The organism is Flavobacterium defluvii (genome assembly GCF_900129555.1).
Classification (GTDB): domain Bacteria; phylum Bacteroidota; class Bacteroidia; order Flavobacteriales; family Flavobacteriaceae; genus Flavobacterium; species Flavobacterium defluvii.
In genome coordinates this window covers 57,672-115,342 of the sequence record NZ_FQWC01000012.1, presented here as the reverse complement: position 1 = coordinate 115,342, position 57,671 = coordinate 57,672, and the positions used below count along the sequence as shown (strand labels likewise).

Sequence of the window (57,671 nt, the reverse complement as noted above, 5' to 3'; positions counted from 1 at the left end):
GATGATTGAAATAAAAGAATGAAGCTGAATAAAAATAGTTTTATTCTGAAATGTGGTATTCTCATTTTTAGGTTAAAATTAAAAGTTCTAAGATACGTATACTTTAAAATAAATTGATAAATATTGAACTTAATAATTGAACACCGATGAAACGGACTCATTTCCTAAAATCAGCGTCTAATTTTATGACATCAAAAATTTAAAAAGCATGATATTTCAATACATTAAAAAATATTAACGAAATATAATAATTCAATTTAAGTCCAAATACCGAAAAATCCTTCAAGAATCAAGACTTAATAAACAGGCATGCAGATTGCATTTAAAAATATAATCTAAAAATTCCTGTTATGTATCTTTCAAATACCAAAACGATAGTGTTTATTTCGGGAGCTTTTGTGAGCCATTTTTATTGGGGGGAATGGCTCACGTTTTTTGAAAATAAAGGATATAAAGTTGTGGCTCCACCGTGGCTGCATAAAAATGATTCGGTTGAGAATTTAAGAAAACACAATGCATGTCTAAAAATCGGCACAATATCTTTGTTTGATCTTTTGTGTTATTATACCGAAATCATTGAAAAACTTCCAGAAAAACCTATTTTAGTTGGACATTCATACGGTGGGCTTTTAGTACAATTACTGGTTCAGAAGGATTTAGCCGAGGCTGCAATATGCATTAATTCTTTTCCTCCAAAGGGTTTCACGAATATAAAATTTTCTTTTTATGCTTTTATTATACGTTTTTCATCCGGTATTTTTTCTTCAGGAAAAACTTTCTTTTTATCATTCGAAAACTGGAAAAATACATTTTTCAATTTTTTGTCTATAGAAGAACAAAAAAACGAGTATGAGAAATTTACAATTCCTGAATCTAAAAAAGCATTGCGAAATCTCTTTTCAAAAAATGCTAAAATTAATTTTAGAAAAAAACATGTTCCGTTATTTTTTATTTCTGGTTCAGAAGACCAAATTATTTCGCCAAAACTGGTTAAATGGAACTACCGAAAACATAGAAATATACATTCTATAACCTGTTATAAAGAATTTAAAAACAAAAATCATTTTGTCATTCTCAATCCAGAATGGAAGGAAGTTGCTGAGTGTGCGGCAAAATGGATTGAGAAAGTTACCTAACTTATTTCTCTCTTAATTTCCAGCTTTTTAATTTTTGAATTTAAAGTCGAGGGATGAATATCCAGAATTTCTGCAGCGCCGCCTGCGCCTGAAATTTTTCCGTTACATTTTTTGAGTATATACAAAATGTAATCGCGTTCATTTTCCATAATTGTTTTTATCGAAAATGAATCGGTATTTTGCTGTGTATGTATTTTTGACGAAGGTGAAAATTCAATAGATTTAATTGTACTGCCTTCTGTAAGAAGTAGTGTACGCTGTATAAGATGCTCAAGTTCTCTAATATTTCCCGGCCAGTCGTAATTTGTTATTTGCTGTAAAGCGTTATCCGAAAGTGTCGGAGCTTTTCTGTTTGTTCTTTCGCTATATATTTTTATAAAATGATCGGCCAGTTCCGGAATATCTTCTTTTCTCTTTTTTAATGACGGAACCATGATTGGGAAAACATGAAGTCGGTAATACAAATCCATTCTAAAACGTCCAGCTGCAACTTCTTCTTCGAGATTTTTATTTGTAGCTGCAATAATGCGAACATCGATTTTTATAGGCATTAATCCGCCCACTCTTTCTATTTCACGCTCTTGTAAAACGCGTAATAATTTTACCTGAAGTTCCATCGGCATCTCTCCTATTTCATCCAAAAAAATTGTTCCGCCGTTTGCCAGTTCAAATTTTCCAATTCGTTTATCTGTCGCTCCGGTAAAAGCACCTTTTTCATGTCCGAAAAGTAATGATTCTGCAAGATTTTCAGGAATGGCGCCACAATTTATAATAATGAGCGGTTTATCTTTACGAGGCGATAAATCGTGAATACTTTTAGCAATTTTTTCTTTTCCTGTTCCACTCTCGCCTAAAATTAAAACCGAAGTATCTGATGGCGCTACTTTTTTGATATAATTAAAAACGGTTACCATTTGCGAACTGTTTCCAATTATCCCTTCAAAACCTGATTTTATGTTTTCTGTTTTTTCTTTTTTCTGCGGAATTTCTTTTGTTTCAACAACTATTTTTTCGGCAGAATAAAAACGAGAAATAAATTGTGAAAATGTATTTTCGAGATTGGACAATAATTTCAGGTTTTCATTTGAATAAACGTTAAAATTACGACTGTAAAAAGTAAAACAAAAATGCTGTAAAGCAGCGATTGAAAGTGGAAAAACGAGATAAGATTTGATTCCGAAATTATGCGAAATAATTCCTTTTATCGGCGCGGCCTGAAAATTATTTATCAACGATTCTTCGCTGTAAATAACCGGTTTTATATCTATCTGCGATTTTATATAGGTTTCGTTTAATTCTTCAATTGATATATCAGCAATCTGAGAAAGCTTTTCTACATTAATAATCTGATATTGATCAATATTTTTTCGGATGATTCCTAGATTTGCATATTGTTCTGCATTTACAAATCCAACTTCGAGATAATCAAAACAAATAAAAGTTTGAATTGTTTTGGCAAAAGACAATAAAGCATCTTCGAGTTTAAGGTTTGAATGTATTAATTCTGAAATCTTATTTTTGAGTTCCAACTGCTGCATTAGCTGCGATTCGAGACTGTATTTTTGTCTGTAAAAAGCGATTTCAAGTGTAGTTAAAATATCCTGTTCTCGAAATGGTTTTACAATAAATCCATATGGCTGCGTGGTTTTTGCCTGATCTAAAATCCGTTTGCTCGAATTCGCAGAAATAAAAATAAAACCAATATTTTTTTCTTTTAAAATATGTGCCAGATCGATTCCGTTTTTATCTCCTTTGAGCATAATATCCAAAAATACCAAATCTGGTTTTTGGGTCTGAATTACATCCAAAGCCTGATCTACAGATCGCACAATTCCTATAACTTTATAATTTGCTTTTTCGAGAATTAATTGCAAATCATGTGCTTCAATAAATTGATCTTCAACAATTAAAATTTGTTTTTGAAAGTCATTTTCGTCAGATTTAGGGTTTTTATCAGACAAGGTTCCCATAAATGTAGTATTTTTTATATTATAATCTCGTAATTTACTGTCATAAAATTAGTTAAATCTCTCCAGTAATTTCAGCGTTTTGAAAAAATTAAATCAAAAAAAACATATTTAATGTGAATTTTCTTGATTTTTTTCAAAAAAAGCAGACTTCTTTATCTCTATATTTGTTTATTAAAACCAATCCAAAAAACTAATTTTTAACCCATTATGAAACGAATTGTTTTCTTTTTAATATTTCTAATCCATTATAGTGTCATTGCACAGCTATCACCTTCAGTTGCTAAATATGATCTTCCCAAAAAAAGATTATTAATACAAGCCTGTTCGATGTATTTATTTAATGCTAATCAGGGAGCAATAGATGTAGACAGTTCTGTGGTTTTGGCCTGCAAAGCATATAAACTTCCTGTTTCTATGGCTTATGACGAAGGCTTTAACAATGGTGCGTATGTAATTGGAAAAGATTTAATAGAAAAAGGAGATATAAATTCGGTAAAAAAACTGCTGCCAAAAACAAAAGGAGAAGATAAAGTCAAATTATTACTTCAATTAGGAAATTTTTATCTTTTTAAACCAGGAACAAAACCTCAGGATCTTCAAAATGCTAAAACTTATATTGATGAAGCTGTTATTGTGAGTAAGCAGCTAAAAATAAAAAAATGGCAGCAGCAGAGTTTATTGCTTTTAGGTAAATATTATTTTCAGGCAAATAATCAGCCGGAAGGCAAAAAAATATTTTTACAGGTTATAGCCGACTGCCGAAAACAAAATGATAAAAAAGCTCTTGCAGAAGCTCTTGACGCTTACGGAACTCTTTTATTTAATCTCGATCCCGAAAAAGAAAAAATACTGCAAAAGGTTGTTTCAATTTATGATTCTCTAAAACTTGAGGAGAAAAGAATTGAAAATTACATGAAAATTACAACCATTTATTTTTGGGGAGGAAAAGTAAACGAGGCCAAAAGAAGACTATATCAAAACCTGATCGATTTACGAAAAATTGGTTTTAGCCACCAGCAATTTGCAGAAACAACACTTGTTTATATTGAACTTGCACAAAGCAACATTCCAACAGCTTTATACTATGCCCTGAAAAGTGTCAAGAGAATGGAAGCTGAAAAGGATTATACATTTGGCGATATATTTTATATGCGCTTAGGAGACGTTTATAACAACTATGGCCATCATGAAGAAGCGCTGGAGCTCTACAAAAAAAGCATTGAAATTGGACAGCATACATTTGATACTGGCACTTGGTATAAAAGTTTTTTTAGTGCAGTTGCCGCTATATCATTAAAAGGTAAAACAAAAGAAGCACTTGAATATATTGATTTAATGACCTCAAAATATCCTCCAAAAAGTATTTTTGATAAAATGTCTTTGGCTTTTGTTAAAGCCAATTGTTATGATGAATTGAAAAATTTTGCACAGGCCGAAAAATATTTTAAAGAGTCGGCATATTATTCTAAGATGATTGATTCCCCTGAAACTTTTAGAGAAATTACCCATCAATATACCGTAATTGCACTTTTTTATATTAGAACTAAAAAACCTAAAGAAGCAAAATTTTATGCCGATAAAGTTTTTTCACTTTTAGAATCTAATAAAGGACGATACAATTCTCCGGCACTTTTGCTTTTGTATTATAAAACAGATTCGATTAATGGTAATTATAAAGCTTCATTAGAACATTATAAAAATTACAAAAAACTAACCGATTCTATTCATGGAGTTGATAAAAACAAACAAATTGAAGAACTAAAAATCAATTATGAAACGGCCAATAAAGAACAAAAAATTAAGCTTTTAAACGATCAGTCTGAACTGCAGGAAAGCGAATTACAAAAATCAAAACTTCTAAATAGTGTATCTATTTGGAGTTTGATTTTATTGCTCGTTATTATCGCGTTATTGTACAATCGATATCGTTTAAAACAGCGAAATCACGCTAAACTCGAAATTAAAGAAAAAGAAATCAACCAGAAAAATATCAATCTCAAACATCTTTTGGATGAAAAAGAATGGCTTTTGAAAGAAATTCATCATCGTGTAAAAAATAATCTTCAAACGGTAATTAGTCTTTTGAATTCGCAATCGGCTTATTTAGAAAACGATATGGCACTATCGGCAATTAAAAACAGTCAGCATAGAATTCATTCAATGTCTCTTATTCATCAAAAATTATACAACTCTGAAAATATCTCGACGATTAATATGCCTAATTATATTAAAGAATTGGTCGAATATTTAAGAGAATCTTTTTCGCTTGGACAAAGAATTCGTTTTGAAGTTAAAATTGATCCGCTGGAATTAGACGTTGCACATGCCGTTCCGTTGGGATTGATTCTGAATGAAGCTATTACTAATTCGATCAAATATGCTTTTCCTGAAGACAAAACAGGAATGATTTACGTGACGCTTGAAACAAAAGGTGAAAACCAATATTTGTTGACAATTGCTGATAACGGAATTGGATTTGATGCAAATCTTAGTGATAAGAAAGCAAACTCTTTTGGAATGAGTTTAATAAAAGGTTTAACCGATGATCTTGAAGGAAAATTAACGATGGAAAATAATAACGGAACTATTTTGAAAATAGAATTTTCTCAAGAATTTCCTCTGAATCAAAAAAGGAAAGTGATTTAAAACCTAAATTTGTACATCAAAATATCAATTCGGTTTTAGCTTATCTGCAAAATGACACACAAAATTTTAATTATAGACGACGAAGAAAAACTAAGAAGTCTGCTGGCAAGAATTATAAAATCGGAAGGATTTGAAGTTTTTGAAGCCAAAGATCTAAAATCAGGTTTTAAGAAACTGGAACAAACCGAAATTGATGTCGTTTTGTGCGATGTAAAACTTCCTGACGGAAACGGTGTTGATTTTCTTCAAAACATAAAAAATAGTTTCCCTCTAACAGAAGTAATTCTGCTGACGGCTTTTGGGAATATTCCAGATGGTGTTCAGGCGATGAAAAATGGCGCATTCGACTATATTGTAAAAGGCGACGATAACGATAAAATTATTCCGCTTCTTTATAAAGCTGTCGAAAAAGTGCATTTGCAGAAAAAAGTCCAGCAGCTTGAAAAACGAATCAACGACAAATATTCTTTCAATACTATTATAGGAAAATCAAAAGGGATTGAACAAGTTATTGATTTAGCACAAAAAGTAGCCAAAACCGATTCGACTGTTTTACTGACTGGAGAAACCGGAACGGGAAAAGAAGTTTTTGCGCAGGCGATTCACGAAAATAGCAACCGTGCAGGAAAATCTTTTGTGGCGTTGAACTGCAGTACTTTCACTAAAGAAATTTTAGAAAGCGAGCTTTTCGGTCATAAACAAGGTGCTTTTACTGGAGCTGTAAAAGACAAAAAAGGTTTTATTGAAGAAGCAAACGGCGGAACTTTGTTTCTGGATGAAATTGGTGAAATGCCAATTGATCTTCAGGCAAAATTACTTCGTGTTTTAGAAACCAGCGAATATATTCCTGTTGGAGATACAACTCCGAAAAAATCAAATTTCAGATTAATTGCGGCTACAAACCGAGATTTAAAAACAGAAAGTGATGAACATCGTTTTCGCTCTGATTTGTATTTCCGTTTAAATATTTTTGAAATTAAACTGCCTTCTCTGCGAGAAAGAATTAAAGATATTCCCCTATTAGCGAATTATTACGTAAAGCAATTTTCAGAAAAAACGAATAAAAAAGCTTTACAGATTGCAGATGATTTTCTACAAAAATTAGAAAATTATTCCTGGCCGGGAAATATTCGTGAGCTTAAAAATGTCATCGAAAGATCGGTTATTTTGAGCAGTGGCGATATTTTGACTTCCGATGTCTTGCCTTATGAAATGCAGCATCAGGCTGAAAATACTTCGAAACCAATGTCGGCATTTTCGATGCAGAGTATTGAGAAATTACATATTCAAAAGGTTTTAAATTATACAAAAGGAAATAAGGCTGAAACTGCCAGATTACTGGAGATTGGGATTGCAACTTTGTATAGAAAGATTGAAGAATATGGGATTCAATAGAATAAATTCGAATAACTATGGTAATTTTTAATTCTCAATTTTTAATTTTTAATTAATTATCACCTTATCATTTCAATAAAAGCTTATCATTTTGATAGGCTTTTTTTTATGCCTGATTTTTGGCACAAAACTACATTTCTTTTATTTACAACACTTTAGACATAACTTGACTTTTTCGGAACATCTTTTGGCATAAAGAGGAAGAACATTAAAAATTCATTCCAAATGAAAAATCAAGTTACCTCAATCTACAAACAAGCAGAACGATTTGCTGACATTACTAAAAAAAATATTATCTGCGGTAATATCGTTCGGGCTAAAAAATGTTTAGCCCTTGCCGAACGGCTATTTATAAACGGAAGCATCGAAACTAAAAATGCAATTTCCAACGTATACGTTTTTTCGGTTTCGTCTTTTATGGAAATGCGTCATTGCAATATCTCACATCTTTTTCCACAGACACTTAAAGCAGAATATATCAAACAAGTTAATGCTTCGGGAGTTTAAAAAGTTTAATCGGTTAACTGTTTAATTGTTTAATCGCCCTACTAATCTAAAATCTACAATCTAAAAATCTAAAATAATATTATGATCACTTTTCTTTTACTCGGACTGGCCGTTGTGCTGTTTGGAATTTGTTATTTATCTGTTGAATTCTTTGAAAAAATCTAAATCATGACAGCACTCTTTATTGTTTCAATCGCCGTTTTCGTGTATTTGATTTATGTATTAATCAAACCCGAAAAATTTTAAAAAATATTTTTTTTAGAATTTAAGATTATCTCTGAGAAATCTAAAATCTAAAATCAACAATCTAAAATTAAATATATGAACACAGAATTAATAGGTGTCATAGGTATTTTTATCCTTACCATTATTTTAGCTATTCCGGTAGGGAAATATATTGCTAAAGTCTTCTTGGGAAACAAAACACTTCTTGACCCAATTTTCAATCCAATTGAAAAACTTATTTTTAAAATCAGCGGAATCAATCCAGCTGAAGAAATGAACTGGAAACAGCACTTAAAAGCACTCTTGAGTATCAATATGGTTTGGTTCTTTCTCTGCTTTTTTGTTCTGCTTTTTCAGGGTTCTTTACCTTTGAACCCAGATAATAATCCGTCAATGACACCCGATTTGGCTTTTAATACTGCCATTTCATTTTTAGTTAATTGCGATTTACAGCATTATTCGGGCGAAAGCGGTGTTTCTTACCTATCGCAGCTAGTTTTAATGTTTTTACAATTTGTTTCGGCTGGTGTAGGAATCGCTGCTGCAGTAATGGTTTTTACTGCCATGAAAGAAAGAACCACAGATAAACTGGGAAATTTCTACAACTATTTTGTTAAAAGCTGTACTCGTATTTTATTACCGCTTTCAGCAATCGTAGCAATCGCTTTAGTTTTCAGCGGAACTCCAATGACTTTTGAAGGAAAAGATGCCATAACCACTTTGCAAGGCGATCACGTTGAAGTATCACGAGGACCAGCCGCAGCTTTTATTGCTATTAAACATATCGGTACAAACGGTGGTGGATTCTTCGGAGCTAACTCTGCTCATCCTTTAGAAAATCCAACTTATTTCACGAATGCTGTAGAACTTTGGGCGCAAATGATTGTTCCGTTTGCGATGATTTTTGCACTTGGATTTTTCCTAAATAAACGAAAATTTGCTTACATCATTTTTGGTGTCATGACCATCGGTTTTTTACTTCTTGTAATTCCGACAATCTCGAGCGAAATAAATGGAAATCCTGCTATTGCAAAAATGGGAATTGCGCAGACAACCGGAGCGATGGAAGGAAAAGAAGTTCGGTTCGGGCCAGCCATTTCAGGTTTCTGGAGCATTGCAACAACCGTAATTTCTACAGGATCTGTAAACAGTATGCACGATAGCGCAATGCCTGTTTCTGGCACTATGCAGTTATTGGCTATGATGGTCAATGCCTTTTACGGCGGATGTGGTGTTGGTTACCTCAACTTTTATATTTTCATTATTCTGGCTGTATTTATTTCTGGTTTAATGGTTGGCCGAACTCCTGAATTTTTAGGGAAGAAAATCGAAGCTCGGGAAGTAAAAATTGCTGCTTTTATTGCAATTCTTCATCCGTTATTGATTTTAGCCGGAACTGCTTTAGCTTCTTATTTTGCCGCGCATGATACCGCAATGGGATATTGGTTCAGCGGAAATGCCACAGGATGGTTAAACAATCCTGGAAATCACGGATTCTCTGAAATGTTATACGAATACACTTCGAGCGCTGCCAATAATGGTTCTGGTTTTGAAGGATTGGGAGATAATAATCCGTTTTGGAATATCACTACAGGAATTGTTTTATTGTTAAGTCGTTTCATTCCAATTATTGGGCCATTGGCAATTGCAGGTTTATTAGCCAATAAAAAATACATTCCGGAAAGTGCCGGAACCTTAAAAACCGATACTTCAATTTTTGGAATAATGATTTTCGCTGTAATCGCAATTATCGCTGCATTATCATTCTTTCCTGCTTTGGCTCTTGGGCCTTTGGCAGAATTCTTTACACTAAAATAAAATGTTTTTAAACACATAGAAACATAGAATTTAAATCTATAAAAAAGAATAAAAAGAAAACTCGTTTTCACACATAGCTATGTGAATGCATGCAAGTGAAACGCCTTTATCTCAAAGTAAAATCTATGCTTCTATGTGTTTAGAAAAAAGTCAACCAAATAATATAAAAAAATGACAACTAATAAATCTACATCATTGTTTGAAAGCAAACAGGTAAAAGAAGCCTTAGCGCAGTCTTTTGTGAAGCTGAATCCAAAAATGATGGTTAAAAATCCGGTAATGTTTACCGTAGAAATCGGAACTGCCATTATGTTTGCCGTTTGCATTTCGATCTTAATGGGTGCAAACGATCAGGGAAGTTTTGTTTACAATTTCATTGTTTTTCTAATTTTACTTGCAACGCTTTTGTTTGCCAATTTCGCTGAAGCGATTGCCGAAGCCCGAGGAAAAGCACAAGCTGACAGTTTACGAAAAACAAGAGAAGAAACTCCTGCAAGACAAATTCTGCCAAATGGAGAAATTAAAAATGTAAGTTCTTCAGCATTAAAAAAAGACGATATTTTCATTTGTGAAGCGGGCGATTTAATTGCTGCCGATGGAGAAATTATCGAAGGTTTGGCAACAATAGACGAAAGTGCGATTACGGGAGAAAGTGCTCCTGTAATTCGTGAAGCAGGCGGAGACAAATCTTCTGTAACAGGAGGAACAAAAGTGTTGTCTGATAAAATCAAAGTAAAAGTAACTTCTGAACCTGGCGAAAGCTTTTTAGATAAGATGATTGCTTTGGTTGAAGGTGCAAGCCGTCAGAAAACACCAAATGAAATTGCTTTGACAATTTTATTAGCGGCTTTTACATTAATCTTCGTAATTGTCTGCGTTACCTTAAAACCATTTGCCGATTATGCCAACGCTCCTATTACAATCGCTGCTTTTATTGCATTATTCGTTTGTTTGATTCCAACGACAATTGGAGGATTGCTTTCTGCGATTGGTATTGCCGGAATGGACAGAGCTTTACGTGCCAACGTCATTACAAAATCTGGTAAAGCGGTTGAAACTGCTGGAGATATTGATGTTTTGCTTTTGGATAAAACCGGAACAATCACAATTGGAAACAGAAAAGCAACCAATTTTTATCCAACAAAAGGAATTTCATTTGATGACTTTGTGAAATCAGCTGTTTTGAGTTCGCTTGCAGATGATACGCCAGAAGGGAAAAGTATTCTCGAGTTAAGTGAAATGATTGATGTGAAAAGTGAAACGAAAGCCAGCTTTTTACAAACTACTTCGGACATTGCGCACACTATCAAGTTTACTGCCGAAACCAGAACTTCTGGAGTAGTATTAAAAGACGGAACTAATATTAGAAAAGGTGCACAAGATGCTGCAAGGAATATTGCTCAACAAGCTGGAAATTCTTTTCCAGAAGATACAGCACAACAAGTAATTTCAATTTCGTCTAATGGAGGAACTCCTTTAGTAGTAATCAAAAACAACGAAATTCAAGGTGTAATCGAACTTCAGGATATTATCAAAACCGGAATGAAAGAACGTTTTGAACGCTTACGCCGAATGGGAATCAAAACGGTTATGGTTACGGGTGATAATCCGCTTACAGCTAAGTTTATTGCTGAAAAGGCTGGTGTTGATGATTTTATCGCTGAAGCAAAACCTGAGGATAAAATGAACTATATCCGAAAAGAACAAGCTGAAGGAAGATTGGTTGCGATGATGGGAGACGGAACAAACGACGCTCCTGCCCTTGCGCAAGCGAATGTTGGAGTTGCCATGAACAGCGGAACTCAAGCTGCAAAAGAAGCTGGAAACATGGTCGATCTTGACAATGACCCAACCAAGTTAATTGAGATTGTTGAAATTGGAAAACAACTTTTAATGACTAGAGGAACTTTGACTACTTTCTCAATAGCCAATGACGTTGCAAAATATTTTGCCATTGTTCCTGCGCTGTTTATTACTGCGATTCCTGCGCTTCAAGGTTTAAATATTATGCATCTCCACAGTCCAGAAAGTGCCATTTTATCGGCTGTGATTTTCAATGCGATTATCATTCCGATTTTGATTCCACTTGCATTGAAAGGTGTTGAATACCGTCCGATTGGGGCAAGTGCCATTCTAAAACGAAATCTTTTGATTTATGGTTTAGGCGGATTGATTGTTCCGTTTATCGGTATAAAAATAATTGATTTAGTTGTTGCACTCTTTATGTAAAAAAAGTTACTAAGGTTCTGAGATGCTAAGGCGCTAAGTTTTTTTTCTTAGTCCCTTAGAACCTTAGCTCCTTAGAACCTCTAAAAATAAAAAAATGAAAAATCTATTTTCTATACTAAAACTTACTGCGGTTACTTTAATCTTATTTGCAGTTATTTATCCTCTTGCGATCTACGGAATCGCACAAATTGCTCCAAATCAAGGAAAGGGAGAAACTATTTCGGTTAAAGGAAAAGTAGTTGGTTATCAAAAAATCGGACAAAAGTTCGACAAATCGAATTATTTCTGGGGAAGACCATCAGCTGTTGATTACAATGCAGCTGGAAGTGCCGGAAGCAACAAAGGGCCAAGCAATGCCGAGTATTTGGCTTTGGTTCAAAAAAGAATTGATACAGTTTTATTGGTTCATCCGTATTTGAAAAAATCTGATATTCCAGCTGATATGGTTACGGCATCTGGAAGTGGTTTAGATCCGAATATTTCTCCGCAAGGCGCTTTGATTCAAGTGAAGCGTATTGCTAAAGAAAGAAAACTAGATGAAACTAAAGTAAAAGCTTTAGTAAAATCTAAAATTAATTCGGCTGTTGTTGGACCTGAAACGGTGAATGTTTTGGAATTGAATGTGGCTCTTGATGCGCTTCGCTAAAGCTCTAAGGTTCTAAGATACTGAGATTCTAAGGTTTTTCTCCTAACAGGTTTCCAAAACCTGTTAGGTATGAATTTACATTAAACTAGGGAGAAAATTGAAATCGAAAAAACTAAACTACAATAATACCTAACAGGTTTTGGAAACCTGTTAGGATATGAAAATATTATAATACAAAACGCCTTTTTACCCAAATGCCATAGCCCCGATAGTAGTGGAAATCCTTTTGTGTCTCGTTAAAGAAACGAGACACAAAAGATTGAAACGGATAGCGGGATTAGCTCCTAAAAAATCTACTAATAATTTAAATTAAGAGGACGAGATCGCTTCGTTCCTCGCAATGACATATGAAAAAAATAATACTTACTGCTTTAATCGCTTTTGGTTTTAGCAATTTACATGCACAAGAAGAATCTAAAAGTCCGTTTACGTTTTCTGGATATGTAGACGTTTATTATAGTTATGATTTTGGGAAACCGGAGAATCATACTCGACCAAATTTCTTTTACAGTTATAATAAAAGCAACGAGGTAAACCTGAACTTAGGTTTGGCAAAAGTGAATTATTCGAAAGGAAATGTCCGAGCAAATTTGGCGCTGATGGCGGGAACTTATACCCAATATAATATGTCGGCTGAACAGGATTTACTACAAAATGTTTATGAAGCGAATGTTGGTGTGAAGATTTCGCAAAAACATGATTTATGGATTGATGCCGGAATTATGCCTTCGCATATTGGTTTTGAAAGTGCCATTGGAAAAGATTGTCAAACTTTAACGAGAAGTATTCTTGCGGAAAACTCACCATATTATGAAACAGGAGTTAAAATTGGTTATACTACTGAATCTGGAAAATGGTACTTGGCAGCCATGTATTTGAACGGCTGGCAGCGAATTCAGAAAATTGAAGGAAACCAAACGCCTGCTTTTGGAACGCAGGTTACATACAAACCTTCGGACAGAGTAGTTTTGAATTGGAGTACATATATTGGAAACGAACAGCCAGATGCTGATAAAAAATGGCGCTACTTCAATAACTTTTATGGACAATTTAAAGTAGCTGAAAAAGTGAATTTGACAACTGGTTTTGATATTGGTTCTCAGCAATCGGCTAAAGGAAGCGATAAATACGATGTTTGGTTCTCTCCTGTTTTGATTCTGCAATATAAACCGACAGATAAAATTCAGCTGGCAGCACGTGGAGAATATTACAGCGACGAGAAAGGTGTAATTATCGCAACTGAAACTCCAAACGGATTTAAAACTTACGGATTTTCAGCTAACTTTGATTACTTAGTAACTGATAATATTATGTTTAGAGTTGAAGCCAGAAATCTGTCAAGCAAAGATGAAATTTTCACCAAAAATAATCTGCCAATAGATACAAATACCTTTGTGACAACTTCTTTGGCAATTAGTTTCTAGGAAAATATTCTTGCTACAGATTACGCAGATTAAAAGGATTTTTCTTTGTGTTAATTTATTCGCCACGAATTCACGAATTAATTCAAATAAAAATTCGTGAATTCGTGGCTAAAAAAAAATAAAAACTTTGTGACTTAGCGCCTTCGTGGCAAAAAAACATGAAAGAAGAAAACGAAAACAACGCACAGCATTTTCTGGACTTGATTCAGAAATCCCGAAAGGGAAAGTTTAAAATCTACATTGGGATGAGCGCCGGTGTGGGCAAAACTTTTCGTATGCTTCAGGAAGCGCATTCGTTATTGAAAAACGGAATCGATGTTAAAATTGGCTACATCGAAACGCATATGCGGAAGGAAACACATGAGTTATTGGCGGGTTTACCAATTATCCCGAGGCGGACTATTTTTTATAAAGGAAAAGAACTCGAAGAACTCGACGTTCAGGCCATCATCAACCTTAGACCAGAAGTGGTTATTGTTGATGAATTGGCGCATACCAATGTTGAAGGAAGCAAAAATGAAAAACGCTGGCAGGATGTTCTAGAGATTTTAGACGCTGGAATTAATGTAATTTCAGCCGTGAATATTCAACATATTGAGAGTTTAAACGAAGATGTAAAACGGATTACGAATATTGATGTTCAGGAACGAATTCCTGATAATGTTTTAAGATTGGCGGATGAGGTTGTAAATATCGATTTGACTTCAGAGGATTTAATTGCGCGTTTAAAAGAAGGAAAAATTTATACGTCAGATAAAATTCCGACTGCTTTGGCTAATTTTTTTAAATCGGAACAGATTCTGCAATTGCGTGAATTGGCTTTGAAAGAAGTCGCAAGTCAGGTTGTGCGAAAAGTAGAAAGCGAAGTCCCAAATTTACATGCTTTACGACATGAAAAACTGTTGGCCTGCATTAGCAGTAATGAAAAAACTGCGAAAATAATTATTAGAAAAGCGGCTCGGTTGGCAAGTTATTACAACGGCTCATGGTATGTTTTGTATGTAGAAACTCCTAAAGAAAGCAGTACAAGAATCGCACTTGACAAACAAAGACATTTAATTAATAACTTTAAACTCGCTGTACAATTAGGCGCAGAGGTTATTAAATTGGAAAACTCAAATATTACAAATGCTATTTTGACAACGGTAGAAGAAAAACAAATTACAACTGTGTGCATTGGAAAACCGCATTTTAATTTGTTTAAAGTAATTTTGTCTACAACAATTTTCAGACGTCTGCTAAACAAATTGTCTTTATCAAATGTAGATCTTGTTATTCTGTCGTGAAAAATTTTTAAACCATATAAGTTATATAAGTTTATTTAAACGAGGCTGCTTAATTTAACCGCAAAGAGCGCAAAGGTTCGCAAAGTTCGCTAGAGTTTTTGCTCGCAAAGTCGCAAGGTCGCAAAGTTTTTACCCAATCTTTGCGTGCTTTGCGAACCTTAGCGCTCTTTGCGGTTAAAAAAACTAACATTTTCTTATATAACTTATATGATTCAAAAAAAAATTAATTTTTTTATAAAATGAGAATTAAAACCAAATTGAATCTGGGTGTTGGATTGTTATTTTTAATGATCATCATTCTCTCGTTAGTGAGTGCTTATTCTGTTTTTCTGATTAAGCAGGACACTGAAAATATTTTGAAATCCAATTACAATACGCTGGAATATTCCAGAAATATGATTTTGGCTTTAGACGAAATGAAATCGGGTTCAAAAGAAACGATTCAGGATTTTGAGGAAAATCTCGAAAAGCAAAACCGAAATATTACAGAACCAGGCGAAAAACAAGCTACCGAAAAACTAAAAACGAGTTTTGCTCTTTTAGCTAAAAACAATGCCGATGAAAAAGTAAAATCGCAAATCCGTCAGGATATTTTTGCAATTATGAAACTGAATCTAGATGCCATAAAACAGAAAAGCGACATTGCCAAAAAATCGGCTGAAACGGCTAATTTATCGATTGCCATTGTAGGAAGCTTATGTTTTCTGATTGCTTTTAATTTATTGGTTAATCTTCCAAATAATATTGCCAACCCAATTAAGGAATTAACGCTGAGCATTAAGCAAATTGCCAATAAAAATTATTCCGAACGCGTTCATTTTACCAGCCACAGCGAATTTGGAGATCTTGCAAAATCGTTCAATACTATGGCGCAAAAGCTCGAAGAATATCATGACAGCAATGTTTATAAACTTCTTTTTGAAAAGAAACGACTGGAAACCTTGATTAATAACATGAATGATCCAATTATTGGTTTGGACAACGAAGGGATTGTTTTGTTTGTGAATGATGAAGCACTGAAAATTATCGGTCTAAAATCGGAAGATATTATTGGAAAACCAGCATCTGAATTGGCAATTTCTAATGATTTAATTCGTTCTTTGATTCTGAAAGAAAGTGAAACTCCAAAAAAACAGCCTCTCAAAATTTTTGCGCACGGAAAAGAAAGTTATTTTGAAAAAGAAATTCATAGCATAACTATAACGCCAACGGGCGAAGAAAAGGAAATCAATATTGGTGATGTCATTATTCTGCGAAATATTACGCTTTTTAAAGAATTGGATTTTGCCAAAACCAATTTCATTGCTACCGTTTCGCACGAATTAAAAACGCCGATTGCTTCTATAAAACTAAGTCTTCAATTGCTTGAAAATGGAAAAACGGGCGATATGAACGACGATCAGAAACAATTGGTTGAAAGCATAAAAGAAGATAGCCAGCGATTGTTGAAAATTACAGGCGAATTGCTCAATTTATCGCAATTGGAAACTGGAAATATTCAACTGAATATTGGCAAAAGCAATCCGCACGAAATTGTAAAATATGCTGTAGAAGCTGTAAAAGTTCAGGCAGATCAAAAACAGATTCAGTTAGTTGTTGATGCCGATGAAAATCTCAAAAATGTAAAAGCCGATGCTGAAAAAACGGGCTGGGTTTTGATTAATTATTTATCAAATGCCATTAGATATTCATCTGAAAAAAGTACGATTCTTATTAAACTAAAAGAAGAAAATAGTCAAATGGTTTTTCAGGTTATAGATACTGGAAAAGGAATTGATGCACGTTATAAAGACAAAGTTTTTGATAAATATTTTCAGATTCCGGGAAGTCAGAAATCTGGAACTGGATTGGGGTTAGCGATTAGCAAAGAGTTTATTGAAGCTCAAAACGGAAGCGTTGGTGTAGAAAGCAATTTAGGATTGGGAAGTACGTTTTGGTTTACATTAAAAATTTAAAAAAATAAAATAATTCTTATAAAATTTAAAAAAATATAATATATTTATAATTGAATTTTGTCTTTAATTAATATTCACTTAAGGTTCAATTAAGTACAAAATATCTGTTTTAAACATTCGTTACTATTGCAAAATATAACTACAAAAACAATGTTCCACAAAACGATTTTCCTTGTATTTTTATTCGGATTCTTTTCTGCAAACGCGCAGCAAAATGATTCTATTGCAAAAATTGACAGCACGTCAAATAATTTGAAATTCAATTACAAACAGCTAATTATTCCGTCGGTTTTGATTGGGTACGGCGTAATTGGAATTGGAAATGATCAACTTTTAAGCTTCAATCGCCAGATAAGAGCAGAAGTTAAAGAAGACATTGACGAAAAAATCACAATTGATGACTTCTCTCAATACGCACCTGCAGCATCTGTTTATGCTTTGAATGCTTTTGGCGTAGAAGGGAAAAATAATATGCGTGATCGTTCGGTCATATTTGCAACTTCGTATATTATTATGGCAACGACTGTTTTGAGCTTAAAATCTATTGTACATGAAGAAAGGCCTGATGGAAGTTCAAACAACTCCTTCCCTTCTGGACATACTGCAACTGCTTTTGCTGGAGCCGAATTTTTATATCAAGAATATAAAGACAAATCGATTTGGTACGGAATTGCGGGTTATGCCGTTGCAACAGGAACCGGACTTTTCAGAATTTACAATAATCGTCACTGGCTGACAGATGTTGCGGCTGGAGCGGGAATCGGAATTTTAAGTACAAAAATTGCCTATTGGATCAATCCATACATCACTAAAAAGTTATTCAAGTCAGATTCTGAAAATAAATCAACTTCTATGATAATGCCTTTTTATAATGGAAAGCAATACGGATTAGGATTTGCTAAGGTATTTTAGTTTTTTAAGCCACAGATTCCCTGATTAAAAAGATTTTGGAATGGCTTTGTATAAATTTATTAGCCACGAATTCACGAATTTTTATTTGAAATAATTCGTGAATTCGCGGTGGAAAAAAAATTATGTATTCGAAGTATTATTTTTAATCTCTCGAACTTCTCTTTTCAATTCTAAAAGCAAATCTTTCATTGCACCCGTTTCGGTCGTTTCCTGTTTTTTATCCGAACGGCCAATGTTACATTCGTATTCCCAAATCTCTAAAATATCAGATGCTTTCACTTCATAATTCGGATAAAAACTATTATCTGATTCTAAAATCAAAGCATTCTTTTTATTTTTATTAAGACGTTTATAAACCATTCCTTCATTTTTAGTAATCAGAATATAGGTTTTCCCATCCATTACCTGCCCTAAACTTTCTACATAACGCCCAATAATAATACAACCATCTTCATGTGGCGGCATCGAATCGCCTTCAACTGGAAATCCGCGGTGTTTTCCCGGTCCTAAAAACGGAAGCGAAACTTTTTGCAGGTTTTCAATATATTCGGGATCGGCATAACCGTTTAAATATCCGGCTTTTGCTTTTTGAGAAACAATTTCGATATAGTTTTCACCAAAATTATCAACCTGAATAGGAAGTATAAGTCGATTTCCTTCGAGTTTTATCAAATTTTCGATGTTTATTTTTCGAATATCAACCGATAATAACAAATCGATACTCGTGTGAAAAAACAAGGCAATTTTCTTTAAAATATCATACGGTGCTTCTGAAGTTCCATCTTCGTATTTTACGTATCTTCCTCGGGTAATCATCAGGTTTTCAGCTAATTTCTCCTGTGATATTTTATGCTTAACCCTTAATGCTCTGATGTTGTCTGAAAATAAGGACATAATAAATTTGTTATAATTTGGAACAGCAAATATAATAAAAATGTTATTATCTGTACTAATTTTGTAATACACAAAAAGACATTTTTTTTGAAGTGATTATGAAATTGAACAATATAAATACCACAAAATCAATAGAACTCTACATTCCAAATTTAAATTCGGAAGTTAGACTACCTTTTTTTGATGTTGGTATAAGTGCAGGTTTTCCTTCACCGGCTGATGATTTTATCGAACTATCGATTGATCTCAACAAAGAATTAATTAAACATCAATACACCACCTATTTTGCGAGAGTAAAAGGACATTCTATGAAAAATGTCGGTATTAATGATGGTGATTTATTGATTATAGATAAAAGTCTTGAACCTCAAAATAATAAAATTGCCGTTTGCCAGATTGATGGTGAATTTACCGTAAAACGCATCAAAATTGAAAAAGACATTATTTGGCTTATTGCCGAAAATGAAGATTATCAGCCTATAAAAGTAACCCCTGAAAATAATTTTGTGATTTGGGGAATTGTGATTCATTGTATTAAAACTTTTTAAAATAACTTATTAGTGATATAATTCGTGAAAATTGATTTAACACATAGAAACATAAATTTTAAATGTGTAAAAAGAATACTAAAAGAAACTAGTTTCTATGTGTTTAAAAATGATTCCCAAAAAGATTTAAAATAGAAATAAAAAACACATTTAAAAATGTTTGCTTTAGTTGATTGTAATAATTTTTATGCTTCTTGTCAAAGAGTATTTGAACCGCATTTAAGAGGAAAACCTGTTGTTATCCTTTCTAATAATGACGGCTGTGTTATTTCGCGCTCTGATGAAGCTAAAGCTCTGGGAATACCAATGGCTATTCCCGCGTTTAAGTATGAATCTATTTTTAAGGAAAAGAACATTTTTGTGTATTCTTCAAATTATCCGCTTTATGGTGACATGAGTAATCGGGTAATGAATCTGCTTAGAACTTATACTTCAGAAATTGAAATTTACAGTATTGATGAAGCTTTCCTAAAATTTTCAGGTTACGATTTATTTAATATGAATGAGTTTGGCTTAAAAATGCGAAAAGAAGTGACACAAGGAACCGGGATTCCTGTAAGCATAGGTTTTGCACCCACGAAAGCTTTGGCTAAAATGGCAAATAAAATTGCTCGAAAATTTGCAGATAGAACGCAAGGCGTTTATTGTATAGACTCTGAAGAAAAAAGAATTAAAGCTCTAAAATGGTCAAAAATTGAAGACGTTTGGGGAATTGGGAGAAAACATGCCAAACGACTCAAAGCAAAAAAAATCAACACAGCTTATCAATTTACCGAGCTTCCGGATGCCTGGGTAAGAAAAGAAATGTCTGTAGTCGGGCTACGGCTAAAACATGAATTAGAAGGAAAACCAACTTTAGAGTTAGAAGAAGCTGTAGAGCGAAAAATGATTGCTACAACAAGATCTTTTGAAAAAAGATATACAACTTATGAAGAAATCTCAGAACGTATCAGCACTTTTACAGCTTCTTGTGCCGAAAAATTAAGGCGTCAGAATTGTCATTGCAATATGGTAACTGTTTTTATACAAACTAGTTTTTTAAAAAATGAAGAGTCACATTATTCCCGAAGTATTACCGTTACTACTGATTTTCCAACCAATTCGACAATAGAGCTTAATGAAGCCGCACAAAAAGGATTTAAAGCTATTTTTAAAAAAGGGTATCGTTATAAAAAAGCCGGTGTAATTGTAATGGGCTTAACGCCAAATAGTGAAACTCAGCTTAATTTATTCCAAACTTCAAATCCAAAACATCAGCCTTTAATGAAGGTAATTGATGAAATGAACAAAAGTTATGGCAATAATAAAATTAAATTCGGCGTACAGTCTTTAGGACGACAATGGAAAATGAGACAGAATAGATTATCACCTAAGTTTTCTACTTCACTCAAGGATGTTATTACGGTTAAAGTTTAATTTTAATATAAACAACAGAAAATCAAACATTTTTACGTTATATACAAATGAGAAATACGGAATATGCCATAGTCGATATTGAAACCACAGGAGGAAATGCCAGTGGCAGCCGCATTACAGAAATTGCAATCATTATTCATGATGGCAAAAATGTGCTGGATCGTTATGAAACACTTGTAAATCCAGAACAGGATATTCCTCCTTCTATTTTTGGTTTAACGGGAATTAATAACGAAATGGTGGCCAATGCACCCATTTTCGACGATATTTCTGAGAAGGTATTAGAGATGCTTACTGATCGTATTTTTGTCGCTCATAATGTAAACTTCGATTATTCATTTGTTCATCATCAACTGGAGCAGGCGGGCTTTAAATGGTCTGCAAAAAAACTTTGTACAGTTCGCGCGGCCAGAAAAATCAAACCGGGTTTAGGCTCCTATAGTTTAGGCAATCTTTGCAATTCTTTAAACATATCCTTAGAAAACAGGCACCGTGCAGGCGGAGATGCAGATGCGACTGCTTTATTATTTTCACTTTTACTCGAATGGGACGATGCAGGAGAAATAGATAAAATGATCAAAAAAACGGCACAGGATCAACGTCTGCCTCCAAATTTACCGCCAGAGGATTTTAATAATTTGCCCGATAAGCCCGGTGTATATTATTTCTATAATCAGGCAAAAAAAGTAATTTACGTGGGGAAAGCCATTAACCTTAAAAAACGTGTGGCTTCTCATTTTAGCGGAAATAATATCAATCCGCAAAGACAGCATTTTTTAAGGGATATTTACGGAATTTCGTTTGAAGTCTGCGCTACCGAATTAATGGCGCTTCTTTTGGAATGTACTGAGATCAAAAAACTCTGGCCGACTTACAACAGGGCTTTAAAACGCTTTGAAGCCAAATTTGGTATTTATCAATACGAAGCCCGAAACGGTTATAAATATCTGGCAATCGGTAAAGTAAGCAAGTTTCAGGTTTGCATACATGAATTTAACAACCAATACGATGGAATTAATTTATTAAGAAGTCTGGCTGAACAGTTTGAAATCGATCATCGATTCTGCAAATATACAAGACCCGATGAAGGTGAACTTTTTTATAATAATGAAATAAAAAGCCTGCCGGATATTTTGATTCATAACAAACAGGTCGATAATGCTATTGATTTTCTTTTAAATAACAGACCAACTTTTGCTATTATAGACAAAGGAAGATCAAAAGATGAACGCAGCTGTATTTGGATCGAAAATGGTCATTTTTACGGAATGGGATATATTCCTTCTGATATTTCGATTCATGATCCATCAGAAGTAAAAAACTATACAGAGCCTTACAAGAGCAATCAATATATTGAGCATTTGATTTTTACGTATGCCGAAAAACATCCGGGTAAAGTATTCTTTAACAAGCAGTTTCTAAAACAAGCATAGAAATTTTGTAAATATATCTTTTGAAAAAGCTGTAAATTTAATGATACACTAATTAAATCTACTATGAAAATAGCTACTTATAACGTAAATGGAGTCAACGGAAGATTGAATGTACTGCTTCGCTGGCTTGAAGAAGCAGCTCCGGATATAGTTTGTCTTCAGGAGTTAAAAGCGCCGCAGGATAATTTTCCGATCAAAGCCATTAACGATGCCGGCTACAATGCCATTTGGCATGGACAAAAACAATGGAACGGTGTTGCGATTCTTGCACGAAATATGGAAATTGAAGAAGTAACCCGCGCTCTCCCCGGAGATCCTGAAGATGTTCAGAGTCGCTACATCGAAGCTTTAATTAACGGAATTGTCATTTCCTGTCTTTATCTGCCAAATGGAAATCCTGCGCCCGGGCCAAAGTTTGACTATAAACTGAAATGGTTTGATCGTCTTGCTAAACGCACAAAAACTTTGTTAGAGCTAAAAATTCCTGTAATCGTTATTGGTGATTTTAATGTTATGCCAACAGAATTAGATGTTTATAAACCTGAAAAATGGGTTAATGATGCGCTTTTCAGACCCGAAGTACGCGAAGCTTTTGCGGCTATTGTTTCACAGGGATGGACAGATGCCATTCGGAAATTATACCCTGATGAGAAAATTTACACTTTTTGGGATTATTTTAGAAATGCTTATGAGAGAAATGCAGGACTTAGAATTGATCATTTTTTACTGAGTCCTCAAATATCAGAAATATTGCGATCCGGCGGAGTTGATCGTCATATACGCGGGTGGGAAAAAACAAGCGATCATGCTCCTGTCTGGATCGAAATTGACAAAAAATAAATGGAATAATGACACTATTTAACGACACCGAATTATTTACCACAGGTTTGGAAGGAAAAAAAGTATTTGACATTCCTGACTCTGAATTGATTTTGATTGACAATTTTTTTACAAAAGAAGAATCTGATCGTTTTTATGAAAGACTGCTTCGTAAAACGAAATGGAGAGAATATGAAATGGAAATTTATGATAAAATCTATACGGTTCCCAGAATGATTTCCTGGTATGAAGATAAAGATAATCCCGGAGCTGATCCAAAAGGCCCTGACTGGAATTATGAATTGTTAACTATTAGAGGTCGTGTCGAAAAAGAAACAAAAATGGATTTTAATACCGTCCTGCTTAATTTATACAGAGACGGAAACGACGGTGTAGGATGGCACAGCGACAAAGAGCATAATACGGGGCCAAACCCGGTTATTGCTTCGGTAACATTTGGAGAAACCAGAATATTCAGGCTTCGTCATAAATATAACAAAGAAATTCCACAGGTCGAAATTCCGCTGCATCATGGCTCATTTTTATTAATGGCAGGAACAACCAACAGTTTTTGGCAGCATCAGGTGCCTAAAACCGCCCGCAAAGTTTTGCCCAGAATAAATTTAACTTTTAGACAGACACATCGAAATGTGTAATTAATTAATAACTAAAAACAAGCAGATTCTTTAGCTCTGCAACGATGAGGAAAATTCTGTCGAAAAAAGTTAAAATACTGATTGTATGAACGTTTTATTAGGCAGAGCTTTTACTTTTTACTATTTTTGCAACCTTTTTTATAAAATAATACCGTAATGGCTTATTCAAACAATGATTTATCGCGCTTCTTAGATGCGCAAAATAAACTTTATCTTACTGCTCTTTCTGAAATAGGAAAAGGGAAAAAAGAAACACACTGGATGTGGTTTATTTTTCCGCAAATAAAAGGATTGGGTACAAGTGATACTGCAAATCTTTATGCCATTAATAATTTAAAAGAAGCTTCTGATTATTTAGAACATCCTATTTTAGGAAAACATTTAATCGAAATATCAGAATTACTATTGACTTTTAAAATGAAATCAGCTGATGGAATTTTTGGGGATTTAGATGCCCGAAAATTACGTTCCTGTATGACTTTATTTTCTTTGACAGAAAATTCAAATCCTATATTTCAGGAAATTCTGGATGCATTTTTCTCTGGAGAAAAAGATCCACTAACGCTGTCTATTATTAATTCAACTATAAAATCATCTACAGAGCCGGCTGTTTTATAAATTCAAATGCTCGCAGATTTTTTACATTCAAAAAAAGGCTGTCTCAAAAGTGAGACAGCCTTTTTTATAAGTTTTTCAATTGAATCTGAACAAAATATTATTCTTCTTTGGGTTTTGTTATGTAATAAACCGGAATTCCTGTCAGCATAATTAATACTCCCCAGCCACAAGTCGAAAATTTTGTTATCAGTAATGAAACACAAATTGCCAAAGCTATAATAATATACAACATTGGTAAAAACGGATATCCAAACGCTTTATAAGGTCTTTCTGCATCTGGCATTTTTTTACGTAAAATGAAGATTCCGTAAATCGTTAATATGTAGAAAATCAAAACAATGATAATTACAAAATCTAAAAGATCACCATATTTCCCTGTCAAACATAAAGCCGAAGCCCAGATACATTGTGCCCAAAGTGCCCAAGCCGGAACACTTGATTCGTTTAAAACAGCCGCTTTTTTAAAGAATAATCCATCTTTTGCCATTGTATAATAAACCCTTGCTCCTGCCATAATTAATCCATTGTTGCAGGCAAAAGTCGAAATCATAATCATAATTGCTATAATCAGCGTTCCGATATTTCCGAAGATATATTGTGAAGCCACTACTGCTACACGGTCAGATTTTGCTACAGCGATTTCATCTAAAGGAATTACTGCCAAGTACATAATGTTTGTCAAAACATAAATGATTGTTACAATAAAAGTTCCCAGAAACAAACTTAACCCCACATTACGTTTTGGATTTTTAATTTCTCCGGCAATAAAAGTAACTCCGTTCCAGGCATCGCTGGAAAACAATGATCCCACCATTGCCGCCGAAATTCCTGTAATCAAAGCTGTTCCGCCAATTGGCAGCCAGGAACCTGTTTCTTTATCAAACGAACGTGTAGACCAGGCATCTGCCCAGTTTGCATCCCAAACAGAAGCTTTTGCCGCAAGTGTTAATCCAAAAACGATTAATCCAAGCAACGATAAAATTTTAATAATCGTAAGAACGGTTTGCAGAATTTTTCCGTTTTTTACACCACGGCTATTTATAAAAGTTAATAAAATAATAGTAAAAATAGAGACTAACTGCGCTGCATTAAGTTTGAATTCACCAATCTCATACAATATATTTTCATCGCTAAATGGTTCATATAAATATGCTGCAAATTTTGAGAATGCTACACCAACAGCTGCAATCGTTCCGGTTTGAATTACTGCAAAAAAACTCCATCCATACAAAAATGCAATTAATTTGTTGTAAGCTTCTTTAAGGTAAACGTATTGTCCTCCTGCTTTTGGAAACATTGAACTTAATTCACCATAACTTACTGCCGCAATAATGGTAATTAATCCTGAAATAAGCCAAATCAACGTTAACCATCCGGCTGAGCCCACTCGTCTTGCGATATCGGCACTTACGATAAATATTCCAGATCCAATCATAGAACCAACTACAAGCATGGTTCCGTCTAATAATCCTAATTCTCTTTTAAAATGTTCTTGGTTGTCTTCTTGCATTTTTTTTGGTTTTGGGTTGGTTAAAGATATACTTTTTTCTGAAATTTTAGATTTTATGTTATAAAATTTAGGATTCGGACTTAAAAATTATATCATAATAATTCTTTTCCTTCAGATAAGAAAACATATTTATATTTTAGCCTAAAAATCAATTTTATAAATTAATGAATCAACTGGAACAACTTATTAATCAAATTTCACAAGATAAAATTGATTTCAAATCAGGCTTAGAATTATTATTCGATCATGATCAATATAATTTCCAACATGTATTGTCAACTTTAAGAAACTATATCATTAATTCTATACCTAACAAAACAAATTATAATTCAGAAGCATATCAAACTGCAATTCGCACAATTCCATTAAAGCCAACTTATACTCCAATTGTACTTCTTAAAACTTATCCAACCAAGATTGCATTTGATAAATTAGTCTTTCTTCCAGAATCTGAAAATATAAAAACGATAACAGCATTACTTTGGATTTTCAAAATAACCGACACTGAAAGAAGAAATACAGAATGCAAAAATGGTTGTGGACATTTCTGGCATGAGTTATAATAAAAGTAATTTTTACAGTTAAACAAAAAACACACTCTTCAATAGATATTTAAATAGTAATCTCGTTTCCAAAAAACTCCTTGCCCAGAAATATGTAATTATTTTTAAATATTTAAATATTTAAAAATCAATAAATTAAAAAAATAATTTTTAGAATTTAAAAAATTAACAAGAAAAAACAATCTTCATGTAAAAACATATTATTTTTTTACTAAATTTGATTAAAGGCTTAATAAGTCTTAAAATTTACGCATTTTTATTAACAATTGTTTATTTATACTTTTTAAAATAGTGAGCCTCAAAACTATTCTAAAGTGAATTATGTAAGCTAAAAATATAAGACCGGATTATTAATATTAACCTACTAATATGAAACTCATGCATAAGATTCGATCTTTAAAAAAATTTCGTTTACCCAATGTGTTCATTCTTATTTTAATTGTATTTATTTCCTGCGCACTCTTAATTTGTATTAATTTTTTTACTATTAAGATATTATCTGCAAACAGAGCTTATGTAAACGGTGAATCACATTATTCTAAAGGACAAAAAGACGCTTCTCTTCATCTTATAACTTATTTATATAATAAGGACCCTAATCAATTCAAGTTGTATTTACAAGAATTAAAAGTTCCGCAGGGTGACGGTATGGCACGAAAAACGCTTTTAAAAGCAGGCGATAATAAGGCCGCGCGGCAAGGATTTTTAATCGGCCGTAATCATTATGACGATCTTGACGACCTTGTTTGGTTATTTGTTAATTTTAAAAAAGTGTCTTTTTTGGCCAAAGCAATTCACGAATGGGAACAAGGTGATCTTTTAATTGAAGAGCTTTTTATTATTGGTACTCAGATTAATGCCAAGATTAAACTTAACACATTAACTGTTGATGATCAAAAAAGATTTCTTCACCAAATAAGCAATATTAGTGATAAGCTAACAATTAACGAACGTAATTTTTCAAACACTCTAGGACACGGAACGCGAGAAATTAAAAACCTATTAATCTTAACTAATTTCATTTTTACACTGATAATTATTTTGAGTGTCTGCTCTTATTATTCGATAATGGTAAAACGGCTTGTGGTTTCAAAAAAGGAAATTGAAGTTAAGAATGAAAACCTAATTTTAGCCAATAATGAATTGGATCGTTTTGTTTACAGCGCTTCACATGATTTAAGATCACCTATTACTTCATTAAAAGGATTAATTGAAATTACTCAATTGGAAGATGATGTCGATCAAATTAGAGATTATTTGAATTTGATGTATAAGAGTCTTGCTAAACAGGATCAATTTATAAGTGATATTATTGATTATTCTAAAAACAAAAGGAAACAGGTTATCATGGAACCTGTAAGCTTACAGGAGATTTTTAATGAAGCTATTTCTCAATTAATGCATATTGAAAACGCCAGTAAAATAACTTTTAAACAAGAATTATTGGTTGATCAGATTGAAAGTGATGGTCTTCGCTTAAAAATTATCATCAGTAATTTACTTTCAAACGCAATTAAATATGCAGATGTTACAAAACAAGAAATGTTTATTTCTATTAAAACGTATATTCACGAAGGTTTCAATAAAATTGAAGTATCCGATAACGGAATCGGAATTAATGACGATTGCAAAGATTATATTTTTGAAATGTATTTTGGTACAAACAAAAACAAAGGTTCAGGATTAGGACTTTATATTGTAAAAGAGGCTGTAGAAAATATCAAAGGCAATATTTCGGTTTTTTCTGAAAGCAATATCGGAAGTAAATTTATTGTAACTATACCTACTTCTTATGGAGTCTAAACCTAACATTTTATTAATTGAAGACAATTTAATCGATCAGCTTGTTACAAAAAAACTGCTGAAAAAAGTTCTTGATATTGATCAGGTTTTTGTGGCTAATAATGGCTTGGAAGGCTTGCAATGGATTATTAAAAATAAAAAAATCTGTCATTCCCTAATCATTTTATTAGACATTCAGATGCCTATAATGAATGGCTTTGAGTTTCTTGATATATTTCAAACATTAAACGAGGAAATAAAAAAAGAAATTCAGATTTATGTTGTTTCTTCTACTTTAGATCAGGATGAAATTAAACAGATAAACGAGAATGAATATGTTAGAGATTTTCTCAACAAACCTTTTCCTATTGATGAATTAAGAAAATATGTTCAAAGTAATTACTTACTGTAAAATACGATTTACCTGAGAAAAACTTCTTTGATAATAAGGTTCTTTTGTCGAAGAAATCATAACGCCTCCATGAGTCGAAGAATGAACAAATCTAATTTCCCCATCGATATTTTCAACTACCATTCCAACGTGATTAATATGCTTTCTTCCATTAGTTTTAAAGAAAATTAAATCACCTTTTTGTGCTTCTGCAGAAGCAACTTTAGTCCCTATACGAGATTGTTCGATTGAACTTCTTGGCAATTTAATATCAAAATTTCCAAAGGTACAGAACATTAATCCTGAACAGTCAAAACCAGCTTTTGTGGTTCCTCCAGAACGATAACGTGTTCCTATATTTTCTGTGGCATTTAAAATTAATTGCTCTATTAATTCAGAACTATTGCCATTGTAAACAAAAGTAGTATCTTTTTTAATTACTGAATTCTCTGCAATTCCAGTTTGCGAAGGTGCTGTTTCGTTTATTTGAGACTGAGGAGTACTTATTGCATTAATAGCATCTGCTTTTTCTTTGGTTATTTTTATTTTTAAAACATATCCAACAGGAAGTTTTCCTTTTATAAAAGGGTTTTGGCGCTCTAATTCTTTTACCGTTATTCCATATTTTTTTGCAATTGCATATTTGGTTTCTTTTGGCTGAACTTCAACAACAATTTCAACATCGCCGGAGGAGGCAATTTCAGGTTTTTCAGGTTCAGAATTTTTAACTGTATTTTCAGAAACTGCAACAGGGTTATTGGAAGGAACTACAATCTTCTGTCCAATTTTTAAACCTTCAGTTTCTAATGTTGGATTTGCTTTTTTTAAATCATCAACAGAGACATTATATTTTTTAGAAATTCCCCAAAGTGTTTCTTTTTGCAAAACTTCATGGAACCCTGAATTATTTACGACAGACTCTGAAGTGTTTTGTGCAGGTTTTGCATCTTTATTTGGGATTAATAAAATAGAATTAAGTTTTAAAATTTTAGGAGCATCAGGATTAGCATCTTTAATATCTTTAGCTTTTAATCCGTATTTTTTAGCAATCACAGTAAGATTTTCTCCTTTTGAAACTTTATGTTTAGTGAATTTTTCCTGAGAAAAAACGCCAACACTGAAAAAAAACAATACTATAATTAACCTGAAAACCATATTTACCTATTAAAGTTTTATTAAATCCTTTTTTAAGTTTAGACAATAATTTTAAACTCAAAAAGCTCAAATATATTACCTAAAAAGCGAATTTAACTTTTTAAAGTACAAAAACCAGATTTTTTAACAATTAATTTACCTCAATTTTGTAAGTTTATTTTTTAAAAAACTTAACTTACAGTTTTTCTGTGATTTACAGTTTTCAGTCTTATAACAATTTTATAACTTAATTTTGTTTTGAATTTCATATTTTAAATTAACCAAAAATAAAAACGCCCTGTTCTCACAAGGCGTTTAGTTATATAATAAATTTTGGTATTATGCTTTTCCTGCTGCAATTAAGTTTAATGCAGAACCTGCCACAAACCAGCCAATTTGACCTTCGTTGTAAGTATGGTTCGCCAAAATAATATCTTTCGTTCCATTTGCATGAACAAATTCTAATGTTAATGGTTTACCTGGAGCAAATTCAGTTAAATCTAAGAAGTTAATTGTATCATCTTCCTGAATTTTGTCGTAATCTGCTTCGTTTGCAAAAGTCAATCCTAAAAGACCTTGTTTTTTAAGGTTTGTTTCGTGAATACGGGCAAATGATTTTACCAAAACTGCTTTAACTCCCAAGAAACGAGGCTCCATAGCCGCATGCTCACGAGAAGAACCTTCTCCATAATTATGATCTCCAACTACTATAGATGGAACTCCAGCTGCTTTGTACGCACGGGCAACTGCAGGAACAGCGTCATATGCTCCTGTTAATTGATTTTTAACTGAATTTGTTTTTTGATTAAATGCATTTACGGCACCTATTAACATGTTGTTTGAAATATTATCTAAGTGTCCGCGGAAACGCAACCATGGCCCAGCCATAGAAATATGGTCGGTAGTACATTTTCCGAATGCTTTGATTAACAATTTAGCACCCGTAATATTTTTTCCGTCCCAGGCATCAAACGGAGCTAATAACTGCAAACGCTCTGATGTTGGATTTACCACAACCTGAACGCCTGAACCGTCTTCTGCCGGAGCCTGAAATCCCGGATCCTCAGCATAGAAACCTTTAGAAGGAAGCTCATCTCCGGTTGGAGCATCCAGCATTACTTCTTCTCCATCTTCATTGATTAATTTATCTGTTAATGGATTAAATCCTAAATCACCGGCAATTGCCATTGCAGTTACCAATTCGGGAGAGCCCACAAACGCTAATGTATTAGGGTTACCGTCTGCACGTTTTGAGAAATTTCGGTTGAAAGAGTGAACAATGGTATTTCTCTCTTCTTTTTCTGCTCCTTCTCTGTCCCACATACCAATACATGGTCCGCAGGCATTAGCAAAAACAGTTGCACCAATTTTATTAAAAGTATCTATAAATCCATCTCTTTCAATAGTAGAACGAACTACTTCAGACCCCGGAGTAATAGTAAATTCTGCTTTTGTTTTTAAGTTCTTAGCCGCAACTTGTCTTGCCAGAGAAGCTGCACGAGAAATATCTTCGTAAGAAGAGTTTGTACAAGAACCAATTAAACCAACCTGAATTTGTAACGGCCAATTGTTTTTGATTGCTTCTTCTTTCATTTTAGAAATTGGCGTTGCTAAATCTGGTGTAAAAGGACCGTTTAGGTGTGGTTCTAATTGCGATAAATTAATTTCGATAACCTGATCGAAGTATTGTTCCGGATTTGCATAAACTTCAGGATCTCCTGTTAAGTATGAAGCTATTTTATCAGCTTCATCAGCTACATCGGCTCTGTTTGTAGAACGTAGGTAACGACTCATTGAATCATCGTAACCAAAGGTTGAAGTTGTTGCTCCAATTTCAGCTCCCATATTACAAATAGTCCCTTTACCTGTACAAGACATTGCCGTTGCACCTTCTCCGAAATATTCAACAATTGCTCCAGTACCACCTTTTACAGTTAAAATACCGGCAACTTTAAGAATTACGTCTTTTGGAGCTGTCCATCCTGATAATTTACCAGTTAATTTAACCCCAATTAATTTAGGAAATTTAAGTTCCCACGCCATTCCAGACATTACATCTACAGCATCAGCTCCTCCAACTCCAATGGCAACCATTCCTAAACCACCTGCATTTACAGTGTGAGAATCGGTACCAATCATCATTCCGCCGGGAAAAGCATAATTTTCAAGTACTACCTGGTGAATAATTCCGGCTCCCGGTTTCCAGAAACCAATTCCATATTTATTCGAAACTGACGATAAGAAATCGAAAACTTCATTACTTTGTGTTTTTGCTCTTGCCAAATCAGTTGCGGCATCTACTTTTGCCTGAATCAAGTGATCACAGTGCACGGTAGTAGGAACTGCTACTTTAGATTTTCCGGCGTGCATAAACTGCAGTAATGCCATTTGTGCTGTTGCATCCTGACACGCTACACGATCTGGTGCAAAATCAACATAATCAATTCCTCTTCCAAATGCCTTTGTTGGATTTCCATCCCAAAGGTGATTGTATAAAATTTTCTCCGTTAAAGTAAGTGGACGACCAACAATTTCGCGTGCTTTGTCAACACGAGCAGGCATGTTCTCATACACTTTTTTTATCATTTCAATATCAAAAGCCATAGTTTTTATTGTTTTGTTTTTTTAATTTGAACATGACAAGTTACAAAAAATACAACAGGTAGAAAAGAAAAAGCCCGAGTTTATCACTCGGGCTTTTGAAATATTAATAATCGTAAGATTACATTACTAATGATTTATTTGAAGGTGCAAACTTTGTCAGGTTGATACCATCTACAGCTGTTGTATATTCGGCTAATGTTGGAGTTCTACCCAAAATTGTAGATAAAACTACAACTGGTGTAGAAGAAAGTAAAGACTCTCCTTTTTTACCTTCAGCATCTTCTACTACTCTTCCCTGGAAAAGACGAGTTGAAGTTGCCATTACTGTATCTCCTTTTGCTGCTTTTTCCTGGTTCCCCATACAAAGGTTACATCCCGGACGCTCTAAATACAGCATGTTTTCGTATTCTGTACGCGCTGCACCTTTTGGAGCGTTATCGTCGAATTCGAAACCTGAATATCTTTGTAAAACTTCCCAGTCTCCTTCTGCTTTCAATTCGTCTACAATATTATATGTAGGAGGTGCAACTACAAGAGGAGCATTGAATTCTACTTTTCCTTTTTGCGCTTCAACATTTTTCAGCATTTGAGCAAGAATTTTCATATCTCCCTTGTGAACCATACAAGATCCGATAAATCCTAAATCAACTTTTTTCTCTCCACCATAGAAAGATAATGGTCTGATAGTATCGTGAGTGTATCGTTTAGAAACGTCAACGTTGTTTACGTCTGGATCGGCAATCATTGGTTCAGCAATTTGATCTAAATCAACTACAACTTCAGCATAATATTTAGCGTTTGCATCTGGAGTTAAAGCTGGTTTTTCAGCCGATTTAATTTCTGCAATTCTCTTATCAGCTTTATTGATTAATCCTTGAAGAACGTGTTTATCGTTATCCATTCCTTTATCGATCATGATCTGAATTCTTCCTTTAGCAATTTCCAATGATTCGATTAAAGTATCGTCTTCAGAAATACAGATAGAAGCTTTTGCTTTCATCTCTGCAGTCCAGTCTGTAAATGTAAACGCCTGGTCAGCAGTAAGAGTTCCAATGTGAACCTCAATGATTCTTCCTTGGAATACGTTTTCCCCACCAAATTGGTGAAGCATTTGAGCCTGAGTAGCATGAACCACGTCACGGAAATCCATATAACCTTTCATATCTCCTTTGAAAGTTACTTTTACAGATTCTGGGATTGGCATTGAAGCTTCTCCGGTAGCAAGAGCAAGAGCAACTGTTCCTGAGTCGGCACCAAAAGCAACTCCTTTAGACATTCTTGTGTGAGAGTCACCACCAATAATGATAGCCCATTCATCTACAGTAATATCGTTAAGCACTTTATGGATTACGTCTGTCATTGAATGATAAACACCTTTCGGATCACGAGCTGTGATTAATCCGAAATCGTTCATGAATTTCATCAATTTTGGAATATTTGCCTGAGCTTTTTTATCCCAAACCGAAGCAGTATGACAACCTGATTGATATGCACCGTCAACGATTGGTGAAATTACTGTTGCAGCCATAGACTCTAATTCCTGAGCTGTCATAAGTCCTGTGGTGTCCTGAGAACCTACAATATTAACTTCTACACGAACATCAGAGCCAGCATGTAATACTTTGCCCGGAGCGATACCAACCGCATTTTTATTGAAGATTTTTTCTACTGCAGTAAGACCTTGACCTTCGTGAGATACTTCTTTTGAGGGAGCGTATACAAGAGGAGCTTCGATATCTAAAACTTTAGCAGCTAATGTTTGAAGTTTTTTACCAAATACAATAGCGTAAGAACCACCTGCTTTGATAAATTCCATTTTTTGAGGAGTAAATGCTTTAGAAATATCAATTAATTCCTGATCTCCATTATAAAGCTTTTTCTCTTTAATATTAATTGTAAGAACTGTTCCTGTAGCTACAGAATATACTTGTTCTAAAATTGGTTCATCGTTTTCATTACGAACAACATTACCATTTTCATCAACTTTTTTAACCCAGTTTTTAAGGTCTAAACCAATACCACCAGTTACGTCAACAGTTGTTAAGAAAATTGGAGAAATACCATTTGTTCCTCCAACAATTGGAGCGATGTTAACGAATGGAATATATGGACTTGCTTGTTTTCCTGTCCAAAGCGCCACGTTGTTTACACCTGACATTCTAGAAGATCCAACTCCCATTGTCCCTTTTTCTGCAATTAACATTACGCTTTTATCTGGGTGCTGCGCTTGTAATGCTCTTATTTCCTGCTGTGCCTGAGGTGTAATCATACACTGCCCATGAAGTTCACGGTCTGAACGTGAGTGAGCCTGATTACCCGGAGAAAGTAAATCTGTTGAGATATCACCTTCACCAGCAATAAATGTAACTACCTTAATTTCGTCTGCTACTTCTGGAAGTTTTGTAAAAAACTCAGCTTGTGCATAGCTTTCAAGGATTTCTTTTGCAATTGCATTATTGTTTTTGAATGCCTCTACTAAACGATCTGTATCTGCTTCGTAAAGGAAAACTTGTGTTTTTAAAACTTTTGCCGCTTCTTTTGCAACAGCAGCATCATTCCCTAAAGCTAAATCAAGCAATACTTCAATAGAAGGTCCGCCTTTCATGTGAGATAATAATTCAAAAGCAAAAGCCGGAGTAATTTCACTTACTATAGACTGGCCAAGAATAATTTCTTTTAAAAACTTAGCTTTTTCACCTGCAGCACTTGTAGTACCAGGTAAAGTGTTGTAAATAAAAAACTTAAGAGAATCTTCTCTGTATGGATTGTTTAAATCTTTAATTTGTGCAATAATTTCGCTTAATAATTCAGCACTATCGATTGGTTTTGGATGAAGACCCTGATTTTTACGTTCTTCAATCTCCTGGATATAATCCTTATAAATATTCATAATTAAGGCAGATTTATTTTTTTGAGGCAAATTTAAGCATTAATGCCGATAATTAAAAAAAATATAATAGAAGTCCCCTTTTCAAAAATTATTATTGCTAAAAAACGATTTTCATTGCTTGTTTTTGCTAAAATATCAATTTTGAATTAAAAAAATGAATTATTAATATTTTAAAATCTTTTCATTAACAAAGTCGAAATTTAATGTTACGAACTAAGTGAGATTTTTACCTCAATTTTCACAAAGAATAGTTCTAAATAAAAAATTATAACGTTATAGTTGGAATTTTTCAGACCTATTTTGTCTTTTAAGAAATTATTCAAATCAAAAATTTAATCTTATATAAAACAGAAAAGCCTGACAGGAACATCAGGCTTTCTAAAATCTATATTTTAATTTTTTACATCAATTTCTTAATAATAATTTCTTCAGTTATTCCTTCAGCATCTGCTTTGTAGTTTTTAATAATTCTGTGTCGCAAAATTCCGGTTGCAACTGCTTTTACGTCTTCAATATCCGGTGAAAACTTACCATTAAAAGCCGCATGTGCTTTTGCTGCTAAGATTAAGTTTTGAGATGCTCTTGGCCCTGCTCCCCAATCAAGATAATTTTTCACAAAGTCGTTTGTCAAAGCATTATCCGGTCGTGTTTTGCTTACTAAAGTTACAGCATATTCTATCACATTATCTGCCACAGGAATTCTGCGGATTAGATGTTGGAAATCTATAATTTCCTGAGCTGTAAATAATGGCTTAATTTCTACTTTATTGTCAGATGTGGTTTGTTTTACAACTTTTACTTCTTCTTCAAATGTTGGATATTCTAATTTAATAGCAAACATAAAACGGTCTAACTGTGCTTCTGGTAACGGATAAGTTCCTTCCTGCTCGATTGGGTTTTGAGTTGCCAGTACAAAATATGGCAAATCTAATTTATAGTTTTGTCCTGCAATTGTTACTGAACGTTCTTGCATTGCTTCTAATAGAGCTGCCTGCGTTTTAGGCGGCGTTCTGTTAATCTCGTCGGCCAGAATAATATTAGAAAAAATTGGTCCTTTAATAAATTTAAAATGTCTGTTTTCGTCTAAAATTTCGCTTCCTAAAATATCCGAAGGCATTAAATCCGGCGTAAACTGAATTCTTTTAAAATCTAAACCTAAAGCCTGAGACAGCGTATTGATCATTAAGGTTTTTGCCAAACCTGGAACACCTATTAAAAGTGCGTGTCCGCCCGAAAATATACAAAGTAAAATTTGGTCAATTACGGCATCCTGCCCTACAATGATTTTTGCTATTTCGTTTTTTAATTCGTTACGTTTCTGAACTAAATTGTGAATTGCTGTTACGTCAGACATTTATGAATATATTTTAAATTAAAAAGAGTTAGTTTTATGAATTCATAAAACTAACTCTTTTTCTTTATTTAATAAAAATTATTTTTTCAACCAGTTATTAGCAAATGTACAATCTCTGTACTCACCAATAATTTTGATGTAAGTATCTTTAATTTTAGCATCAAACCATTTTGCAATTGCGTTGATTTGTTTTTCCTTTAATGCTAATTCTTTAATTTTGGTATAATCTTTAGCATAATCGGCAACGTGTTCGTCAATTCTGTTTGTTACGGTAATTAATTTATACGTTTTCTTTCCTTTTTCATCTGTATTTAAAAGGGGCTGAGAAACTTCGTCGTCTTTTAAATTTGATACCTGACCATATAAACTTGGATCCATTTTAGTTAATTCAAAACGAGTGTCCTGAGTATTTGGATTAATTAAAGTTCCACCATTTGCTCTTGTTTCTTTTTCATCAGATTCTGTTCTTGCTGCTTCTGCAAAACTAATTTCCTTACTTACGATTTTAGATCTTACATTAGCCAGTCTCTCTTTAGCTTCTTTTAAAGCACTTTCAGAAACAACAGGCGCAATTAAAATATGACGCAATTCAACTTCCTGGCCTTTTATTTTATCTACCATAATGATATGGAATCCGAAAGTTGTTTCAAAAGGTTTTGAAATTTCACCTTCCTGTAAACTAAATGCAACATCTTTAAATTCTTTTACGAAAGGTGTTTTTCTAGTCATTTTATAGTAACCTCCATTTGGTGCAGAACCCGGATCTTGTGAATATAAAACAGCTTTAGTAGCAAAGCTTGAACCGTCTAAAACGTCTTGTCGAATGGCATTTAATCTGTCGATAACTTTCTGCTTGTCTTCTTTTGAAACTTTTGGCTCAGCAACAATCTGTGCTACTTCCATTTCGGCTCCAAAAGTAGGAAGTTCATCTTTTGGAATTTTTTTGAAGAAATTACGAACTTCTTCAGGAGTAATTTCAACATCTTTTACGATTTTATCTCTCATTTCTGAGGCTAATTTTTGCTCTTTTAAGATGTCTGCAAAATAAGTTTTGAATTCTTCAACAGAGCTCTTTTTATAATATTCTACAACTTTATTGATATCTCCAACCTGTTGAATCATATAGTTTAAACGCTCTTCCATCATGTTTCTGATTTCGGCATCACTTACGATAATACTATCCTGAATTGCCTGGTGTGCGTATAATTTGTCTTCTAAAAGTTTACCAAGCATTTGGCATCTTGTAATATCTTTAATATTACCTCCCTGGCTTGCGATTTCCAAATATCCTTTATCAATATCAGAGTCTAAAACAATATAATCGCCAACTGTAGCGATAATACCATCAATTTTTTGTTTTCCGTGTACAGTTTCTGCCGGTTTCTCAGCTACAACATCCTTAATAACTTCCTGAGCTGAAATTATTGAGTTGAAAAAAAGTAAAAAACACATTGTTAAGACTAACTTATAATCAATTGTTTTTAGCTGTAATTTTTTTAATAACATTCTTTTAAATTTAATTTGGATGTAAATACCTGTATCGTAAAATTTAATTGGCAATTATTTGTTTTCAAAATTCTTCTGAAAACTAAATAATAGACTTCTATCTTCTTTTATAAAACGAACAAAAATAACAATTCAATTACATAATACAACTATCAGCCATAGTATTAACAAAAAATTATGTGGATCATAATTAAAATCGTTACGGGAGGGTTTATTTAAACATCTGTTTCTCTTTCTATAATATTTAAATTCAAAAACAGCTCAAATAAGAATAACTGATTTTCAGCAATGTAAAAAAAAGTTTTAAACACTACAACGTTTTCGTTGTAAAACTATTTTCTTACAAAAACAAATCGAATCAAAAAACTCCTACTTTAGATGCGTTATTAATAATTTATTGCGGCAAAAAATAAGAATATCTATTTTTTAAAGCATTAAAATTAACAATAACAAACTTTATTAATTTAACCTTAACCACATCTATTATGAAAAAACCTATTGTAAGATTATTTTTTCTTACTGCAATTACAACCTTTTTGTATTCTTGTACAAATGATACAAATGATGCTGACGCTAAAGCCGAAAGTCAGCAATTTAAAATTATCAATGTCACTAACCATGACGGAAAACCTTTTAGTACTGGTCCGAAATCTTCTTCAATGACCGGAAAATACGTTGACAATCCGGGCGGTGGTGTTATGATGCAGGCTTTTTACTGGGATGTTCCCGCGGGAGGAAACTGGTGGAATACTGTAAAAGGAAAAGTGACTGCCTGGGGAAATGCAGGAATTGGCTCAATCTGGCTTCCACCTGCTTCTAAAGCTCAAAACGGAGCATTTTCTATGGGATATGATCCAACGGATTATTTCGATTTTGGAGATTATAATCAAAATGGAAGTACCGAAACACGTTTTGGTTCTAAAACAGAATTAGTAAGTTTAATAACGGCTGCACATACAGAAAACATAAAAGTGTATGCTGATATCGTAATTAATCATAACAGCGGCGGACAATCTGAAGCGAATCCATATACAGGAACTAATACATGGACAAACTTTAGCGGCGTTGCTTCTGGAAAATTTACTCGTAATTATAATGACTTCTATAAAAATAGTTACGGAAATAACGATGAAGGTTCATTTGGAGGTTTTCCAGATTTATGTCATGCAAATCCACACGTTCAGGATTGGCTTTGGCTAAGAGCTGACGGAGTTGGGAAATATTACAAAAATACCATGAAATTTGACGGATGGAGATTTGACTATGTTAAAGGATTTGGCCCATGGGTTGTAAATGCGTGGAATGCAAATGTTGGCGGATTTTCTGTTGGTGAATATTGGGATTCAAATGTAAATACACTGGAATGGTGGGCAAACAATGCTAATAGTTCTGTATTTGATTTTGCCTGCTATTACAAAATGAACGACGCCTTTGACGGAAATAACCTTGCCCTTTTAAATGATGACATGATGTGGAAACGTAACCCATATAAAGCGGTAACATTTGTAACGAATCATGATACAGATGAAATTTGGAATAAATTATTAGCGTATTCATATATATTGACTCACGAAGGTTATCCAACCATTTTCTACAGAGATTACGAAGAATGGCTTGATAAAAACAAATTAAACAACTTGATCTGGATTCACAATAACAAAGCAACCGGAACAACTTCTATTTTATATTCTGATAATGATGAGTATGTGGCAAGAAGAAACGGTTATAACGGAAATCCAGGTTTGGTGGTTTACATCAACAATTCTGATGTTTGGCAGGAAAGATGGATCCAGACCAACTGGGCAAATACGCAAATTAAAGATTTTACAGGAAATTCAACCTGGTATCCAACCACTCAGGCAGATAAATGGGTAAAAATTCAATGTCCTCCAAAAGGATATTCAATTTGGTCAATTAATCAGTAATTTTAAAATGACTATTTAAGGCTGTTGCAAAACAGCCTTATTTTTTTCTTTAAAATCCTTATAGAAACAAAGACTTCCAAATTTACGAACTGAATATTTTTATAAAGCCGTATTTAATAGTATTTTTGCAACCTATTTATACGAAATATGAGCTTTTTAAAAGAAATACAACGCAGAAGAACATTTGGAATTATCTCGCATCCCGATGCCGGAAAAACAACTCTAACAGAAAAATTATTGTTGTTTGGAGGTGCAATTCAGGAAGCCGGGGCTGTAAAAAACAACAAAATTAAAAAAGGAGCAACAAGTGACTTTATGGAAATCGAACGCCAAAGAGGTATCTCGGTTTCGACTTCTGTGCTTGCTTTTAATTATAAAGATAAAAAAATCAATATCCTTGATACTCCAGGACACAAGGATTTTGCAGAAGACACATTTAGAACCTTAACCGCAGTTGATAGTGTTATTGTTGTAATTGACGTCGCAAAAGGGGTTGAGGAACAAACTGAAAAATTGGTTGCAGTTTGTAGAATGCGTAATATTCCGATGATTGTTTTCATCAACAAATTAGATCGTGAAGGTAAAGATGCTTTTGATTTGATGGATGAAGTAGAACAAAAATTAGGCTTAAAAGTTACACCGTTAAGTTTCCCTATCGGAATGGGTTATGATTTTCAGGGGATTTATAATCTTTGGGAAGAAAACATAAACCTTTTTAGCGGAGACAGCCGTAAAAATATTGAAGAAACTATTGCTTTTTCTGATGTACAAAACAATCCTGAACTAGATAAAATTGTGGGAGAAAAAGCAGCTAATAAACTTCGTGAAGAATTAGAATTAATTGATGAAGTTTATCCAAAATTTGAACGTCAGGATTATTTAGATGGAAAAATACAGCCAGTATTCTTTGGTTCTGCTTTGAATAATTTTGGAGTTCGTGAATTGTTAGATTGTTTCATTACCATCGCTCCTTCTCCTAGACCAAAAGATTCTGAAACTCGTACAGTTGATCCTGCAGAAGAAAAAATGAGTGGATTTGTTTTCAAAATTCACGCAAACATGGATCCAAAACACCGAGATCGTTTGGCTTTTATTAAAATCGTTTCAGGAACTTTTGAAAGAAATAAACCTTACTATCACGTTCGCCAAAAGAAAAATTTAAAATTTTCTTCTCCGAATGCTTTTTTTGCGGAGAAAAAAGAAATCGTTGATATTTCTTATCCTGGTGATATTGTTGGTTTGCACGATACGGGAAATTTTAAAATTGGAGATACTTTAACAGAAGGTGAAGTAATGAGTTTTAAAGGAATTCCGAGTTTCTCTCCAGAGCACTTTAGGTACATAAACAATGCCGATCCTATGAAAGCTAAGCAATTAGAAAAAGGAGTAGATCAGTTAATGGACGAGGGTGTTGCACAGTTGTTTACTCTTGAAATGAATAACCGTAAAGTTATCGGAACAGTTGGAGCTCTTCAATATGAGGTAATCCAATATCGTTTAGAGCATGAATATGGCGCAAAATGTACTTACGAAAACTTCCCCGTACATAAAGCTTGCTGGGTAAAACCAGACGATGCTAAAAATGAGGAATTCAAAGAATTTAAACGTATCAAACAAAAATTCCTTGCTCATGATAAATTCGGACAATTGGTATTTTTAGCCGATTCTGATTTTACAATTCAAATGACGCAAAGTAAATACCCAAGTGTTAAGTTGTTCTTTACATCTGAATTTGATTAATTTCATTTAGAAAAAAATATAAAAGGCTGTCTATATTAGGCAGCCTTTTTCATTATCGAATCACAACAACTTTATAACATTATTTTCCAGAATAATTTATCCCTAATCCCCCCATGATTAAAGTTTCAACTCTGGAAAGTTCATCGGCATCAATAATTAAATTTTGCTGTAGTACTTTATTCTTAACTGATTTTATATCAAAATCTATTGTTTTTGAAAGATAATAGTCATTGGCTGTTACAGTAATTAAAAGAGTTTTAGCATCTGAAAGAACTTTTAATGGAATAGAAAAATCTCCTGTTTTTGAATTTAGCTTAACTATACTTTGCGAGTCGTTTATGGTCAAAGTTAAATTTGAATATATTTTGCTGTCGAATGGTTTATTTGTTTTTGCCTCTAAAAGTTTTCCTTTAATTATTATTGAAATTTCTTTATTTTCAACTTGATGATAAGCAACTTTTCCTACTCTATAATTATCTGGTTTCGGAGCACTTATTTCTGTTTGAACCTGCGTTTTCTCTTGTGCATTAAGATTTGAAGCCAGTAATAAAGAGGCTGCTACTGCTGCATATTTAAAATTATTAATTTTTGGAGCTTCATTATATTCAAATTCTTCTTCAATCTGTGTCGTTTTTAATCTGGCACATATGCTTCTATCCTTATTTTCTACAATGAATTTAGCAACTTCTGAGTTTGTTTTTTTGCTCAAATCAATTACATTTTTCATGCAGGAATCGCAAAATGAACCATTAGAATTTGGAATCATTTTGTCAAAATTTTCAGAACAGGGTTTTGCTATTTCTAAGGTAAATTTCTTTTTCATACTATACTTTTTTAAGTTAAATCTTTAAAATGATTCTTACTTATAAAGAGTATATTTTCAATAAAAAGGTTGGGAAGAAATAAAAAATTTTTAAGCATAAAAAAAAGCGCTAATATGTTTAGCGCCTCTTTAAACTTTGAATTAAATCAACCTTACTAAGTCATTATATTTCAAAAATTAATCTTTCATAGGAACAGCAAAATTAATATAACGCACAAACGAAAAGAAATTTAGTCGATTAAAGTAAATTAAATCAGATTAAGTGCATTAATTTAAAATAAAGCCAAAAGAAAAGCCCCATTTTTCAATGGGGCTTTAAAATTTATGCTTGTCCTGCCGGACCAAAATTAAGCGGTATTGGTGCTTGTTCCGTTTCTTTGATTTCGCCATGCGCTGCCTCAAATCTATGGATATTTTCACCTATTGCTCTTAATAATCTTTTAGCATGTTGTGGTGTCAAGACAATTCTTGACTTTACCTTGGCTTTAGGAATACCGGGCATAATGCTCACAAAATCTAAAACAAACTCCGATGATGAGTGATTAATAATTGCAAGATTAGAATAAATTCCTTCTGCAATAGTTTCGTCTAACTCAATGTTAATTTGCTCTTGTTGTTGTTTCGGATTACTCATAGTTTCCCTAATTAATAGATGTATTCTTCTTTATTAGCCATCATTTCGTTGTAATCATCTTTAGATCCTACGATAGTGTTATCGTATTCTCTCATACCAGTTCCCGCAGGAATTCTGTGTCCAACGATTACGTTTTCTTTTAATCCTTCCAGATCATCTACTTTACCAGCTACTGCAGCTTCGTTAAGTACTTTCGTTGTCTCCTGGAATGAAGCCGCAGAAATGAATGATTTGGTTTGTAACGAAGCTCTTGTAATACCTTGAAGAACTGGCGTTGCAGTTGCAGTAATTACATCTCTTGCTACAACAAGATTTTTATCTGTACGTTTCAATAATGAATTTTCATCACGTAATTCACGAGGCGTAATGATCTGACCTGGTTTCAATACTGAAGAATCTCCAGCATCTTCAACCACTTTCATTCCGTATAATTTATCATTTTGAAGGATAAAGTCTTTAGTATGGATCAATTGATCTTCTAAGAATAAAGTATCTCCCGGATCCTCTACTTTTACTTTACGCATCATTTGACGAATTACAACCTCAAAGTGTTTGTCGTTGATTTTTACCCCTTGTAAACGGTAAACCTCCTGAATTTCATTTACCAAGTACTGTTGAACAGCCGCTGGTCCTTGAATTCTTAAGATATCGTCCGGTGTAATAGCACCATCAGACAATGGAACCCCAGCTCTTACGAAGTCATTCTCTTGTACTAAGATTTGGCTTGAAAGTTTCACTAGATACTTTTTAACTTCACCAAATTTAGATTCGATAACGATCTCACGGTTACCTCTCTTAATTTTTCCGAAAGATACAACACCGTCAATTTCAGATACAACTGCTGGATTTGAAGGGTTACGAGCCTCAAGCAACTCGGTAATTCTTGGTAAACCTCCCGTAATATCGCCCGCTTTAGAAGAACGACGAGGGATTTTTACTAATACTTTACCTGCTTTAATTTTCTCACCGTTTTCAACCATTAAGTGTGCACCTACTGGTAAGTTGTAAGAACGAATCAATTCACCTTCTTTACCATAAACTAATAAAGTAGGGATTAATTTTTTGTTTCTAGCCTCAGAAATTACTTTTTCCTGGAAACCAGTCTGCTCATCGATCTCAACCATGAATGATTGTCCTTGTTCTAAATCTTCGTAAGCAATCTTACCAGTAAATTCAGAAACAATTACACCATTATAAGGATCCCATTTACAGATTACAGTTCCTTTTGTAACAACGTCACCATCATTAACAAAAATACTAGATCCGTAAGGAATATTATGAGTATTTAAAACAATTCCTGTTTTCTCATCAATTAATTTCAACTCAGTTGAACGAGAAACTACGATATCAACAGAATTTCCTTCGCTGTCTTCTCCTTTTACTGTTTTTAAATCTTCAATTTCAAGTCTACCGTTGAATCTTGTAACAATACTAGACTCTTCAGAGATACCTCCTGCAACCCCTCCAACGTGGAACGTACGAAGTGTTAACTGTGTACCTGGTTCTCCAATAGACTGAGCTGCAATAACTCCCACAGCTTCTCCTCTTTGTGTCATTTTACCAGTAGCTAAGTTTCTACCGTAACATTTCGCACAAATACCTTTTAAAGCTTCACAAGTTAATGGAGATCTAACTTCAACTTTCTCAATTGGAGACGCTTCGATAGTCTTAACAATTGATTCCGTAATTTGTTCTCCAGATTTAACCATGATCTCATTAGTAAGAGGATTGATAACGTCTTGTAATGCAACACGTCCTAAAATTCTCTCACCTAAAGATTCAACGATTTCCTCATTTTTCTTCAAGGCAGCTACTTCAACACCTCTTAAAGTTCCACAATCCTCGATGTTAACAATAACATCCTGAGAAACGTCATGAAGCCTTCTTGTTAAGTAACCAGCATCGGCAGTTTTAAGAGCCGTATCCGCTAGACCTTTACGAGCACCGTGAGTAGAAATAAAGTACTCAAGGATAGAAAGACCTTCCTTAAAGTTAGAAAGAATCGGGTTTTCAATAATCTCACCACCACCAGCAGTAGATTTTTTAGGCTTAGCCATCAAACCACGCATACCGGTTAACTGACGAATCTGCTCCTTAGAACCCCTCGCCCCAGAGTCAAGCATCATGTATACAGAGTTGAAACCTTGCTGGTCTTCTCTAATATTTTTCATTGCTAACTCTGTTAACTGAGCATTTGCTGAAGTCCATACGTCAATAACTTGGTTATAACGCTCGTTATTTGTGATAAGACCCATGTTATAGTTAGTTGAGATACCTTCAACTTGCTCTCTGGCATCTGCAATCAACTTAGTTTTTTGTTCCGGAATTCTAATATCACCTAAAGAGAATGATAAACCTCCTCTAAATGCGAATTTATAACCCATATCTTTCATATTATCCAAGAAAGCTGCCGTTGTAGGTACATCAGTCACACTTAAAATGTGTCCGATAATATCTCTAAGGTTTTTCTTAGTTAATACGTCATTGATATATCCAGCTGCTTCAGGTACTACTTCATTAAATAATACACGTCCAGCAGTAGTCTGGATGATTTTGTACACTAATTCTCCGTTCTCATTAAAATCTTTAGCTCTGATTTTCACACGAGCATTCAATTCTAATCTTCCTTCGTTTAATGCAATATTTACTTCTTCAGCAGAATAGAAAGTCAAATCCTGACCTAAAATTTTGTGATCTTCTGTAGAAATACGCTCTTTGGTCATATAATATAGACCCAAGACCATGTCCTGAGAAGGTACAGTGATAGGCGCACCATTTGCAGGGTTCAAGATATTATGAGAAGCCAGCATTAATAATTGTGCCTCTAAAATAGCCTCTGGTCCTAATGGTAAGTGAACCGCCATCTGGTCACCATCGAAATCGGCGTTGAATGCCGTACATACTAATGGGTGTAACTGGATAGCTTTTCCTTCAATTAATTTTGGCTGGAAAGCCTGAATACCAAGTCTGTGCAAAGTAGGAGCACGGTTTAGTAAAACTGGGTGTCCTTTAATTACGTTTTCCAGGATATCCCAAACTACTGGCTCTTTCTTATCTATAATTTTTTTAGCAGATTTTACTGTTTTTACAATACCTCTTTCAATCAACTTACGGATTACGAAAGGTTTGTATAACTCAGATGCCATATCTTTTGGCAATCCACATTCGAATAATTTTAACTCAGGACCAACAACAATTACCGAACGAGCAGAATAATCCACACGTTTTCCAAGTAAGTTTTGACGGAAACGCCCTTGCTTACCTTTTAATGAGTCAGATAATGATTTTAATGGTCTGTTAGATTCTGTTTTAACAGCAGAAGCTTTACGAGTGTTATCAAATAATGAATCTACAGATTCTTGTAACATACGTTTCTCGTTTCTTAAGATAACTTCTGGAGCTTTAATCTCCATTAATCTTTTCAAACGGTTATTACGGATAATTACACGACGATATAAATCGTTCAAATCTGAAGTTGCAAAACGACCTCCGTCAAGTGGTACAAGCGGACGTAATTCTGGTGGAATAACTGGAACCACTTTCATAATCATCCATTCAGGACGGTTTTCGCGGTTTTCGTTAGACTCACGGAAAGACTCAACTACTTGTAATCTTTTTAAAGCCTCAGTTTTTCTTTGTTTAGAAGTCTCATTGTTGGCGCTGTGTCTTAATTCGTAAGATAAAGCATCCAGGTCAATACGAGCTAATAAATCCATAATACACTCTGCTCCCATTTTGGCAACAAATTTATTAGGATCTAAATCATCTAAATATTGGTTTTCTTGAGGAAGAGTATCTAAAATGTTTAAATATTCTTCTTCAGTCAAGAAATCTAATCTTTGTAATGATTCTCCGTCAGCATTTTTAGCAATACCGGCTTGAATTACTACGTATCTTTCGTAGTAAATGATCATATCTAATTTCTTAGATGGAAGACCAAGGATATAACCAATTTTGTTTGGAAGAGAACGGAAATACCAGATGTGAGCAATAGGCACAACAAGGTTGATGTGTCCTACTCTGTCACGACGTACTTTTTTCTCTGTAACTTCAACACCACAACGGTCACAGATGATACCTTTGTAACGAATTCTTTTATACTTACCACAAGCACATTCGAAATCTTTTACTGGTCCGAAAATTCTTTCACAGAAAAGTCCGTCACGCTCTGGTTTGTGAGTTCTATAGTTGATTGTTTCTGGCTTTAAAACCTCTCCTCTTGATTCTTTCAAGATAGATTCTGGTGAAGCCAATCCAATAGAGATTTTGTTAAATCTTTTTACTGGATTTTTATCTTTATTGTTTCTATTATTCATCATAGTTTTTACTATTGATTTACTGCTGTTAAAAATTGATTTTAGATTTCATAATCTCCATCTTTCAAAAAATAGATTCCAAAAGAGTTAAATCATCGCGCTTACCTCGGTTTACTTCTCTAAACCTCAAACTCTTATTTGAAGTGCTAGTTATAAAATGCCCTGCATTATTATAAAAAATCGGAACGGGTTACGGGTATAAATCTTAAAAACTTTAATCTTATTAGTAATAGTCTGCAGTCTCAGCCTTCAGGGTTAACCGAATACTGAAACTGCGACTGAAAACTTTTATTATTCTTCCAAACGAAGATCTAATCCTAGACCTTTCAATTCGTGCATTAATACATTGAATGATTCTGGTAAACCTGGTTCTGGCATAGTTTCACCCTTAACGATAGCCTCGTAAGTTTTAGCTCTACCAATAACGTCATCAGACTTAACAGTTAAGATCTCACGTAGCGTACTAGAAGCTCCATAAGCCTCAAGTGCCCAAACCTCCATCTCTCCAAAACGCTGACCTCCAAATTGAGCTTTACCTCCAAGTGGCTGTTGCGTAATCAATGAGTATGGTCCGATAGAACGTGCGTGCATCTTATCGTCAACCATGTGTCCTAATTTAAGCATATAAATTACACCCACAGTTGCTTTTTGTGCAAAACGCTCTCCTGTACCACCATCATATAGGTAAGTATGTCCGAAACGTGGTACTCCAGCTTCATCAGTCAAAGCATTGATTTCGTCTAGAGAAGCACCGTCGAAAATTGGAGTAGCAAATTTTCTACCCAAGTTCATACCAGCCCAACCTAATACAGTCTCATAAATCTGACCAATGTTCATACGTGAAGGTACCCCAAGTGGGTTCAACACGATATCAACTGGTGTTCCGTCTTCAAGGAAAGGCATATCTTCATGACGAACGATTCTTGCAACAATACCTTTGTTACCGTGACGTCCTGCCATTTTATCACCAACTTTTAACTTACGTTTTTTAGCGATATAGATTTTAGCCAATTTCAAGATTCCAGATGGTAATTCATCTCCAACTGTAATAGTGAATTTTTCTCTTCTTAAAGCTCCTTGTAAGTCGTTCAGCTTAATTTTATAGTTATGAATTAAGTCATTAACCATTTTATTAGTAGCGTCATCAGCAACCCACTGACCTTTGCTTAAGTGAGCAAAATCCTCTACTGCGTAAAGCATTTTTTGAGTATATTTTTTACCTTTTGGTAAAACTTCTTCACCCAAATCATTCATTACACCTTGAGATGTTTTTCCGTTAACGATAAGGAATAATTTCTCAACCAATCTGTCTTTTAATTCAACAAATTTAGTTTCGAATTCCATTTCCAAAGCGCCTAAAGCATCTTTATCCTGAGTACGTTTACGTTTATCTTTTACGGCTCTTGCAAATAATTTTTTGTCAAGAACAACACCATGTAAAGATGGAGAAGCTTTTAATGAAGCATCTTTCACATCACCAGCTTTATCTCCGAAGATTGCACGAAGCAATTTCTCCTCTGGAGTTGGATCTGATTCTCCTTTTGGTGTAATTTTTCCGATCAAAATGTCGCCAGGTTTAACCTCTGCTCCAATTCTAATCATACCGTTTTCATCTAAATCTTTAGTAGCTTCTTCAGAAACGTTAGGAATATCGTTTGTTAACTCTTCATTTCCTAACTTAGTGTCTCTAACCTCTAATGAATAATCATCAACGTGGATAGATGTAAAGATATCATCACGAACTACTTTTTCAGAAATTACAATCGCATCCTCGAAGTTGTACCCTTTCCATGGCATGAACGCAACTTTTAAGTTTCTACCTAAAGCTAATTCTCCATTTTGAGTAGCATATCCTTCTGATAATACTTGTCCAGGAACAACTCTGTCACCTCTTCTTACGATTGGCTTCAAGTTGATACTTGTACCTTGGTTGGTTTTTCTGAATTTAATTAAGTTGTACGTTTTCTCATCAGCATCAAAACTAACCATTCTCTCGTCTTCAGTACGATCGTATTTAATAGTGATGATATTAGCATCTACGTATTCAACAGTACCATGCCCTTCAGCATTGATTAATACTCTTGAATCTGAAGCTACCTGACGCTCTAAACCTGTACCAACAATCGGTGCTTCAGGACGGATCAAAGGAACTGCCTGACGCATCATGTTTGATCCCATCAACGCACGGTTCGCATCATCATGCTCCAAGAAAGGAATTAATGACGCAGAAATCGAAGCGATCTGATTAGGAGCAACGTCTGTATAATGAACTACAGATGGTTCAACAACCGGGAAGTCACCTTCCTCACGAGCAATAACATTGCTAGCTGTAATTTTACCAGTTTCGTCCATTTCAATGTTTGCCTGAGCAATCATTTTACCTTCTTCTTCTTCAGCACTTAAGTAAATTGGAGTACTTTCTAAATCAACTACACCATTCGTTACTTTACGGTATGGAGTTTCGATGAATCCCATTCCGTTTACTTTTGCATAAACACCAAGAGATGAAATCAAACCAATATTTGGTCCCTCAGGAGTTTCAATCGGACATAAACGTCCATAGTGCGTATAGTGAACGTCACGAACCTCGAAACCAGCCCTTTCTCTCGAAAGTCCACCTGGTCCAAGTGCAGAAAGTCTTCTTTTGTGTGTAATCTCAGCTAATGGATTCGTTTGATCCATAAATTGAGATAACTGGTTAGTACCAAAGAAAGAGTTGATAACTGATGATAATGTTTTAGCATTGATCAAATCAATTGGTGTAAACACCTCGTTATCTCTAACGTTCATTCTCTCACGAATAGTTCTAGCCATACGTGCTAAACCAACACCGAATTGTTGAGACAATTGTTCACCAACTGTTCTAACACGACGGTTTGATAAGTGGTCGATATCATCAATCTCTGCCTTAGAGTTGATTAACTCGATCAAATATTTAACGATTGTAATGATATCTTCTTTAGTAAGCACTTGCTTATCCATAGGGATATCTAAATCTAGTTTTTTGTTCATTCTGTAACGACCAACTTCACCTAAGTTATAACGTTGATCAGAGAAGAACAATTTATCTATAATACCACGAGCAGTTTCCTCATCAGGCGGTTCAGCGTTACGCAGCTGACGGTAAATGTGCTCTACAGCTTCTTTTTCAGAGTTTGTTGGATCTTTTTGTAACGTGTTGTGGATAATAGCATAATCTGCTTGGTTATTATCCTCTTTGTGTAACAAAATAGATTTTACATTAGAATCGATGATCTCTTCAACATTATCTTTGTCGATAATAGTATCACGATCAAGGATGATTTCGTTACGTTCGATAGAAACTACCTCTCCAGTATCCTCATCTACGAAATCCTCGTGCCATGTATTCAATACACGTGCAGCAAGTCTTCTTCCAATATATTTCTTAATACCAGTTTTAGAAACTTTAATTTCTTCAGCTAAGTCGAAAATTTCAAGGATATCCTTATCTCTTTCGAATCCGATAGCACGGAATAAAGTTGTTACAGGTAATTTTTTCTTTCTATCGATATATGCGTACATTACGCTGTTAATATCAGTAGAGAATTCTATCCAAGATCCTTTAAAAGGAATTACTCTGGCAGAATAAAGTTTAGTTCCATTTGCGTGGAATGACTGTCCAAAGAAAACCCCTGGAGAACGGTGTAATTGAGAAACTACAACACGCTCGGCACCATTAATAACAAAAGTACCACTAGGAGTCATGTAAGGAATTGTCCCAAGATAAACATCTTGTACAATTGTTTCAAAATCTTCGTGTTCTGGATCTGTACAGTATAGTTTTAACCTGGCTTTTAAAGGCACACTATAAGTAAGACCTCTCTCTATACATTCTTGAATTGTATAACGTGGCGGATCAACAAAATAATCTAGGAATTCCAATACAAAGTTATTTCTTGTATCTGTAATTGGGAAGTTTTCCATGAAGGTATTGTATAACCCTTCGTTGCCTCTTTCGTCAGATTTCGTTTCTAATTGAAAGAAATCTTTAAAAGATTTAACCTGAACATCCAAAAAGTCTGGATAGTCAGGGATATTTTTTGTAGAGGCAAAATTCAATCTTTCAGTCTGATTTGTTATCATCAATGGACAAAATTTTGATTAAAAAAAAGTAATTTATTTTTGTGTAAATACACACTGTTTAATCTATACTTTCTTATTATAATCAATACATCTTTAAAAATTAGTTCTATAAATTAAGTCTAATTTTCTTTCTTCGTATTGATCAAAAACTTTTTCGTATTTTAAACTATGGGATAATAAAATTTGATATATTTTATTATACGAAAAATGGTTTAGACCCTTGGATGATTCCATCCAAGGTCTAAACCTAGTTCTAAACTGTGTTTTGTTATTTTAACTCAACAACAGCTCCAGCTTCTTCTAATGATTTTTTAAGACCTTCAGCCTCTTCTTTAGAAACACCTTCTTTAACGTTGCTTGGAGCACCGTCAACTACATCTTTAGCTTCTTTAAGACCTAAACCAGTTAATTCTTTAACTAATTTTACAACAGCTAATTTAGAAGCTCCTGCATCTTTCAATACAACTGTAAATTCAGTTTGTGCTTCTTCAGCAGCACCTTCTCCTCCACCAGCAGCAACTACTACAGCAGCAGCAGCAGGCTCGATTCCGTACTCGTCTTTTAATATTGTTGCTAATTCGTTAACTTCTTTAACTGTTAAGTTAACTAATTGTTCTGCGAATTGTTTCAAATCTGCCATTTTTTCTATCGTTTAAAATGATTTGTAAAAATATAATTTATTTATTGTGCGCTAATTAAGCAGTAAGGAAGTATTCTTCCCTACATCCATAATTACTCTGCTCCTTCTTCGCTTCCAGCGAATTTGTTTTGTAAAGCAGAAATAATTCTTTGAGCAGGAGATTGTAATAATCCAATGATTTCTCCAATAAGCTCTTCTTTAGATTTAATCGTAGCTAATGTATCTAATTGATTATCTCCAATATATACTTCAGAATTGATGTAAGCTCCTTTTAAAACTGGTTTATCAGATTTCTTACGGAAATCTTTGATAATTTTTCCAGGTGCGTTAGCAACATCAGAAATGAAGATAGCACTGTTACCTGATAAAACTGTAGGTAAATCACCATAATCATTAGAAGAAGCTTCCATTGCTTTTGCAAGCAAAGTATTTTTTACAACCTCTAATTTGATACCTGCTTTGAAACAAGCTCTACGTAAGCTTGAAGTTGTCTCTGCGTTTAAACCAGAAATATCAGAAATGTAAATGATATTTGTACCAGCTAACTGCGCAGTTAAATTTTCAATCGCGATTGATTTTTCTTCTCTAGTCATACTAAAAATTTTTAACTACCAATTATACTGCTTTTGGGTCTAATGCGATAGCAGGACTCATTGTGCTTGTAAGGTGAATACCTTTAATGTATGTACCTTTAGCAGCAGTTGGTTTAAGTTTTATTAATGTTTGAATAATTTCGTGTGCGTTGTCAACAATCTGCTCAGCTCCAAAAGAAACTTTACCGATTCCTGCGTGAACGATACCAGTTTTATCAACTTTAAAGTCAATTTTACCAGCTTTAACTTCTTGAACAGCTTTAGCAACATCCATAGTTACTGTACCTGTCTTAGGGTTTGGCATTAAACCTCTAGGTCCTAAAATACGACCTAATGGACCTAATTTACCCATAACAGCAGGCATAGTAATGATCACATCAACATCTGTCCAACCGTCTTTAATTTTTTGTAAGTAATCGTCAAGACCAACGTGATCTGCTCCAGCCTCTCTTGCTTCAGCTTCTTTATCCGGAGTAACCAATGCTAATACTTTAACGTCTTTTCCTGTTCCATGAGGTAAAGTAACTACACCTCTAACCATTTGATTCGCTTTTCTTGGATCTACACCCAAACGAACTGCGATATCAACAGACTCATCAAATTTTGCAGAAGCAACAACTTTAATTAATGCAGCAGCATCTTTTAAAGAGTATAATTTGTTCTTTTCAATTTTTGAAGCAGCCTCTTTTTGCTTTTTTGTTAATTTTGCCATGTCTTTTTCTTAATTAAAAAGGAGCATCTCCTGATACAGTTATACCCATAGATCTAGCTGTTCCAGCAACCATACTCATAGCTTTCTCAATTGTGAAAGCGTTTAAGTCTGGCATTTTGTCTTCAGCAATAGTTCTAATTTGTTCCCAAGTAACGCTAGCTACTTTTTTACGATTAGGCTCACCAGAACCAGATTTTAGCTTTGCAGCTTCCATTAACTGAACTGCTGCTGGAGGAGTCTTAACAACAAAATCAAATGATTTGTCTTTGTACACAGTGATTTGCACTGGACAAATTTTGCCAGGTTTATCCTGAGTTCTAGCATTAAACTGCTTACAAAACTCCATGATATTAACCCCAGCAGCTCCTAAAGCAGGTCCAACCGGTGGCGACGGATTCGCAGCACCTCCCTTAACTTGTAGTTTAACTACCTTACTAATTTCTTTAGCCATTTTTAAAAAATTTAACACTGTAATCAATGGAAGCGATTACAATGGTTTATTATAGTGTAACAAAAAATTATACTTTTTCTACTTGCATAAAACTTAACTCTAATGGTGTTTTTCTTCCGAAAATCTTAACCATAACTTCAAGTTTACGCTTTTCTTCATTGATTTTTTCAACCGTACCATTAAAGCCATTAAAAGGACCATCGATCACTTTTACTGTTTCGCCTAAACTAAAAGGAATAGCGCGAGTATCTGTATTTACAGCAAGCTCATCTACTTTACCTAACATACGATTAACCTCTGATAATCTTAAAGGAACAGGTTCTCCTCCTTTAATTTCTCCTAAGAAACCAATTACACTTGTAATAGATTTAATAATATGAGGTATCTCACCAACTAAGTTAGCTTCAATCATAACATATCCAGGAAAATAAACTTTATCCTTAGACATCTTTTTCCCTTCTTTTACAGTTACTACTTTTTCAGTAGGAACCAAAACCTGGGAAACATAATCCTCCATACCTAATCTGGCAATTTCAGTTTCGATGTAAGCTTTTACCTTATTCTCCTGGCCACTTACAGCTCTCACTACATACCATTTTTTCACATTATTATCTGCCATCACAAAAAAATTATCCTTTTAACCAGTTAAAAAATCCAGCCAAAGCTTTTGCAAAAAATTCGTCTACTCCCCAAGTTGCCAAAGCGAACAGAATCGAAAATACAGCCACAACAATTGTCAATTTTTGAACTTCAGCCCAAGCTGGCCAAGTAACATTTGACTTTAATTCTTCGAAAGCCTCTGATAAATAATTAGTAACTTTTGTCATTTGATATATTTTTTATTGCACGGGCGGAGGGATTCGAACCCCCATCAACGGTTTTGGAGACCGCTATTCTACCCTTGAACTACGCCCGTAATTAAAGCCAGTGACTTCAATTAAGAAAATCAACTGGCTTTTAATGTATTATTTATGAATTACTCTACAATTTCAGTAACCTGTCCAGCACCAACTGTTCTACCACCTTCACGGATAGCGAAACGTAAACCTACGTTCATAGCGATTGGGCTTAATAAAGCAACTTCAATAGTTAAGTTATCACCTGGCATTACCATCTCTACACCTGCTGGTAAAGAAATAACTCCTGTTACGTCAGTTGTACGTACGTAGAACTGTGGACGGTAGTTATTGTGGAATGGAGTGTGACGTCCACCTTCTTCTTTTTTCAAGATATAAACCTCAGCTTTGAATTTAGCGTGTGGTTTTACTGAACCTGGCTTAATAATAACCATACCTCTTTTGATATCAGCTTTATCAATACCTCTTAACAATAAACCTACGTTATCTCCAGCTTCACCTCTGTCAAGGATTTTACGGAACATCTCAACTCCTGTAATAGTAGAAGTTAATTTTTCAGCTCCCATACCAATGATTTCAACAGGATCTCCAGTGTTAGCAACTCCAGTTTCGATACGACCTGTAGCAACAGTTCCACGACCTGTAATTGTAAATACGTCCTCAACTGGCATCAAGAATGGTTTAGCTACGTCACGTACTGGCTCTTCGATCCAGTTATCAACAGCTTCCATTAATTCAATAATTTTAGGTACCCAAGCAGGATCATTGTTTAATCCTCCTAAAGCAGAACCTTGAACTACAGGACCATTATCTCCATCATATTCGTAGAAAGATAATAAATCTCTAATTTCCATTTCAACAAGCTCTAATAACTCAGCATCATCAACCATATCCACTTTGTTCATGAAAACAACGATTCTTGGAATACCAACCTGACGTCCTAAAAGGATGTGCTCACGAGTTTGTGGCATTGGACCATCTGTAGCAGCAACTACTAAGATAGCTCCGTCCATTTGAGCAGCTCCAGTAACCATGTTCTTTACGTAATCCGCGTGACCTGGACAGTCAACGTGAGCGTAGTGACGGTTAGCTGTTTCGTACTCTACGTGTGATGTATTAATAGTAATACCTCTTTCTTTCTCCTCTGGAGCGTTATCGATTTGATCAAACGATTTTGCTTGACAGTAACCAGCATCTGACAATACTTTTGTAATTGCAGCAGTTAATGTAGTTTTTCCGTGATCTACGTGTCCAATTGTACCTATGTTTAAGTGCGGTTTGGAACGATTAAAATTCTCCTTTGCCATTTTACTTAATTTTTAATCTTAGTTATATATTAATTTTCAATTTCCTACTTACTTGAGCCAATGTCGGGATTTGAACCCGAGACCTCTTCCTTACCAAGGAAGCACTCTACCCCTGAGCTACACCGGCAGAGAGCTCTGATTTTAGATTTCTGAATTTAGATTTTAGATTTTTAAAAACCTAAAACCCAAAACCTTAACCTCTTTTTTTTTGTGGGGAGAGCAGGATTCGAACCTGCGAAGTTCTCACAGCAGATTTACAGTCTGCCCTCGTTGGCCGCTTGAGTATCTCCCCTAATTTCTTAATTTTCAATATCCTAAAAGAACAATTTCAAATCGCATTTGAAATATTTTTTGAGCCGATAGAGGGACTCGAACCCACGACCTGCTGATTACAAATCAGCTGCTCTAGCCAGCTGAGCTACATCGGCGAATACATTAAAAAAGTCCGCTATTTCTAACGGACTGCAAATGTAGCTATTTTATCTTTGAATCAAAACATTTTTTAAAAAAAATTTCAATTAAATATGTGCTCTGATTTTTTCTTTCCTTTTAACCAGCAAACGCTCTAAAGATTCAGCCGAAAGCTCTACTGCTTCTTCAAAGGATTTACATTGCTTTTTAACCAAAAATTCATCTCCCGGAACATTAATCTTAATCTCTACCGCCTTATTCTCCTTATCACTTGTTCTTTCAACTTTTAAAAAAACATCAGCCGAAACCACTCGGTCGTAATACTTTTCGAGCTTATCCATTCTCTCTTGAATAAAATCCACCAATTTTCTGTCGACAGTAAAGTTAACTGCATGAACATCTACCTTCATAATAATAATTTTAGGGTTAAACTTTTGGAATTATTATTTATTTCTTGGATGTGCATCTGAATAGACTTTTTTCAACTCTGCTAAACTATTATGAGTATAAACCTGTGTAGATGCCAAACTCGAATGTCCTAATAATTCCTTGACTGAATTTAAATCTGCTCCGTTGTTTAATAAATGAGTCGCAAAAGTATGCCGAAGCACATGCGGACTTTTTTTTACTTTTTCAGAGACCCTACTAAAGTAACAATTTATTAATCGATACACAAACGATTCACTCAATTTTAACCCTTTTTTCGAAATAAAAAAATAATCCGAATCTACTATTTCTTCAAGTCCCGTTCTTTCTTTTAAATACAAATCAATTTGACCCGCAACAACTGGCAAAAGCGGAATAATTCGTTCTTTATTTCTTTTTCCCAATACCTTAATAAGATTCGAAGAAAGATCAACATTTTTAACCAACAAACCTATTAATTCCGCC

At 34.1% G+C, this 57,671-nt stretch carries 45 protein-coding genes and 4 tRNA genes (2 of these 49 cut by a window edge); 23 read left to right on the top strand and 26 right to left on the bottom strand.

Features of this window, described 5'->3' with window-relative positions; genetic code table 11:
• Positions 1–65, bottom strand: the 5' portion of a protein-coding gene (locus tag BUC29_RS20010) for a polysaccharide deacetylase family protein (RefSeq protein WP_073418180.1). It extends 1,156 nt beyond the left edge of the window; only the first 65 of its 1,221 coding nucleotides appear in the window; the start codon lies at positions 63–65; the stop codon falls past the left edge of the window.
• 285 nt (positions 66–350) lie between these two features.
• Between BUC29_RS20010 and BUC29_RS20005 the strand changes: the two genes are divergently transcribed.
• Positions 351–1,136 carry an alpha/beta fold hydrolase gene (locus BUC29_RS20005; protein WP_073418178.1) on the top strand — a complete coding sequence of 262 codons (786 nt, stop codon included), beginning with the start codon at positions 351–353 and terminating at the stop codon, positions 1,134–1,136.
• On the opposite strand, the gene BUC29_RS20000 is transcribed toward BUC29_RS20005, so the two are convergent.
• On the bottom strand, positions 1,133–3,106 hold the full coding sequence (locus BUC29_RS20000; protein ID WP_073418176.1) for a sigma 54-interacting response regulator: 1,974 nt from the start codon (positions 3,104–3,106) through the stop codon (positions 1,133–1,135). The two genes, BUC29_RS20005 and BUC29_RS20000, sit on opposite strands and share 4 nt — an antisense overlap.
• Before the next feature lie 207 nt (positions 3,107–3,313).
• On the opposite strand from BUC29_RS20000, the gene BUC29_RS19995 reads away from it, so the two are divergent.
• The 11 genes from BUC29_RS19995 (at position 3,314) to BUC29_RS19945 (ending at position 18,149) form a co-directional block, all read left to right on the top strand.
• The gene (locus tag BUC29_RS19995; protein WP_084538692.1) at positions 3,314–5,752 is read left to right on the top strand and encodes a sensor histidine kinase; all 2,439 of its coding nucleotides are present in this window, start codon (positions 3,314–3,316) and stop codon (positions 5,750–5,752) included.
• A gap of 51 nt (positions 5,753–5,803) precedes the next feature.
• The gene (locus BUC29_RS19990) at positions 5,804–7,147 is read left to right on the top strand and encodes a sigma-54-dependent transcriptional regulator (protein WP_073418172.1); all 1,344 of its coding nucleotides are present in this window, start codon (positions 5,804–5,806) and stop codon (positions 7,145–7,147) included.
• 225 nt (positions 7,148–7,372) lie between these two features.
• Entirely contained in the window at positions 7,373–7,654 is a 282-nt protein-coding gene (locus BUC29_RS19985) for a DUF7674 family protein (RefSeq protein WP_073418170.1), read from the top strand.
• 168 nt (positions 7,655–7,822) lie between these two features.
• Positions 7,823–7,900, top strand: a complete 78-nt coding sequence (gene kdpF, locus BUC29_RS19980) for a K(+)-transporting ATPase subunit F (protein WP_073418200.1) — start codon at positions 7,823–7,825, stop codon at positions 7,898–7,900.
• Between the two features lie 75 nt (positions 7,901–7,975).
• A complete protein-coding gene (kdpA, locus tag BUC29_RS19975; protein ID WP_073418168.1) occupies positions 7,976–9,697 on the top strand; it encodes a potassium-transporting ATPase subunit KdpA in 1,722 nt (573 codons plus the stop codon).
• Between the two features lie 171 nt (positions 9,698–9,868).
• Complete coding sequence (kdpB, locus tag BUC29_RS19970) at positions 9,869–11,926, top strand: potassium-transporting ATPase subunit KdpB (protein WP_073418166.1); 2,058 nt, start codon at positions 9,869–9,871, stop codon at positions 11,924–11,926.
• Positions 11,927–12,020: 94 nt separating this feature from the next.
• Positions 12,021–12,572, top strand: coding sequence for a K(+)-transporting ATPase subunit C (locus BUC29_RS19965; protein WP_073418164.1), 552 nt, complete (start codon positions 12,021–12,023; stop codon positions 12,570–12,572).
• 347 nt (positions 12,573–12,919) lie between these two features.
• Positions 12,920–13,996 (top strand): porin, encoded by a 1,077-nt coding sequence (locus BUC29_RS19960; protein ID WP_073418162.1) that lies wholly within the window; start codon positions 12,920–12,922, stop codon positions 13,994–13,996.
• A 158-nt stretch (positions 13,997–14,154) separates the two neighbouring features.
• Positions 14,155–15,282 carry a sensor protein KdpD gene (locus tag BUC29_RS19955; protein ID WP_073418160.1) on the top strand — a complete coding sequence of 376 codons (1,128 nt, stop codon included), beginning with the start codon at positions 14,155–14,157 and terminating at the stop codon, positions 15,280–15,282.
• A gap of 239 nt (positions 15,283–15,521) precedes the next feature.
• Positions 15,522–17,237 carry a sensor histidine kinase gene (locus BUC29_RS19950; protein WP_073418158.1) on the top strand — a complete coding sequence of 572 codons (1,716 nt, stop codon included), beginning with the start codon at positions 15,522–15,524 and terminating at the stop codon, positions 17,235–17,237.
• A 150-nt stretch (positions 17,238–17,387) separates the two neighbouring features.
• Positions 17,388–18,149, top strand: a complete 762-nt coding sequence (locus BUC29_RS19945) for a phosphatase PAP2 family protein (RefSeq protein ID WP_073418156.1) — start codon at positions 17,388–17,390, stop codon at positions 18,147–18,149.
• Between the two features lie 120 nt (positions 18,150–18,269).
• Here BUC29_RS19945 and BUC29_RS19940 read toward each other — a convergent pair whose 3' ends face one another.
• Positions 18,270–19,043 (bottom strand): XRE family transcriptional regulator, encoded by a 774-nt coding sequence (locus BUC29_RS19940; protein WP_073418154.1) that lies wholly within the window; start codon positions 19,041–19,043, stop codon positions 18,270–18,272.
• A gap of 98 nt (positions 19,044–19,141) precedes the next feature.
• Between BUC29_RS19940 and BUC29_RS19935 the strand changes: the two genes are divergently transcribed.
• The 6 genes from BUC29_RS19935 to BUC29_RS19910 all read left to right on the top strand — a co-directional run bounded on the left by BUC29_RS19935 (position 19,142) and on the right by BUC29_RS19910 (position 24,533).
• The gene (locus tag BUC29_RS19935; RefSeq protein ID WP_084538691.1) at positions 19,142–19,591 is read left to right on the top strand and encodes a LexA family protein; all 450 of its coding nucleotides are present in this window, start codon (positions 19,142–19,144) and stop codon (positions 19,589–19,591) included.
• A gap of 156 nt (positions 19,592–19,747) precedes the next feature.
• A complete protein-coding gene (locus tag BUC29_RS19930; protein ID WP_073418152.1) occupies positions 19,748–21,007 on the top strand; it encodes a Y-family DNA polymerase in 1,260 nt (419 codons plus the stop codon).
• Positions 21,008–21,054: 47 nt separating this feature from the next.
• Positions 21,055–22,440, top strand: coding sequence for an exonuclease domain-containing protein (locus BUC29_RS19925; protein WP_073418150.1), 1,386 nt, complete (start codon positions 21,055–21,057; stop codon positions 22,438–22,440).
• A 63-nt stretch (positions 22,441–22,503) separates the two neighbouring features.
• Positions 22,504–23,280 (top strand): exodeoxyribonuclease III, encoded by a 777-nt coding sequence (xth, locus tag BUC29_RS19920; protein WP_073418148.1) that lies wholly within the window; start codon positions 22,504–22,506, stop codon positions 23,278–23,280.
• A gap of 8 nt (positions 23,281–23,288) precedes the next feature.
• On the top strand, positions 23,289–23,915 hold the full coding sequence (locus BUC29_RS19915) for an alpha-ketoglutarate-dependent dioxygenase AlkB family protein (protein WP_073418146.1): 627 nt from the start codon (positions 23,289–23,291) through the stop codon (positions 23,913–23,915).
• Between the two features lie 156 nt (positions 23,916–24,071).
• Complete coding sequence (locus BUC29_RS19910; RefSeq protein WP_073418144.1) at positions 24,072–24,533, top strand: DUF1810 domain-containing protein; 462 nt, start codon at positions 24,072–24,074, stop codon at positions 24,531–24,533.
• 97 nt (positions 24,534–24,630) lie between these two features.
• Here BUC29_RS19910 and BUC29_RS19905 read toward each other — a convergent pair whose 3' ends face one another.
• A complete protein-coding gene (locus BUC29_RS19905) occupies positions 24,631–26,043 on the bottom strand; it encodes an APC family permease (protein ID WP_073418142.1) in 1,413 nt (470 codons plus the stop codon).
• A 164-nt stretch (positions 26,044–26,207) separates the two neighbouring features.
• Here BUC29_RS19905 and BUC29_RS19900 point away from each other — a divergent pair, with 164 nt between their 5' ends.
• From BUC29_RS19900 to BUC29_RS19890, 3 genes are all read left to right on the top strand, one after another.
• Complete coding sequence (locus BUC29_RS19900; protein ID WP_073418140.1) at positions 26,208–26,606, top strand: DUF5958 family protein; 399 nt, start codon at positions 26,208–26,210, stop codon at positions 26,604–26,606.
• Positions 26,607–27,215: 609 nt separating this feature from the next.
• Complete coding sequence (locus BUC29_RS19895; protein ID WP_244160855.1) at positions 27,216–28,409, top strand: sensor histidine kinase; 1,194 nt, start codon at positions 27,216–27,218, stop codon at positions 28,407–28,409.
• Positions 28,399–28,800, top strand: a complete 402-nt coding sequence (locus tag BUC29_RS19890) for a response regulator (RefSeq protein WP_073418136.1) — start codon at positions 28,399–28,401, stop codon at positions 28,798–28,800. The genes BUC29_RS19895 and BUC29_RS19890 overlap by 11 nt, the downstream gene beginning before the upstream one ends.
• Here BUC29_RS19890 and BUC29_RS19885 read toward each other — a convergent pair.
• The 5 genes from BUC29_RS19885 to BUC29_RS19865 form a co-directional block, all read right to left on the bottom strand.
• On the bottom strand, positions 28,792–29,934 hold the full coding sequence (locus BUC29_RS19885) for a C40 family peptidase (RefSeq protein WP_073418134.1): 1,143 nt from the start codon (positions 29,932–29,934) through the stop codon (positions 28,792–28,794). The genes BUC29_RS19890 and BUC29_RS19885 overlap by 9 nt on opposite strands.
• Before the next feature lie 318 nt (positions 29,935–30,252).
• Positions 30,253–32,517 (bottom strand): aconitate hydratase, encoded by a 2,265-nt coding sequence (locus BUC29_RS19880; RefSeq protein WP_073418132.1) that lies wholly within the window; start codon positions 32,515–32,517, stop codon positions 30,253–30,255.
• Positions 32,518–32,635: 118 nt separating this feature from the next.
• Positions 32,636–35,407 carry a bifunctional aconitate hydratase 2/2-methylisocitrate dehydratase gene (locus BUC29_RS19875; RefSeq protein ID WP_073418129.1) on the bottom strand — a complete coding sequence of 924 codons (2,772 nt, stop codon included), beginning with the start codon at positions 35,405–35,407 and terminating at the stop codon, positions 32,636–32,638.
• A gap of 400 nt (positions 35,408–35,807) precedes the next feature.
• On the bottom strand, positions 35,808–36,761 hold the full coding sequence (locus BUC29_RS19870; protein WP_073418127.1) for an AAA family ATPase: 954 nt from the start codon (positions 36,759–36,761) through the stop codon (positions 35,808–35,810).
• 78 nt (positions 36,762–36,839) lie between these two features.
• On the bottom strand, positions 36,840–38,267 hold the full coding sequence (locus BUC29_RS19865; protein ID WP_073418196.1) for a peptidylprolyl isomerase: 1,428 nt from the start codon (positions 38,265–38,267) through the stop codon (positions 36,840–36,842).
• Positions 38,268–38,752: 485 nt separating this feature from the next.
• On the opposite strand from BUC29_RS19865, the gene BUC29_RS19860 reads away from it, so the two are divergent.
• Both BUC29_RS19860 and BUC29_RS19855 read left to right on the top strand, forming a co-directional pair.
• A complete protein-coding gene (locus BUC29_RS19860; RefSeq protein WP_073418125.1) occupies positions 38,753–40,192 on the top strand; it encodes an alpha-amylase in 1,440 nt (479 codons plus the stop codon).
• 147 nt (positions 40,193–40,339) lie between these two features.
• Positions 40,340–41,932, top strand: coding sequence for a peptide chain release factor 3 (locus BUC29_RS19855; protein ID WP_073418123.1), 1,593 nt, complete (start codon positions 40,340–40,342; stop codon positions 41,930–41,932).
• Between the two features lie 79 nt (positions 41,933–42,011).
• On the opposite strand, the gene BUC29_RS19850 is transcribed toward BUC29_RS19855, so the two are convergent.
• From BUC29_RS19850 to BUC29_RS19770, 17 genes are all read right to left on the bottom strand, one after another.
• Complete coding sequence (locus tag BUC29_RS19850; protein WP_073418121.1) at positions 42,012–42,755, bottom strand: hypothetical protein; 744 nt, start codon at positions 42,753–42,755, stop codon at positions 42,012–42,014.
• Positions 42,756–43,077: 322 nt separating this feature from the next.
• On the bottom strand, positions 43,078–43,389 hold the full coding sequence (locus BUC29_RS19845) for a DUF3467 domain-containing protein (protein ID WP_012024017.1): 312 nt from the start codon (positions 43,387–43,389) through the stop codon (positions 43,078–43,080).
• Between the two features lie 11 nt (positions 43,390–43,400).
• Entirely contained in the window at positions 43,401–47,708 is a 4,308-nt protein-coding gene (rpoC, locus tag BUC29_RS19840; protein ID WP_073418119.1) for a DNA-directed RNA polymerase subunit beta', read from the bottom strand.
• A gap of 288 nt (positions 47,709–47,996) precedes the next feature.
• Positions 47,997–51,809, bottom strand: a complete 3,813-nt coding sequence (rpoB, locus tag BUC29_RS19835; RefSeq protein WP_073418117.1) for a DNA-directed RNA polymerase subunit beta — start codon at positions 51,807–51,809, stop codon at positions 47,997–47,999.
• A gap of 268 nt (positions 51,810–52,077) precedes the next feature.
• The gene (gene rplL, locus BUC29_RS19830; RefSeq protein WP_057123938.1) at positions 52,078–52,449 is read right to left on the bottom strand and encodes a 50S ribosomal protein L7/L12; all 372 of its coding nucleotides are present in this window, start codon (positions 52,447–52,449) and stop codon (positions 52,078–52,080) included.
• 92 nt (positions 52,450–52,541) lie between these two features.
• Positions 52,542–53,042 (bottom strand): 50S ribosomal protein L10, encoded by a 501-nt coding sequence (gene rplJ / locus BUC29_RS19825; RefSeq protein WP_008466919.1) that lies wholly within the window; start codon positions 53,040–53,042, stop codon positions 52,542–52,544.
• Between the two features lie 22 nt (positions 53,043–53,064).
• Entirely contained in the window at positions 53,065–53,754 is a 690-nt protein-coding gene (gene rplA, locus BUC29_RS19820; protein WP_025572415.1) for a 50S ribosomal protein L1, read from the bottom strand.
• 13 nt (positions 53,755–53,767) lie between these two features.
• Complete coding sequence (rplK, locus tag BUC29_RS19815; protein ID WP_008466923.1) at positions 53,768–54,205, bottom strand: 50S ribosomal protein L11; 438 nt, start codon at positions 54,203–54,205, stop codon at positions 53,768–53,770.
• A gap of 67 nt (positions 54,206–54,272) precedes the next feature.
• Positions 54,273–54,824: a transcription termination/antitermination protein NusG gene (gene nusG / locus BUC29_RS19810; RefSeq protein ID WP_031456759.1), complete on the bottom strand. Its 552-nt coding sequence runs from the start codon at positions 54,822–54,824 to the stop codon at positions 54,273–54,275.
• 10 nt (positions 54,825–54,834) lie between these two features.
• The gene (secE, locus tag BUC29_RS19805) at positions 54,835–55,032 is read right to left on the bottom strand and encodes a preprotein translocase subunit SecE (protein WP_008466927.1); all 198 of its coding nucleotides are present in this window, start codon (positions 55,030–55,032) and stop codon (positions 54,835–54,837) included.
• Between the two features lie 18 nt (positions 55,033–55,050).
• A tRNA-Trp gene (locus tag BUC29_RS19800) sits at positions 55,051–55,121 on the bottom strand.
• Between the two features lie 60 nt (positions 55,122–55,181).
• Positions 55,182–56,369 carry an elongation factor Tu gene (gene tuf, locus BUC29_RS19795; protein WP_073418115.1) on the bottom strand — a complete coding sequence of 396 codons (1,188 nt, stop codon included), beginning with the start codon at positions 56,367–56,369 and terminating at the stop codon, positions 55,182–55,184.
• A gap of 55 nt (positions 56,370–56,424) precedes the next feature.
• Positions 56,425–56,496 (bottom strand) — tRNA-Thr (locus BUC29_RS19790).
• Between the two features lie 84 nt (positions 56,497–56,580).
• Positions 56,581–56,661, bottom strand: a tRNA-Tyr gene (locus BUC29_RS19785).
• A gap of 62 nt (positions 56,662–56,723) precedes the next feature.
• A tRNA-Thr gene (locus tag BUC29_RS19780) sits at positions 56,724–56,797 on the bottom strand.
• Between the two features lie 90 nt (positions 56,798–56,887).
• Positions 56,888–57,190, bottom strand: a complete 303-nt coding sequence (gene hpf / locus BUC29_RS19775) for a ribosome hibernation-promoting factor, HPF/YfiA family (RefSeq protein ID WP_053472330.1) — start codon at positions 57,188–57,190, stop codon at positions 56,888–56,890.
• A 33-nt stretch (positions 57,191–57,223) separates the two neighbouring features.
• Positions 57,224–57,671 carry the 3' portion of a tyrosine-type recombinase/integrase gene (locus BUC29_RS19770; protein ID WP_073418113.1) on the bottom strand. It continues 446 nt past the right edge of the window, so the window shows 448 of its 894 coding nt (coding positions 447–894); its start codon lies off the right edge, out of view — the gene reads right to left on this strand; the stop codon is at positions 57,224–57,226.

Bases quoted from the DNA above. Each gene is read 5' to 3' on its own strand.
- BUC29_RS20005 (WP_073418178.1), top strand. From the start codon at position 351: ATGTATCTTTCAAATACCAAAACGATAGTGTTTATTTCGGGAGCTTTT.
- BUC29_RS20000 (WP_073418176.1), bottom strand. From the start codon at position 3,106: ATGGGAACCTTGTCTGATAAAAACCCTAAATCTGACGAAAATGACTTT.
- BUC29_RS19995 (WP_084538692.1), top strand. From the start codon at position 3,314: ATGAAACGAATTGTTTTCTTTTTAATATTTCTAATCCATTATAGTGTC.
- BUC29_RS19990 (WP_073418172.1), top strand. From the start codon at position 5,804: ATGACACACAAAATTTTAATTATAGACGACGAAGAAAAACTAAGAAGT.
- BUC29_RS19985 (WP_073418170.1), top strand. From the start codon at position 7,373: ATGAAAAATCAAGTTACCTCAATCTACAAACAAGCAGAACGATTTGCT.
- kdpF (WP_073418200.1), top strand. From the start codon at position 7,823: ATGACAGCACTCTTTATTGTTTCAATCGCCGTTTTCGTGTATTTGATT.
- kdpA (WP_073418168.1), top strand. From the start codon at position 7,976: ATGAACACAGAATTAATAGGTGTCATAGGTATTTTTATCCTTACCATT.
- kdpB (WP_073418166.1), top strand. From the start codon at position 9,869: ATGACAACTAATAAATCTACATCATTGTTTGAAAGCAAACAGGTAAAA.
- BUC29_RS19965 (WP_073418164.1), top strand. From the start codon at position 12,021: ATGAAAAATCTATTTTCTATACTAAAACTTACTGCGGTTACTTTAATC.
- BUC29_RS19960 (WP_073418162.1), top strand. From the start codon at position 12,920: ATGAAAAAAATAATACTTACTGCTTTAATCGCTTTTGGTTTTAGCAAT.
- BUC29_RS19955 (WP_073418160.1), top strand. From the start codon at position 14,155: ATGAAAGAAGAAAACGAAAACAACGCACAGCATTTTCTGGACTTGATT.
- BUC29_RS19950 (WP_073418158.1), top strand. From the start codon at position 15,522: ATGAGAATTAAAACCAAATTGAATCTGGGTGTTGGATTGTTATTTTTA.
- BUC29_RS19945 (WP_073418156.1), top strand. From the start codon at position 17,388: ATGTTCCACAAAACGATTTTCCTTGTATTTTTATTCGGATTCTTTTCT.
- BUC29_RS19940 (WP_073418154.1), bottom strand. From the start codon at position 19,043: ATGTCCTTATTTTCAGACAACATCAGAGCATTAAGGGTTAAGCATAAA.
- BUC29_RS19935 (WP_084538691.1), top strand. From the start codon at position 19,142: ATGAAATTGAACAATATAAATACCACAAAATCAATAGAACTCTACATT.
- BUC29_RS19930 (WP_073418152.1), top strand. From the start codon at position 19,748: ATGTTTGCTTTAGTTGATTGTAATAATTTTTATGCTTCTTGTCAAAGA.
- BUC29_RS19925 (WP_073418150.1), top strand. From the start codon at position 21,055: ATGAGAAATACGGAATATGCCATAGTCGATATTGAAACCACAGGAGGA.
- xth (WP_073418148.1), top strand. From the start codon at position 22,504: ATGAAAATAGCTACTTATAACGTAAATGGAGTCAACGGAAGATTGAAT.
- BUC29_RS19915 (WP_073418146.1), top strand. From the start codon at position 23,289: ATGACACTATTTAACGACACCGAATTATTTACCACAGGTTTGGAAGGA.
- BUC29_RS19910 (WP_073418144.1), top strand. From the start codon at position 24,072: ATGGCTTATTCAAACAATGATTTATCGCGCTTCTTAGATGCGCAAAAT.
- BUC29_RS19905 (WP_073418142.1), bottom strand. From the start codon at position 26,043: ATGCAAGAAGACAACCAAGAACATTTTAAAAGAGAATTAGGATTATTA.
- BUC29_RS19900 (WP_073418140.1), top strand. From the start codon at position 26,208: ATGAATCAACTGGAACAACTTATTAATCAAATTTCACAAGATAAAATT.
- BUC29_RS19890 (WP_073418136.1), top strand. From the start codon at position 28,399: ATGGAGTCTAAACCTAACATTTTATTAATTGAAGACAATTTAATCGAT.
- BUC29_RS19885 (WP_073418134.1), bottom strand. From the start codon at position 29,934: ATGGTTTTCAGGTTAATTATAGTATTGTTTTTTTTCAGTGTTGGCGTT.
- BUC29_RS19880 (WP_073418132.1), bottom strand. From the start codon at position 32,517: ATGGCTTTTGATATTGAAATGATAAAAAAAGTGTATGAGAACATGCCT.
- BUC29_RS19875 (WP_073418129.1), bottom strand. From the start codon at position 35,407: ATGAATATTTATAAGGATTATATCCAGGAGATTGAAGAACGTAAAAAT.
- BUC29_RS19870 (WP_073418127.1), bottom strand. From the start codon at position 36,761: ATGTCTGACGTAACAGCAATTCACAATTTAGTTCAGAAACGTAACGAA.
- BUC29_RS19865 (WP_073418196.1), bottom strand. From the start codon at position 38,267: ATGTTATTAAAAAAATTACAGCTAAAAACAATTGATTATAAGTTAGTC.
- BUC29_RS19860 (WP_073418125.1), top strand. From the start codon at position 38,753: ATGAAAAAACCTATTGTAAGATTATTTTTTCTTACTGCAATTACAACC.
- BUC29_RS19855 (WP_073418123.1), top strand. From the start codon at position 40,340: ATGAGCTTTTTAAAAGAAATACAACGCAGAAGAACATTTGGAATTATC.
- BUC29_RS19850 (WP_073418121.1), bottom strand. From the start codon at position 42,755: ATGAAAAAGAAATTTACCTTAGAAATAGCAAAACCCTGTTCTGAAAAT.
- BUC29_RS19845 (WP_012024017.1), bottom strand. From the start codon at position 43,389: ATGAGTAATCCGAAACAACAACAAGAGCAAATTAACATTGAGTTAGAC.
- rpoC (WP_073418119.1), bottom strand. From the start codon at position 47,708: ATGATGAATAATAGAAACAATAAAGATAAAAATCCAGTAAAAAGATTT.
- rpoB (WP_073418117.1), bottom strand. From the start codon at position 51,809: ATGATAACAAATCAGACTGAAAGATTGAATTTTGCCTCTACAAAAAAT.
- rplL (WP_057123938.1), bottom strand. From the start codon at position 52,449: ATGGCAGATTTGAAACAATTCGCAGAACAATTAGTTAACTTAACAGTT.
- rplJ (WP_008466919.1), bottom strand. From the start codon at position 53,042: ATGACTAGAGAAGAAAAATCAATCGCGATTGAAAATTTAACTGCGCAG.
- rplA (WP_025572415.1), bottom strand. From the start codon at position 53,754: ATGGCAAAATTAACAAAAAAGCAAAAAGAGGCTGCTTCAAAAATTGAA.
- rplK (WP_008466923.1), bottom strand. From the start codon at position 54,205: ATGGCTAAAGAAATTAGTAAGGTAGTTAAACTACAAGTTAAGGGAGGT.
- nusG (WP_031456759.1), bottom strand. From the start codon at position 54,824: ATGGCAGATAATAATGTGAAAAAATGGTATGTAGTGAGAGCTGTAAGT.
- secE (WP_008466927.1), bottom strand. From the start codon at position 55,032: ATGACAAAAGTTACTAATTATTTATCAGAGGCTTTCGAAGAATTAAAG.
- tuf (WP_073418115.1), bottom strand. From the start codon at position 56,369: ATGGCAAAGGAGAATTTTAATCGTTCCAAACCGCACTTAAACATAGGT.
- hpf (WP_053472330.1), bottom strand. From the start codon at position 57,190: ATGAAGGTAGATGTTCATGCAGTTAACTTTACTGTCGACAGAAAATTG.